This is a genomic window from Rhizobium sp. RHZ02 (assembly GCF_014851575.1).
Classification (GTDB): Bacteria; Pseudomonadota; Alphaproteobacteria; order Rhizobiales; family Rhizobiaceae; genus Rhizobium; species Rhizobium altiplani.
Window position 1 is genome coordinate 1 of record NZ_JACUZX010000025.1, and the last position, 55,939, is coordinate 55,939.

Consider the following 55,939-nt stretch of genomic DNA (forward strand, 5'->3'; position numbering starts at 1 on the left):
GCCAAGCTCAAACAATGGCGGCGTATCGCAACGCGCTACGACAAGATCGCCGACAACTTCCTCGGCTTCATAAAGCTCGCGAGCATCATGCTATGGATCAAATAGTTAAATTGTCACCACAGCCTAGAGCATTATTGCCGAAAGCCCGGTCTCTGCGGCTCCAAACTCATATTGTGCGCTTCCGTGATGCAGGAGCGCCAGCCAGTCTCCCTCGTTCAATGCGGCCACGGTGCAGGCAATATCGCGTGCTGCGCTGGTCGACGCGGAACCGACGAGAGAGGCGAGTTCCGTCGTACCATTTACCTCGATCGCAGTTTCGTGCCCGGAGGAGGAGAGGGTGCTTGCCGTCAATTGCAGGAGATAAAAGCCGGTCTCCGGGATAAGCAAGCGATTGCCAGCGCCTGTGGGCAGAGCCGAGCCAAGAGAAAAGCCGCCCTATGAGACGTGGACAGCGAAAGCCGCATCCCGCTGATTTTGCGTGTTTTTCCGACGAGGTTATGCCCGCTCCAAAGCGGATCTGGCGCCGCCCCAGGAAATGAAGTTCGGGTTGGCGAAGTCGCTGTCATGCATTTGAGCCGTCTTGCCGTAGGTCAGCGGCAACCCGTCCAGCGTTACGGTGGAGCCGCCCGCAGCGCGCAGCACGGCATCCCCCGCGGCTGTATCCCACTCCATTGTCCGCGTGAAGCGCGGATAAACGTCGGCCAGGCCTTCAGCCAGCATGCAGAATTTCAGCGAGGAGCCGATGTTGGTGCAGTGGGAGATCGCGTTTGCGGCGAGAAAAACATCTGTCTGGGGGCTGTTGTGGGATCGGCTTGCCAAAGCCGTCCGGTCGGCCGGTTGCGGACGCACCTGGATGGGCGTCCGCCGTGTCACCTGAAAACGGTCGTCGACAAGGAGTTTCTCGGCCTTGCTGTCCTCGCCAGCGAAGGCGACGCCGAGGGCGGGGGCATAAACGATCCCTGCGAGAGGGCGTCCCCCGCTGATATAGGCAATGTTCACGGTGAACTCGCGTCGTCGCTCGACGAATTCCCGTGTGCCGTCGAGCGGATCCACAAGGAAGAAGGATCTGCCGATGGCAGGCACGTTTCCTGCTGCCACTGATTCTTCCGCGATAATCGGCGTATCGGGGAACGCGGCTTTAAGCTGTGCAATGATAATGCGCTCGGCGCGCTCGTCGGCGATGGTGACCGGGCTGTTGTCTGCTTTCCTGGCGGTCGGGCATCCCTCCCGATAGACCTTCATAATCGCTTTGCCCGCTTCGAGAGCGGCGCGCTCAAATGTTTCGAGCATTGCTCGCCTTCCGGATCTTTTTGTTGCGCTCACCTGAAGCGTTTCACCTTTATATAAGCAATTCCCTCGGCCAAGTGAAACTTGCCAAATTCAAGCGACAGTTTCTGGGACAGAATCCAGCCTGCCCCGTGCCGCGGCATTGTCCGAAAGCGGGATGGTGTTGCAGTTTGCACCATTCTAAAGTCAAAAAGCGCTTTCTGGGGCTTCACATGTTAAAAAAAGCGAATTGTTAGTCGCAAAAAAGTCATTTTCACCAAAACGGCAAAGAACTTTGGAGCTTTGCGATTTTGCGCTTCCCTTTTGGTTTGAAAGCGGTATGAAATCCTTAATCAAGGGCGCATCAAAAGCTCTAATAACAAGAGATGTTGGCTAAACCGGCTTGCATCCAGGGGAAATGGTATATGGAATATTTTGTCCAGCAGCTCGTTAATGGGCTGACTCTTGGATCCATCTATGGCCTTGTGGCTATTGGCTATACGATGGTTTACGGCATTATCGGCATGATCAACTTCGCCCATGGCGATATTTTCATGCTTGGCGGTTTCGCCGGCCTCATCGTTTTTCTCGTCCTCACCTCCATGTTTGCGGGTCTTCCGGTTGCAGTTTTGCTGCTGGTTATGCTCCTTATCGCAATGTTGATGACGAGCTTGTGGAACTGGACGATCGAGCGTGTTGCTTATCGTCCGCTACGCGGATCGTTCCGCCTGGCGCCGCTGATCACTGCGATCGGCATGTCGATCACGCTGTCGAACTTCATCCAGGTGACCCAGGGGCCGCGCAACAAGCCGATCCCGCCGCTGGTCAGCACTGTATACAACGTCGCCGGCATCTCCATCTCGCTGAAGCAGATCGTCATCATCCTTATCACGGTGGTGCTGCTGACGGTGTTCTGGTACCTCGTCAATCATACGTCGCTTGGGCGCGCTCAGCGTGCAACTGAGCAGGACCGCAAGATGGCGGCGCTGCTGGGCGTCAATGTCGATCAGACGATTTCCATCACCTTCATCATGGGCGCGGCGCTGGCTGCTGTCGCAGGTACCATGTATCTGATGTATTATGGTGTCGTGAACTTCAACGACGGCTTCGTACCGGGTGTGAAGGCGTTCACCGCGGCCGTTCTCGGCGGCATCGGTTCGCTTCCAGGCGCTGTCCTGGGTGGGCTGATGATCGGTTTGATCGAGTCGTTGTGGTCGGCATACTTCACCATTGCGTACAAGGATGTGGCGACATTCGCCATCCTCGCTTTCGTGCTGATCTTCAAGCCGACGGGTATCCTGGGCCGGCCGGAAGTCGAGAAGGTTTAACGTCATGGAAAATGTTGTACGTTCCGCTGACAAGCCCGCCAAAGCCGGACTTGTTCAGACGGGTATTAAAGAAGCTCTGTTTGCTGCCCTGATCGCGTTCGGCATGTTCGTGCTGTACGTTGGCCTGAAGACCGATCAGAATATCAGCAACGAACTCATCATTGTTCAGCGCTGGGGCCTCCTGGCTATATTCGTAGCGATTGCAGCCGTCGGTCGCTTCCTGACCGTCGTCTTCCTGCGGCCGCACCTTGATGCACGCAAGTTGGCGAAGGCGCGTAGTGGCGAGCTGGATATCTCGGCCGAAAAGGGCTTTTTCCACACACATTTCTTGAAGATCGCGCTCGTCGCACTGCTGCTCTATCCGGTGTTCATCTACGCCGTCGCGGGTCCGCAGGGTTCGCTGAAGTGGGTGGATAACTTCGGTATCCAGATTCTGATCTACGTGATGCTGGCCTGGGGGCTGAACATCGTCGTTGGCCTCGCTGGCTTGCTCGATCTTGGCTACGTGGCGTTCTACGCGATCGGCGCCTACTCTTACGCGCTCCTGTCCAGCTATTTCGGCCTGTCGTTCTGGGTGCTCCTGCCTCTGTCCGGTATTCTGGCAGCGCTGTGGGGTGTGATTCTGGGCTTCCCGGTCCTGCGACTGCGCGGCGACTACCTCGCGATTGTCACGCTGGCCTTCGGTGAAATCATTCGCCTGGTCATCATCAACTGGACGGATCTCACCAAAGGCACGTTCGGTATCTCGGGCATTCCGAAGGCGACGCTTTTCGGCATCCCGTTCGATGCGAGCGCCGGTGGCTTTGCGAAGCTGTTCCACCTGCCGATGTCGTCGGCGTACTACAAGATCTTCCTTTTCTACCTGATCCTTGCCCTCTGCATGTTGACCGCCTATGTGACGATCCGCCTGCGCCGGATGCCGATCGGCCGTGCATGGGAGGCCATGCGCGAAGACGAAATTGCCTGCCGCTCGCTCGGGATCAATACGGTGACGACGAAACTCACGGCCTTTGCGACGGGCGCTATGTTCGGTGGTTTCGCAGGCTCCTTCTTTGCCGCTCGTCAGGGCTTCGTTTCCCCGGAATCGTTCGTCTTCCTGGAATCGGCTGTTATCCTCGCCATCGTCGTTCTCGGCGGCATGGGCTCGCTGACCGGTATCGCGATCGCTGCGATCGTCATGGTTGGCGGCACGGAAATGCTGCGTGAGATGGCCTTCCTGAAGATGATTTTCGGACCGGACTTCACGCCTGAGCTTTACCGCATGCTGCTGTTCGGCCTGGCGATGGTCGTCGTGATGCTGATCAAGCCGCGCGGCTTCGTGGGGTCGCGTGAACCGACAGCCTTCCTCAAGGAGCGCAAGGCAGTTTCCGGCAGCTTTACCAAGGAGGGCCACGGTTGATGAGCCCTCAGGAAACAAACATGACCAGCGATACTTTGCTGAAGGTCGAGCATCTGTCGATGAAGTTCGGTGGCCTGATGGCGATCAACGACTTCTCATTTGAAGCCAAGCGTGGCGACATTACCGCACTCATCGGCCCGAACGGCGCCGGCAAGACGACGGTCTTCAACTGCATCACCGGCTTCTATAAGCCGACGATGGGCATGATCACGCTGAAGCAGAAGGACGGCAAGGAGTTCTTGCTGGAGCGCCTTCCGGACTTCCGGATCACCAAGGAAGCCAAGGTTGCCCGCACGTTCCAGAACATCCGGCTGTTTTCCGGACTGACGGTTCTCGAAAACCTGCTCGTCGCCCAGCACAACAAGCTGATGAAGGCGTCCGGGTTCACCGTGATGGGTCTCGTGGGCATCGGGCCGTATCGGGCAGAGGCGAAGAATGCCGTTGAACTGGCACGCCACTGGCTAGAGAAGGCTGATCTGATTGATCGCGCCGATGACCCGGCTGGTGATCTGCCTTATGGCGCACAGCGCCGGCTTGAGATCGCGCGCGCCATGTGTACGGAGCCGGAACTTCTGTGCCTGGACGAGCCTGCTGCTGGCCTCAATCCCCGCGAGTCGGCCGCGCTGAACGCGCTGCTGCGCAGCATTCGCAGCGAAAGCGGCACGTCGATCCTGCTGATTGAGCACGATATGTCGGTGGTCATGGAAATTTCCGACCATGTCGTCGTGCTGGAATATGGTCAGAAGATTTCCGATGGCACGCCTGATGAAGTGAAGCAGGACCCGCGGGTTATCGCGGCCTATCTCGGTGTCGAGGACGAGGAAGTGGAAGAAGTGATTGCAGCCGTAGAGAACCTCGAAGGAGGCTCGCACTAATGACTGGCCAGCCACTTCTGAACGTTCAGGGCGTTGAAACCTACTATGGCAACATCCGGGCCCTGGCCGGAATCGATATCGAGGTCCATCGCGGCGAGATCGTCAGCCTGATCGGTGCCAACGGCGCCGGCAAGTCGACGCTGATGATGACGATTTGCGGAAGTCCGCAGGCGCGCAAGGGCTCGGTGGTTTTCGATGGCCAAGATATCACGCGTCTGCCGACGCATGAGATCGCCCGCCTTCGCATCGCGCAGTCGCCTGAAGGACGCCGTATCTTCCCGCGCATGACCGTCATGGAAAATCTCCAGATGGGCGCGGGCCTCGACAACCTGAAATATTTCAACGAGGACGTCGAGAAGGTCTTTGCGATGTTCCCGCGCCTCAAGGAGCGCCAGGGTCAACGCGGCGGTACGCTCTCGGGCGGCGAACAGCAGATGCTGTCGATCGGTCGCGCGCTTATGGCGCGTCCGAAGCTGCTGCTACTCGACGAGCCCTCGCTTGGCCTGGCACCGCTGATCGTTAAGGGCATTTTCGAGGCGATCAAGAAACTCAACAAGGAAGAAGGGCTGACCGTCTTCCTCGTAGAGCAGAACGCCTTCGCAGCTCTGCGCTTGTCGGACCGTGCCTATGTCATGGTCAACGGCAAGGTCACCATGAGCGGTTCCGGTATGGAACTTCTCGCGAATCCGGAAGTGCGTGCCGCTTATCTTGAAGGCGGACGTCATTGAGCATGACGAAGGGGAGACTTTGATATGCAGGGACTTTTCTTTGAGAGCGATACGGGCGTGCGCAGCGCCATTCGCTTGGTTGTCGTGCTGATTGGATTCTGGACGGCATGGAGGGCCGGCAGAGCCGCGGCCGAGAGCTGGAGCAACTATCCTCTGGTAATCGCCTATACGGTTCTGCTTGCTGGTGCGATGCAATTCCTGCATCACGCACTGTTCGATGGACCGGTTCTCAGCCTCTTTTACTATGTAATCGACCTGGTCTTGCTTCTGATCTTCTCGACGGCCGGCTATCGCTATCGCCGGACCAATCAGATGGTCAACAACTACTACTGGCTATACGAAAAGACGTCCCCCTTCTCTTGGAAGGCAAAACATTGACAGCCGGTTGAATCTAGGGACAGATGCCCCTCGGAGTGGAACAAGTTTCCTGGCGCAGTAAAGTGGGTAATGCGCTGGGTAGTGGAACGGAACCCGCTAAAAAATTGGGAGTAACAGAATGAAAAAGTCTCTCCTGTCGGCTGTGGCACTGACGGCGATGGTCGCCTTCAGCGGCAACGCATGGGCCGACATCATCGTTGGCGTTGCTGGTCCGCTGACTGGCCCGAACGCTGCGTTCGGCGCTCAGCTCCAGAAGGGCGCAGAGCAGGCGGCCGCTGACATCAACGCCGCTGGTGGCATCAACGGCGAGCAGGTCAAGATCGTGCTCGGCGACGACGTTTCCGACCCGAAGCAGGGCATCTCGGTTGCGAATAAGTTCGCTGCTGACGGCGTCAAGTTCGTAATCGGCCACTTCAACTCGGGCGTTTCGATCCCGGCTTCCGAAGTCTACGCTGAAAACGGCATGCTCGAAATCACCCCGGCCGCTACGAACCCGAAGTTCACCGAGCGCGGCCTCTGGAACACATTCCGTACTTGCGGCCGTGACGACCAGCAGGGTGCAATCGCCGGCAAGTATCTTGCTGACCACTTCAAGGACGCCAAGATCGCTGTCGTTCACGACAAGACGCCTTACGGCCAGGGTCTCGCTGACGAAACCAAGAAGGCTCTGAACGCTGCTGGCACGACGGAAGCCCTCTACGAAGGCATCAACGTTGGCGACAAGGACTTCTCGGCTCTCATCGCCAAGATGAAGGAAGCCGGCGTCACGATCATCTACTGGGGTGGCCTCCACACCGAAGCTGGTCTGATCATCCGTCAGGCTGCCGACCAGGGCCTCAAAGCTACGCTGGTTTCCGGTGACGGTATCGTTTCGAACGAACTGGCATCGATCGCTGGCGACGCAGTTGCCGGTACGCTGAACACCTTCGGCCCCGATCCGACGCTGAACCCGGCCAACAAGGACCTCGTTGCGAAGTTCAAGGCTGCCGGCTTCAACCCGGAAGCTTACACGCTCTACTCCTACGCTGCGCTGCAGTCGATCGCTGGCGGTGCAAAGGCTGCCGGTTCGAACGACGCTGAAGCCGTTGCTGCTGCAATGAAGGCAAAGGGCCCGTTCCCGACCGTTCTCGGCGACATGTCATTCGACGAAAAGGGCGACCCGAAGCTTCCCGGCTACATCATGTACGAGTGGAAGAAGGGTCCAGACGGCAAGTACAGCTACTTCCCGCAGGAAGCCAAGTAAGGGTTCATCCCCCGCTTGTGCGAAATTTGGAAGCCCGGTCGCAAGACCGGGCTTCTTCTGTTTGGCCCATCGGGCTTTTTGGGCTACTGGCTAGAAAGCCAACCAGCATTCGGAACAGGTCACCATGTCCAAACCACGCATTCTCGTTACGCGCCGCTGGCCGTCAGCCGTCGAACGCATCCTTTCGGAACGGTTCGATGTAACATTGAACCTGCGCGATGAAGCGATGAGCGTGGAGGCATTGCGCCAAGCGATGGATGAGTACGATGCCATCTTGCCGACGGTCTCCGACAAGTTGCCCGCAGCCGTTTTCGATGTCGTGACGCCGCGCACGCGCATACTCGGCAATTTCGGGGTCGGCTACAATCATATCGACACCAATGCCGCCAAGGGCCGCGGGATCGTCGTGACGAATACGCCCGACGTGCTGACCGATTGCACGGCTGACATCGCCATGCTGCTGCTACTGACAGTGGCCCGGCGCGGCGGCGAGGGCGAGCGTCAGGTTCGCTCCGGCGAGTGGGCCGGGTGGTGCCCGACGCACATGATCGGGACGAAGGTCACCGGCAAAACCGTCGGCATCATCGGCTTCGGGCGCATCGGCAGGGCGTTCGCACAACGTTGCCATTTCGGTTTTGGCATGGACGTGGTTTTCTACAACAGATCACCGGTCGATCCGTCGGATGCGGCGCGCTACGGGGCACGGCAATTGCCGACGATTGAGGAGGTATTGGCGCTATCCGACTTCGTGTCCCTGCATTGCCCAGGTGGTGCGGTAAACCGACACCTGATGAATGTGGGTCGACTTGCGGCAATGAAGCCCGGCGCCTTCCTGATCAATACTGCACGCGGCGATGTCGTTGACGAGGTGGCTTTGATCGCCGCCCTGAAGGACGGCGTCATTCGTGGTGCCGGGCTCGACGTATATGCGGCCGAGCCGCACGTACCGGATGCGCTGAAAGTCATGGAGAATGTTGTTCTGCTGCCGCATCTCGGCAGCGCGACCGAGGAAACCCGCACGGCCATGGGGATAAAGGTGGTGGACAACGTCACTGCCTTCTTCGAGGGGCGGTCGCCGCCCGACCGCGTTGTTTGATCTGCCTCTTCCTCCGCGAGAGTTTTGCTAGAGGCTGAGTTCGAAGAGTAGCTTGCCGTCTCGATGGCCGATCAGGCGCCAGCCGGCGCGTCGGTAAAGCCTTTCGGCTCTCGTCGCGGGATCCGTCGTCAAGCGAATCCGCTCGAAGCCGGCGGATTTCAACGTTTGACACGCGCGTTCAAGCAGGGCACGCCCGATCCCGCGACCGCTGTACTGCTCGTCCACGAACAATGCCCAGATGAAGCCGTCGCGGGTGTCCGCCGCCGAGAAGCCGGCGACTTTGCCATTTTCTTCCCCGACAAAGATGCCGGGATTGGCAATGAACCAATTGATATCGTCCAGGGTAACCTTGGAGGGATCGGACAGGATGTTCTCCGATACCCCGGCGCGGATTTCGACGATCCGGGCAATATTCTGATTTGTCGCCCTACGGATCAATGCTGCGCTCTCCGACTCTAGATCGTTCACGTCTCATGCAAGACATGAGCGGCCTTGACCGCCGCCGAGGCACGGTTTTCGACGCCGAGCTTCACATAGATCTGTTCGAGATGCTTGTTCACGGTGCGCGCCGACAGGCCGAGAATCTCGCCGATATCGCGGTTGGCCTTGCCTTTCGCAATCCATAACAACACTTCGGATTCCCTCTGTGTCAGCGAGAAATGCCGGCGCAGCACCTCGTCGTCGGCCCGCGCGTTGTTTGCCGTCAGGCGAAACAGATATTCATCCGGACCGATCGCGCCCAGGAAGGCCAGCTGAAGCACGTCCTTGCCGGCATGCGAAAGCGAGATCGCGCCCTCGCGCGCCGAGGCCGGGCGGGTCTTCATCCACTCTGCAATCCTGCCGACCACCGTGTCCATGGCATCATCTCGGTTCATCGCAGCGTTGGCGAGGCGTGTTGCCTGTGGCGTCGACCAATGAATATCGCCGTCGCCCTTGACGGCGAGCAAATGTCGGCCGGCAGCGTCCAGCGCAACGCGCGCGCTCTGTGTGGAACGGGCGTTGCGCAGATGGACGCCGATCCGCGCTCGCAGCTCGTCGATATTGATCGGTTTCGTCAGGTAGTCGACGCCTCCGGATTCGAGTGCACGAACGACATGCTCGGTTTCTGTCAGGCCGGTCATGAAGATGACCGGTATCTGGCTGATTGCCGGGTTGGCTTTGAGTCTCCCACAAGTCTCAAAGCCGTCCATGGAGGGCATGACCGCATCCAGCAGAATGAGATCGGGCGTAATGCGCTCCACAATATTCAGGGCAGCCGAGCCTGACGTGGCGATCAGGACCGAGAATCCGGACTGCTCCAGAGCATCGGTCAGGAACCCCAAAGCCTCTGGCGAGTCATCCACCAGCAGAACAATGTCGCGCGGGAGCTCAGCCAAGGGTTTCTACCTTCTCGTCAAAACGGTGCAGGAAATTCATGAGGCCGTTCAGATCGAAGGAGGCCGCATAGGAGCGAAGTTCTTCTGTAAATGGCTGATTTGCTTCTACCTTGGCAAGGTCGCCGAGCTTTGCCTCGATGCCTCTGATGTAGCCGATTTCGGCGAGCCGCAACAATTCCTGAACATGGGAGTGTCCTGGACTGACCAGCGGCCGGTCGTGCTTGGCGGGGGCGGGCGGGATCGCCTCCGCATAGATCCACCTCAAACCCAGATGGAGCGCAAGCTTGTCACGCAGTTGCTTGATGTCGACAGGCTTGCCGATGGCATCATTGTGGCTGTCATCGCTATCGCGGTGTGCGGCGGCGTCGCCGATATTGGCGGACAGCATGACGATCGGGGCAGTCTGGCCGTTCGCGCGCAGGCGCGAAACGAGTTGCCAGCCATTCATGCCCGGCATCGAGATATCGACCAGGAAGAGATCGGGCTGGATGCCTTCGATCAAAGTCAGGCAATCGGCTCCGCTTGCCGCCGTCAGCACGACGAAATCAAGTGGGGCGAGCACCTCGCGCATCATCTCGCGGTGGTCCTCATTGTCGTCCACGACGACGATCGTGCGCCGAGGACCGTCGTAGCTGACGATCTTCTTCTCCTGTGGCGGGACCGTCATTTCGCGAGGCACGGCGGAAAGCATGAGGCGAACGCGGAAGACCGTTCCGCGATCCTTCTCGCTGCTCACCGAGATTTCGCCGCCCAGCGTGTTGGTCAAAAGCTGCGTGATCGTCAGACCGAGGCCAAGGCCCGGCATCGGCCGGACGCTGTCGGCTTCGCCACGCTGGAACGGCTCGTAGATACGGCTCAAGTCCTTCTCGGCAATGCCGCGACCGGTGTCGCTGACCGTGAAGGTGGCGACCTGGCTGCGATAGCCAACGTCGAAGGTGACCCTGCCTTCGTCAGTGAACTTGATGGCGTTGGAGAGCAGATTGACGAGGATCTGGCGCAACCGCTTCTCGTCGGTGCGTACGAAGTGGGGCAGGGCGGGTGAGCGGTCGTGATGGAACGTCAATCCCTTGGCCTGGGCCTGAGGGCGGAACATGTCGACGATTTGATCCAGGAAATCCTGAATGTTGATCTCGTTGGAATAGACCTGCAGGCGCCCGGCTTCGATCTTGGAGATATCGAGGAGACCGTCGATAAGACCGGAGAGATGCTCGGCGCTGCGGCGGATGACCTTGATCGACGACTGTCGTGGAGTGGGAATGGTTTCGTCGCGTTCGAGAATCTGCGCGTAGCCGAGCACGGCGTTCAGCGGCGTGCGCAATTCGTGACTAAGGCCGACGACATAACGGCTCTTCGCACGGTTGGCGGCTTCAGCTGTTTCCTTGGCGGTCTGAAGGGCGGCGTCGGTCTTCTTGTGCGCGGCGATTTCCTTCAGCAGCAGCGTATTCTGGCGAGAGGATTCTTCCTCGGCAACGACCCGGCTGTCATGCGCGAGCACGTAAAACCAGCAGACGACTCCCGCAATCACCGCGAAGACGAAGAAGACTACCAGGATCGTTCCGTTGACGACGTCGGCGGTTTCGGGTGACGCCGAGGAAACCTGATGGGCGATCATCGCGAGGATGGTTCCGACGGCCGTCAGGGCGAGCACGACGGCGATGCCATAGCGACCGAGGCGTGTGGTCAGCTTCTCAACGACGCTCCCCGGCAGTACTGCCTTGGCGACCGTGCCAACCTGTGCGTTGAAGCGCGCCTTCGGCTTGCACATGTCGTGGCAGCGGCTGTCGAGCGAACAGCAGAGCGAGCAGATCGGTGCCGCATAGGCCGGGCACCAGGCCATATCTTCAGGCTCGAATGGATGCTCGCAGACGGAACAGGTGATGTTGGTAAGGTTCTTCCAGCTGTGGCGCGGCTTGCGAGCGAGATAGAACCTGCCCTTCGTACTCCAGGCGATCAGCGGCGAGGCGATCAGCGCGACAACAAGCGTGATGTAAGGCGCGAGGGAGGCTGCGATGGAGCCGAAGACGCCGAAATGCGCGACCAGCGCGATGCCGGCCGATAGCGTCATGGCGCCGAGGCCGACGGGGTTGATGTCGTAGAGGTGAGCGCGCTTGAACTCAATGCCGGGAGGCGCAAGGCCGAGCGGCTTGTTGATGAAGAGGTCCGCCGAGATCGTGCAGAGCCAGGCCATGGCGATGATCGAGAAGATGCCGAGCGTTTCCTCAAGCAGCCTATAGATGCCAAGTTCCATCAGCAGAAGGGCGATCGCCACGTTGAAGACGAGCCAGATGACGCGGCCGGGATGGCTATGAGTGAGGCGGGAGAAGAAGTTCGACCAGGCGAGCGAGCCTGCATAGGCGTTCATCACATTGATCTTCAACTGCGATACGACCACGAAGGCAGCCATCAGCAGCAGGGCGGCGTTGTGCCAGGGGATCATGTATCCAAAGGCGGTCAGATACATCTGGGCGGGATCGGCGGCACGATCAACCGGCACGCCGGACGCGAACGTCAGCACGACGAGGAAGGAGCCGGCTAGCAGCTTCGGCGCCCCGATGATCACCCAGCCTGGGCCGGCGAGGAAGACCGCGAGGCGGTGGCGCCATTTCGTCTGCTTCTCCGGGGGTAGAAAGCGCAGAAAGTCGGCCTGTTCGCCGATCTGCGACATCAGCGCCAATATGACGGCTGAGGCGGCGCCGAATTCGACGAGATCGAAAGGTGCGACCGTGCCCGGCGGCCCCGAAGCATGGCGAATGCCGGCAAAGGCGCGCCACAGATCGAATTTCTCCCAGTCCATCACGGCGATGAAGAGGAAGGGCAGGACATTGAGGACGATCCAGAAAGGCTGGGTCAGCAACTGGAATCGGCTGATCAGCCGGACGCCGTGCGTCACCAGCGGAATGACCATGACGGCGCTGATGATGTAGCCGATCCACAGAGGGATGCCGAGCGTCAGCTCCAGCGCGCCGGACATGATCGAGGCTTCGATCGCAAACAGCATGAAGGTGAAACTGGCATAGATCAGGGACGTGACCGTGGAGCCGATATAGCCGAAGCTCGCACCGCGGGTCAGCAGGTCGATATCGACGCCGTGGCGGATCGCGTAGCGGCTGATCGGCAGGCCGATGGCGAGCATGGCGATCGAGGCGACGATGATGGCGTAGAAGGCGTTGGTCGTGCCGTAGGAGAGCGTGATGGCGCCACCGATCGCTTCCAGCGCCAGGAAGGAGATGGCACCGATTGCCGTCTGCGAGATGCGCTGCGAGGAGAACTGCCGGGCGCTCTTGGCGGTGAACCGCAGCGCATAGTCCTCCAGCGTCTGGTTCGCCACCCAGCGATTGTATTCGCGCCTGACCGGAATGATGCGTTGCCGCGCTGCCATGCGTTAGTGCCAGCCCCTTTGTTCCCCTTGTCATGCGTTCGTAACATGGAACCACGCGAGGCTTAAGAGTGCGGCGCAGCACAGAACTGCACATTTCGCCCCGTCACCTACGTCATATCACGTATACGCTTTCGCAGTGCAGCACCGGATAGTCCTTTAAGCAACAGTTAACTTCCGTTTTCGGCCTGTTGTCTAACAAGAAGAGGGGATCAACCAGATGAATCTCAAGTCCTATATCACGGGCGCCGCACTCGGCGCCGTCATGTCGGCCACGGCCGCATTCCACGGAGCCGTTGCGGCTGACGACACCATCAAGGTCGGCGTTCTGCACTCGCTGTCCGGCACGATGGCGATCTCCGAAACGACGCTGAAAGACGCCATGCTGATGCTCATCGACGAGCAGAACAAGAAGGGCGGCCTTCTCGGCAAGAAGCTCGAAGCTGTCGTCGTCGACCCGGCCTCCGACTGGCCGCTGTTTGCCGAAAAGGCACGCGAGCTGATCGAAAAGGACAAGGTCGCCGCCGTCTTCGGTTGCTGGACGTCCTCGTCGCGCAAGTCGGTCCTGCCGGTCTTCGAAGAGCTCAACTCGATCCTCTTCTACCCGGTTCAGTATGAAGGCGAAGAGTCCTCGCGCAACATCTTCTACACGGGTGCCGCTCCGAACCAGCAGGCGATTCCGGCCGTCGACTACCTGATGGAAAAGGAAGGCGTTAAGCGCTTCGTTCTCGAAGGCACCGACTACGTCTATCCGCGCACCACCAACAAGATCCTGGAAGCTTATCTCGTCTCGAAGGGCATTCCGAAGGAAGACATCATCATCAACTACACGCCGTTCGGCTTCTCCGACTGGCAGACGGAAGTGAAGAAGATCAAGGAATTCGGCGCGGCCGGCAAGAAGACGGCGGTGGTCTCGACCATCAACGGTGACGCCAACGTTCCGTTCTACAAGGAACTCGGCAACCAGGGCGTCAAGGCAACCGACATTCCCGTCGTCGCGTTCTCGGTCGGTGAAGAAGAGCTTGCCGGTCTCGACACCAAGCCGCTCGTCGGTCACCTCGCTGCCTGGAACTACTTCGAGTCGGTCGAAAGCCCGGCGAACAAGAAGTTCATCAAGCAGTGGCACGAGTTCACCAAGAACGACAAGCGCGTGACCAACGACCCGATGGAAGCTGCCTATATCGGCTTCAACGCATGGGTTAAGGCTGTTCAGGCTGCCGGCACGACCGACACGGACAAGGTTCTCGACACGATCATCGGCACCACGGTTCCGAACCTGTCGGGCGGCTATGCGACCGTCATGCCGAACCACCACATCACCAAGCCGGTTCTGATCGGTGAAATCCAGGCGAACGGCCAGTTCGAAATCGTTCAGCAGACCCCGGCGGTCGTTGGCGACGAATGGTCCGACTTCCTGCCGGACTCCAAGGACCTGATCTCCGATTGGCGCAAGCCCATGAACTGCGGCAACTTCAACGTTGCCTCGGGCAAGTGCGGCGGCAAGGGCTCCTGAGTGCGAACCACCCCGTCACTCTGACGCCTGAAGACTTCCGCCCGGTCTCTCCTGTCCGGGCGGAAGGTCCATCTCCGGAGCGCAGCCTTGATGCTTCGGACGGCGGCGGTTCCATGGTGGATCGATGCCGATTTAAGGGCTTATTTTTCCCGATTGCGCCGGAAGGCCAACGATAACCGAGGCAAGAGAGCCGATGTATCGCGCCATCAAGATTTTGCTTTTGACCCTATGCCTGGCCATGCCGGCTTTTGCGACCGCGCTCAAGGCACAGCAAGACATTCACCCCCTTATCGATGCGCTTGGCGTCGGCGATTTCCCTGAGCGCGAAGCCGCGATCAAGGCACTGGTCGCCTCCAAGGACCCGCGTGTCGGCGAGATCCTGCAGTTGCTGAGCGATGGTCAGCTTTACGTGAATTCCGAGACCGGCGGTCCTGTGCTGGTGCAGGGCGGCACCGAGGATGAGCCGACCTATGCCGACCCGATATCAGGCGCGGTCGTTTCGGACGTCGATCCGGACTATATGTCCAAGGTCAAGATCAACAACTCGCTGCGTACGGTGATTGCCACCGCCACCAGCCAGCTGACGCTCCTGAGCGCGGATCGGGGCGCGCGGCTTGCGGCAGCCCAAGGACTGCTCAAGGACGCCGATCCGGCAAATCTTGACCTCCTCACGTCGGCGCTGGCTGAAGAAAACGACGCCGAGGTCAAAAATGCGATGGAAGCGGCGCGCGCTGTCATCGTGCTGAAGAGCGATGTCAGCGCCGAAGAGAAGAAGGCCGCGATCGATACGGTCGCTGCGCGCGGCGGGCGCGATGCGCTGACCATCCTGAATTCCGCGATGGCGACCGCGCCTGAGGAACTGAAGGGTGCTATCCAGACCCATGTCAACGCGATCAACCGCAGCCTGGCGCTTTGGGATGTCGGGCAGAACATCTGGTACGGGCTGTCGCTTGGCTCGGTGCTGCTGCTGGCCGCGATCGGCCTTGCCATTACCTTCGGCGTCATGGGCGTCATCAACATGGCGCATGGCGAAATGGTGATGATCGGCGCTTACACGACGTACGTCGTGCAGGAGTACATCAGCTCCGCATTTCCCGAACTCGGAAACTATTCGCTGGCCTTCTCCGTGCCGGTGGCTTTCGTCTTCACCGGCTTTGTCGGTCTTGTCATCGAGCGGGTCGTCATCCGTTATCTCTATGGCCGGCCGCTCGAAACGCTGCTCGCCACCTGGGGCGCGTCGCTGATCCTGCAGCAGGCGGTTCGCACGATCTTCGGCCCGACGAATCGCGAGGTGCGCAATCCAAGCTGGATGTCCGGCGCATTTGAACTGGGCGGGCTCTCGATCACCTGGAACCGCCTCTGGATCATCGTTTTCTCGATGGCTGTGTTCTTCGCGCTGCTCGTTCTCCTGAAGCGCTCGGCCTTCGGCCTGCAGATGCGCGCGGTTACGCAGAACCGCCGCATGGCCTCGTCGATGGGCATCCGCACCGGCTGGGTCGATGCATTCACCTTCGCGCTCGGCTCCGGCATTGCCGGCATAGCGGGCGTCGCGCTCAGCCAGATCGACAACGTGTCGCCTAACCTCGGGCAGAGCTACATCATCGACAGCTTCATGGTCGTGGTCTTCGGTGGCGTGGGCAATCTCTGGGGCACGCTCGTCGGTGCGCTGTCGCTCGGTGTCCTCAACAAGTTCCTCGAGCCCTTCGCCGGCGCCGTGCTCGGCAAGATCCTGGTGCTCGTCCTCATCATTCTGTTCATCCAGAAGCGTCCGCGTGGGCTCTTCGCACTCAAAGGAAGGGCGGTGGAAGCATGATTACGGCCTTCCTGCTTCGGTCTCTCGACCATAAGATCGTCGCTGCGATCGTCATTCTGCTTGCAGTCGCCGTGCTGGTGCCGGTTCTCAACCTGATGACCGCGCCGACCAATCCGCTGCATATCCCGACCTATATCATGGCGCTATTCGGCAAGTATCTCACCTACGCCCTGCTGGCGCTGGCGCTCGACCTTGTCTGGGGCTTCTGCGGCATTCTCTCACTTGGCCACGGCGCCTTTTTCGCGCTCGGCGGCTATGCGATGGGCATGTATCTGATGCGACAGATCGGCTCGCGCGGCGTCTATGGAGACCCGATCCTTCCGGATTTCATGGTGTTCCTGAACTGGAAGGAACTGCCGTGGTTCTGGTACGGCTTTGACAAGTTCTGGTTCGCGGCGCTGATGGTTCTGCTGGTGCCGGGACTGCTGGCCTTCGTGTTCGGCTGGTTCGCCTTCCGCTCACGCGTCAACGGCGTCTACCTGTCGATCATCACGCAGGCGATGACCTACGCGCTGCTGCTAGCCTTCTTCAGAAACGACATGGGCTTCGGCGGCAACAACGGCATGACCGACTTCAAGGAAATTCTCGGCTTCAACGTTCAGGCTGATGGCACGCGTGCTGCGCTGTTTGCAGCGACCGCCATCTTCCTTGCACTGTCGCTCATGATTGCCTCGGCCATCGTCCGCTCGAAGTTCGGCAAGGTGCTGGTCGGCGTGCGTGATGCGGAAAGCCGCACGCGCTTCCTCGGCTACCGCGTCGAGCACTTCAAGCTCTTCACCTTTGTCGTCTCCGCGATGATGGCGGGCATTGCCGGTGCGCTTTACGTGCCGCAGGTCGGCATCATCAACCCCGGCGAATTCGCGCCGGCCAACTCGATCGAAGTGGTCATCTGGACGGCAGTCGGCGGACGCTCGACGCTGATCGGGCCGATCATCGGCGCCATTCTGGTCAACGGCGGCAAGACGATCTTCACGGGCCTTTTCCCCGAGTTCTGGCTGTTCGCGCTTGGCGGTCTCTTCGTGCTCGTCACGCTGTTCCTGCCAAAGGGGATCGTCGGGACCATCGGCCAGTACTTCACGCGCCGCAAGCCGAAGACGGAGGCGATCCCGCCCGCGCTTCAGGAAGAGGGTGTCGATGCAAAAATCCAGCCGGCGGAGTAAGCGATCATGATCCCTGACGTCAAACCAAACAGCGTTCTCTATCTCAACAACGTCTCGGTTTCCTTCGACGGCTTCAAGGCACTGAACTCGCTCTCGATCGTCATCGAGCCCGGCGAACTTCGGGCCATCATCGGCCCGAATGGTGCCGGCAAGACAACGATGATGGACATCATCACCGGCAAGACGCGACCGGATGAAGGCGAGGTGTTCTTCAACGGGCAGACCGATCTCACCAAACTCGACGAGGCAGACATCGCGCAGCTCGGGATTGGTCGCAAGTTCCAGAAACCGACGGTCTTCGAAAGTCACACGGTGTGGGACAACCTCGAACTCGCCTTGAACCGCAAGCGCGATGTCTTCTCGACGCTGTTCTACCGGCTCTCCGCGGAAGACAGGGCGCGCATCGAGGAGATCCTTGAGACCGTGCGGCTGACGCATCGGCGCGACGAACTCGCCGCCAACCTCTCGCACGGCCAGAAGCAGTGGCTGGAGATCGGCATGCTTCTGGCGCAGGAACCGAAGCTTTTGTTGGTCGATGAGCCGGTCGCCGGCATGACGGACGCCGAAACCGCGGAAACGGCGATCCTCCTCAAGGAGATCGCCAAGACCCGCTCGGTCGTCGTCGTGGAGCATGACATGGGCTTCATCCGCGATCTCGGCGTCAAGGTGACCTGCCTTGCCGAAGGTTCGGTGCTGGCCGAAGGATCGATCGATTTCGTGAGCTCCGATCCGAAGGTGATCGAGAATTATCTGGGGCGCTGAGATGCTGACAGTCGAAAATGCAAACCTTCACTATGGCGCCGCTCAGGCGCTGCGCGGCATTTCCATCAAGGCGGAAATGGGCAAGATCACTTGCGTGCTGGGGCGTAACGGCGTGGGCAAGAGTTCTCTTCTCCGCGCCGTTACCGGCCAGCATCCGCTGTCGGCGGGAACGGTGACGTTCAACGACACCAGGCTCAACGGCCTGCCGCCCTATGCGCGCGCCAAGCAGGGCATCGGCTATGTGCCGCAGGGGCGTGAGATCTTTCCGTTGCTGACGGTAAAAGAAAATCTCGAGACCGGCTTTGCGCCGCTTTCACGGGGCAGCAAGAATATTCCCGACGATATCTTCAGCCTGTTTCCTGTGCTGCAGACCATGCTTGGACGTCGCGGCGGCGACCTTTCCGGCGGACAGCAGCAGCAGCTGGCGATCGGCCGGGCGATGGTAACGCGGCCGAAGATCCTCGTGCTCGACGAGCCGACCGAGGGCATCCAGCCGTCGATCATCAAGGATATCGGCCGGGCAATCCGGTATCTGCGCGACAGTGCCGGGATGGCGATCCTGCTGGTGGAACAGTATCTCGATTTCTGCCGCGAACTTGCCGACTACGTCTACATCATGGATCGCGGCGAGATCGTTCACGAGGGGCTTGCGGAAACGCTCGATACGCCGGAAGCGCGTCGTCATTTGACTGTATGATCCAGTGGTAATCTGTTGGGCAGATGCTGTTTTCCTCGGCAGTTTCTGAGGGATCTCGTTGCCGCCGGTCCGATCGTGGTGAGTGTGTCGGAGCGGCACGGGAATTGCTTGCTTTCTGCAAGTTAGTGACTTCAATGAAAACGGCCGGGGTCAACCGGCGGTCCATTGGGAAGGGACGGAATGACGAACGCGGGGGCAGCTACGAGACCGCAGAGAGCCGAGGGGCGCGGGCATCTGGCTGCGAGGATGCTCGACGGGCGTACGCGCCTGCAGGAACTCTACCAGGAAGGAGCGGGCAAGATCCGGCTTCCGGATACGTTCGATTCCTCCATGGAAGCCGTCATCATCAATACCGCGGGCGGCCTCACCGGCGGCGACCGAATGAACTGGAGCGTTGCGGCTGGTCCCGGCGCCCGCATCGACGTCACCACGCAGGCCTGCGAGAAGATCTACAAGGCATCGGCAGGAACGGCTGAGGTCAACACCAGCATTACCGTGGGCGCAAACGCCCGGGTGGACTGGTTGCCGCAGGAAACCATCCTGTTCGATCGTTCATCGCTGTTTCGAAAGCTCGACGTTGATCTCGATGATGATGCCGAATTCCTGGCCGTCGAGGCCATCCTGCTTGGCCGGAAGGCGATGGGGGAGGCGGTGGAGAGCGGCCTCTTTCGCGACCGCTGGCGTATTCGCAAGGCAGGCCGGCTCTGCCACGCCGAGGACCTGGCGCTGCAGGGAAATGTTGCAATGTTCGCCGGTGCCGATGCCGTGCTGTCAGGCAAGGTCGCGTTTGCAACGCTGCTGTATGTCGGGCCGCGCGCCGAAGCCTACCTCGGTGCAGTGCGCCCGCTGCTTGAGGGCCATATGGGCGGCGCCAGCAGCTGGGCCGGCAAGCTTGTCGTGCGCCTTTCAGCGCCCGATGGTTTTGCCTTGAGAAAAATTCTCATCCCGATCATTTCGGCCTTGCGCGATGGAGCGCCGGTGCCGAAAGTCTGGAATCTCTAGTTGAAGCAGATGGATGCATGATGAACCTCACACCGAGAGAAAAAGACAAGCTGTTGATTTCGATGGCGGCGATGGTCGCGCGGCGGCGGCTGGAACGGGGCGTCAAGCTCAACCATCCCGAAGCGATCGCGTTGATCACCGATTTCGTCGTCGAAGGCGCGCGTGACGGGCGTCCGGTCGCCGAACTGATGGAGGCGGGGGCTCATGTCGTCGGCCGTGACCAAGTGATGGAAGGCATCGCGGAGATGATCCATGACGTCCAGGTCGAGGCAACCTTTCCTGATGGCACCAAGCTCGTCACCGTCCACGAACCGATCCGCTGAGGTTCCCATGCTGGAGCTGCGCCCCAATTGCGAATGCTGCGACAAGGATCTTCCGCCCGACAGTTCTGAGGCAATGATCTGCACATTCGAATGCACGTTCTGCGCCGATTGCGTTGCCGATGTTCTCGGCGGCATCTGCCCGAATTGCGGCGGCGAACTTGTGCGCCGCCCGGCGCGCCCCGCTGCCAAGCTTGCCAAGTACCCGGCGTCGACAAAGCGCGTTCTGAAAGCCGAGGGCTGCGGGCCCATCAAGGCTGCGTGAGGAGAAGATCATGATCCCAGGAGAAATCATTGCCGCAAGCGGCGACATCGAGCTGAACGTCGGCGCGCCGACAGTGACGCTTGAGGTCTCGAACACCGGCGATCGCCCCGTGCAGGTCGGCAGCCACTATCATTTCGCGGAAACGAATGCCGGTCTCTCTTTCGATCGGGAGAAGGCACACGGCATGCGGCTCGATATCCCGGCCGGCACGGCCGTACGTTTCGAGCCCGGTCAGACGCGCTCGGTGACGCTCATCCCTCTCTCCGGCAAGCGCGAAGTCTACGGTTTCCGCCAGCTGGTCATGGGCAAGCTCTAGAGTGGGCCGGGAGCAGACGATGCGTGCGAGCCTGCACCTTCTGGCCGCCGGTGCTGCGACGGTCTTTGCCTTCGGCGCCAACGCCGAGGATCTTGATTGCAAAAATCCGGTCACGCAAGCTGACATGACGGCTTGTGAACAGGCGCGCCAGCAGACCGCCGACAAGGCACTGAACGCACAATACAAGATCACGCGCGCGGCTCTCGCAGCACTCGACAAGGATCTCGATGCGGATATGCGGGGTGCCGAAGAGGCACTGGTGAAGGCGCAGCGCGCATGGGTGAATTTCCGTGATGCGGAGTGTGAGGCGGCAGGCTTTCAGGCGCGTGGCGGCACGATGGAGCCGATGCTCGTAGCAGGCTGCATTGCAGAGTTGACGGACGCGCGCACCAAGCAGCTCAAGGAACTCGCAGAGACGATGGGCAACTGACATGGTTGGCAGGATCATGGTCGTCGGCAACGGAGAGATCGGCGCACAGGCGGCGGCCGCAGTGGCGGATGCTGCGTTCGTTATCCGCTTTAACGAATGCCGCTCCTACGAAGCGAGCCCGGGGCGCACCGACGTCGTCGCCGTCTGCAATACCGGGCGGCCGGGCAAGGCAATGCTTGCTTCCGAGGCGTGGCGGGAGCATCCAGCCGTGCGTGAGGCGGCGGCGATCTGGAGCGTGCGCGATCCGCAAAAGTTCGCGGAACTGCGAGCGCCGCTGGCCGTATCGCATCCCGAGCTCGACGATTTCTGCGACGACTACACGAGTCAATTCAATGCGTTCTGTGCTGATGTTGGCAAGATGCATGTGGTCGTTGACAAAGTGATTCATGAAGCGGTGGACGAGGCGCTGGCTGCCTACCACCCGGCGCCCTACGTCGTGCCGAGCAGCGGCATGATCGTGATATCAGAAGTGATGAACAGATTTCCCGAGGCGACCATCGACCTCGCAGGCTTCGGCCACGCGGGATGGGAATGGCATCCTTTTGCTGCCGAGCGGCAGCTTGTCGATAGTTATGTCGCCGCTGGCCGCGTCACGCGGCTGCCGGCAAGCGCATCCCTTTCTTCCTCCCAAGGAGCCTGACATATGCCCTACAAGATTTCCCGCGCCGCCTATGCCGGCATGTTCGGCCCGACCACCGGCGACAAGGTGCGCCTTGCCGATACCGAGCTCTTCATCGAGATCGAGAAGGATTTCACCACATATGGCGAAGAGGTGAAATTTGGCGGCGGCAAGGTCATTCGCGACGGCATGGGCCAGAGCCAGGCGACGCGGGCGCAGGGTGCTGTCGATACCGTCATCACCAATGTCGTCATCATCGACCATACGGGCGTCGTCAAGGCCGATATAGGCCTAAAGAACGGCCGCATCGCGGCGATCGGCAAAGCCGGTAATCCGGACACGCAACCCGGCGTTAACATCATCGTCGGCCCCTCGACCGAGGCGATCGCTGGCGAAGGCAAGATCATCACTGCCGGCGGTATGGATGCGCATATTCACTACATCTGCCCGCAGCAGATCGAGGAAGCGCTGATGTCGGGCGTAACCTGCATGCTGGGCGGCGGCACCGGCCCGGCGCATGGCACGCTCGCCACGACCTGCACCGGTGCCTGGCACATCGAGCGGATGATCGAGAGCTTCGACGGCTTCCCGATGAACCTTGCGCTTGCCGGCAAGGGAAACGCCTCGCTGCCCGCCGCACTCGAAGAGATGGTGCTTGCGGGCGCATCGTCGCTGAAGCTCCACGAGGACTGGGGCACGACGCCGGCTGCGATCGACTGCTGCCTTTCGGTCGCCGACGACTATGACATCCAGGTGATGATCCACACCGACACGCTGAATGAAAGCGGCTTTGTCGAGGATACGATCGGCGCCATTAAGGGCCGCACCATCCACGCCTTCCACACGGAAGGAGCGGGCGGTGGCCACGCTCCTGACATTATCAAGATCTGCGGTCAGTCGAACGTCATCCCGTCGTCGACCAACCCGACGCGGCCCTACACGGTCAATACCGTCGCCGAGCATCTCGACATGCTGATGGTCTGCCACCATCTGTCACCGTCTATCCCCGAGGACATCGCATTTGCCGAAAGCCGCATCCGCAAGGAGACGATCGCGGCGGAAGACATCCTGCATGACATCGGCGCCTTCTCGATCATTTCGTCCGACAGCCAGGCCATGGGTCGTGTCGGGGAGGTAGCAATCCGTACTTGGCAGACTGCCGACAAGATGAAGCGTCAGCGCGGCCGCCTGAAGGAAGAGAAGGGCGAGAACGACAACTTCCGCGTCCGCCGCTATATTGCGAAATACACGATCAACCCGGCGATCGCGCAAGGTCTTTCACACGAAATCGGCTCGATCGAAGTCGGCAAGCGCGCCGATCTGGTTCTGTGGAACCCTGCCTTCTTCGGCGTCAAGCCTGAGATGGTATTGCTCGGCGGTTCGATTGCTGCGGCTCCCATGGGAGATCCGAATGCTTCGATCCCGACGCCGCAGCCGATGCATTACCGGCCGATGTTTGCCGCCCATGGCAAGCTGCGAACCAGTTCGTCTGTCACCTTCGTCTCGCAAGCGTCGCTCGATGCGGGTCTGAAGAGCCGTCTCGGCGTCGCTAAAAATCTTGTCGCTGTGAAGAACACCCGCGGCGGCCTTTCCAAGGCGTCGATGATTCACAACAGCCTGACGCCGCACATCGAGGTCGATCCGGAGACCTATGAGGTGCGGGCTGATGGCGAGTTGCTGACCTGCGAGCCGGCCACCGTCCTGCCGATGGCGCAGCGCTATTTCTTGTTTTGAGTGTTTGGGGCGGCCGCATGCGAGGTGGCGGCTCCTAAAGCCGCGCGTTAAGACTGAATCTCCTGTGGGTTGTTTTTTATTTTTGTATGTTCCACCTTGAGGCGTTCCTTCCGTAATAGGACATTCTCCTTGTTGGTGGTTATAAAACACAAGTAAAAACAAATTGTTACGCTTCAAACCTCGCTGGATGATTGATCGCGGAAAGCGTCACGTTTTTGGGCAGCTTTCAACCGCCGCTCAATTCACCAAACTCGTTCGAACTTTAACAGTTCACTTAAGAACTCAGCAGGAGGTGACCTCTAAGCAATGTGCCTAGCGGCGGGCAAGAAGGTCGATTCGCATGAGAATTTCACTCCAGGCGGAGCTTGGCGATTTTCGTGATCGCCGCGCAATTTATGTGTTTGCTCTCAAGATGAGCTTCCTTGCGGTGACGCTCTCGTCGATCGTCATTGTCCTGCTATTGCCGCCGCTCGACTGGGGGGGACTGATGCCTGTTCCGCTCGCTCATGGTGTTGTCTACGGCGTGTTACTGTCGTGGCTTATTGGCGGGGCGGTCTCAAGCGTGCTGTCGCTGATAGCCGGTCACGCGATGCACCAGCTCAGCGTCTCGCGCGCGGAGTTCGAGCAGTTGAGCCGCACCGATGTGCTTTCAGGTCTTCTCAACCGACGTGCCTTTACAGAGGCATTGGAGCAGGTCGATGGAAATGCCTGTCTCGCGATCTTCGACGTCGACCGGTTCAAGGCCATAAACGATCGCTTCGGCCATGCCTGCGGCGATTCCGTCATCGTGGCGGTCTCCGCCATCCTCGCGGCTGCCTTCGGCGGGCACTCCGTCGCGGCGAGGCTGGGCGGTGAAGAGTTCGGCGCGATCGTTGTCGGTGGCTCACAAGAGCAGCGGATCGAGAGAGTGCAGTCGGTCTGCGCCCGCCTGGCCGGGCATCCGGTCGTTGCCGACGATTGCGTGGTCGCACTGACTGTGTCGGCCGGTATTGCGGAGTTCGAGCCCGCACGGAGCAACGAGGCTGTTTATTCGGCGGCCGACAAGGCGCTCTACCTGGCAAAGGCGCTCGGTCGAAATCGCGTGGTGCATGAGAATGACGGGCTGCATCCTGGTTGGCGCAGACGTTTGCCGGAGGAGGCCGTGGCCGCGCACGCAATGAACATGGATTGCGATGAGGCGCGGCTGGCCTGACGAATTCGCGGAATTACACAGCGAATGCCTGCAACGACAAGTTGTAGCCGGCGGATAAGCGCCACGCGGCCTCGTTGATCCCACGCGACGGCGGAAATCATGCTTCGCCGCGTAGTTCTGTGTTACGCTTGTCATTGTCACTCATGCGATCGCTGGTTACTTGGAGAGCTTATGGCATGGACGCCCCTCAAGCGACGGCTGGCAGCAATCATGGCCACCGACGTAGTCGGCTATTCTCGTCTCATGGAGGCTGACGAGGAGGCGACGCTAGCTTCAGTCAAAGCGATGCAGGAAGAGCTGATAAGGCCGAATGTCGAGCGCGAAGGCGGCAGGGTTTTCAAACTCATGGGCGACGGCACCTTGGCCGTATTTGATTCCGTGAACGGTGCAGTGGAGTGCGCGATTGCAATCCAGGGCGAACTTATGCGCCAGCCGGAAGGGTCGCGCCTAATTCTTCGCATTGGAATCAATCTGGCCGATGTTTTGGTCGATGGTACCGACTTATTCGGCGACGGAGTGAACGTTGCCTCTCGCATTGAAGCAAGCGCATTCCCCGGCGGCATAAGCATCACCGATGGCGTCTATCACCAGATCGCCAAGAGGACTGGGACGGATTTTGTGGATGGCGGCGAAAGGGTTCTAAAGAATATCGATCGACCCGTGCGCGTTTGGCACTGGCAGCCACGTTACAACGGTTTCGTGGAAGAGGAGCGACCGCGCCCTGCTGACGGAGCAATCGCAAAGACCGCAGTTAGAATCACCGCCGCGCCGTCAACGGCCCCGCAGCAGCTGGACTTGGCGGAACTGGTTGTATCCTCCCTTGAAGACCTTCTTACCGAGCAGCGTTGGCTCGATGTCTCGCGTGTTGGATCCGCTTCCGCCGCACTGGATGGAAGTGCTATTCGCCCGTATGACTACACGGTCAAGATTGGTATTCATGGCGCAGGCCCGTTCCGGGTAAACGCCAAATTCCTGCATACGAACGTCACGCCTGTGATGTGGTCGCGAGCTTTCGATCTTCCGGAAAGTTACCATTTCGATGTCGTTGAACTGGTGGCGGCGGAGATAGGCTCGCTGGTTTAGGACAAGGTGTTGCTTGCAGCATCCGAGATGATCGCCAAGAAACCACAGTCGTCCTGGTCGGCCGACGAAAACTTCCTCTATGGCAGGATGCTTGATAGTAAGCATATGCTTCCCGAGGCGGAGGTTTTCTTCTTGAGGGCAACGGAACTGGATCCGGGGATGATTTATGCCCAGGCCAGCTATGCCATTGCCCTGACTTACAGTTTTGCCCAAACAGGCGACTTCGAGCACCTGCGCCGCGCCGACGAGATCGTACGGATCGCCTTGCGTATCGACAACAATGACGCCCTTTCCCACTATGCGGCAGCGCTGGTCCATCTGCTTTCACGCGACTACGACGGGGCCAGATCGCATTATGGCAAGGCGCGCGACCTTGCGCCCAGCGATCTGCAGATTCGCGCCGATCACGCGGAAATGCTCCACTACCTCGGCGACCTGGAACAAGCGGACGCCGAAATCGGTGAATGCTTCAGGTTGGCAAAATATCCCCCGGTGTGGTTCTGGGTGATCAGGGGAATTATCCGACTCCACCAGGGCCGCTTTGGTTCTGCAATTGAGGATTTTGAGAACATTCCATGGAGGTCGTGGCGAACGCTTATCTTGCTTGCTGCGGCCTATGCCCTGCACGGTGACGAAGTTCGACGTGGGCAGTACCAGACTGAGGCCTTGAGCCTTCAGCCCGCACTCGGACCTGAGCTTGTGCGAAACACTTTTCCCTATCGCGACCAGGACGCGCTTTCAAAACTTCTCTGTGCCTTTGTAGGAACTGCATAGGAATTCCGGGCGCAAACATCTGCTGCATATGCCTTTCCGGCAGGTTCCTTCTTGCATCGCATCAGGCTATTTTGCATGGTCGCAGTCTCAAGCGAATTGGACACGTCATGCAACGCGTTACTTCCTACCTGCCTGCGGGCACGCCTTCCTCGAACCCCATCGGAAAAGTGGTTTTGCCGCACGACCTGAGGCATTTGCGGCGAAAGCTGCTTCACCTCGACAACGGCGAGATGGTCATGCTCGACCTCAAGGAGCCGGTGCTTTTTGCCAGTGGTGATATGTTGGTTCTCGAGGATGGCGAGCTCATCGAAATTGTAGCCGCAGACGAGAAGCTCTTCGAGGTGAGGGGCAGGGATCGCGTGCACCTGATCGAGCTCGCGTGGCATCTCGGCAATCGGCATCTCGGCGCCCAGATCGAGGAAGACCGCATCCTTATCCTTCGTGATCATGTGATCCGCTCCATGCTCGAAGGGCTCGGTGCGACGATCCGCGAAGTTGCAGAGCCGTTCCAGCCGGTACGCGGTGCGTATCATTCACATGGCCATGCGCACAGTCATGACCAAGCGCATCATCATCACTCGCACGACTGATCCGATATGACTGATGATGCCGACCTGCAGGCGTTGTTGAGGATGATGACCTGGCTGTCGCCAGCTTTCCCCGTCGGGTCCTTCGCCTATTCAGGCGGTCTGGAGCGCGCCGTTCATGATCGGCTGGTCCCCGATGCTCATTCGCTTACTGCGTGGGCGTCGAACCTGATGGAGCGTGGGCCTGTATGGAACGACGTGGTTCTCCTTGCCGAGAGCCACCGCTGTCACCGACAGTCGGAGCGGCTCGGCGAACTGGCGGAGCTCGCCGAAGCGCTTGCCGGCTCGCGCGAGCGTCATCAGGAGACGATGCTGCTCGGCGATGCGTTCCTGTCCGCCGCCGGTGCGTGGCCAGACGAGGTTTTCGATCGATTGCCGCGACATGTGGCCTACCCGGTGGCGATCGGTGCCGTGGCGGGTGCCCATGGGGTGGCGTTGGAGAAGGCGATTGCGGCATTCCTGCATGCCTATCTCTCGCAGGCAGTTTCCGCAGGTATCCGTCTCGGCGTGGCCGGGCAAAAGGATGGCGTTGCCATTCTGTCGCGGCTTGAAGGCGACATAACCTCGGTTGTGAAACGGGCGGCAGCTTCAACACTCGACGATCTCGGATCGGCGACCATCCAGGCCGACATCATGTCGCTGCGCCATGAAACGCAGTCGACCAGGCTCTTTCGATCGTGACTTGTCCGCAGACGCGCGGCCACCCGTCGCCACCTGCGTCATTTGCCGGTGGTCGCCCTTCAGGCGGCACGCTATCATCGGCCGTTATTGGAGTTCAGAATATGAAATCAGGAAACGGACCCTTGCGCGTGGGCATCGGTGGGCCGGTCGGCTCCGGCAAGACGGCGCTGACGGAGAAGCTCTGCAAGGCCATGCGCGACGACTATTCGGTGGCTGTCGTCACGAACGACATCTACACGACCGAGGATGCCGAGGCGCTCATGCGCATGCAAGCTTTGCCATCGGATCGGATCGTTGGCGTGGAGACCGGCGGTTGCCCGCACACGGCGATCCGTGAGGACGCGACGATCAATCTGCAGGCCATCGCGGGCCTGAATGAGCGGATTCCCGATCTCGATGTAGTTTTCATCGAGTCGGGCGGTGACAATCTGGCCGCCACCTTCTCCCCTGATCTGGCTGATATCACGATCTACGTTATCTCGGTTTGCCAGGGCGAGGAAATCCCGCGCAAGGGTGGCCCAGGCATTACCAAATCGGACCTTCTCGTCATCAACAAGAAGGATCTGGCTCCCTATGTCGGCGCGGACCTCGAGGTCATGGACCGCGACGCGACACGGATGCGCCAGGCACGCCCCTTCGTATTCTCCGACATGAAGCGTGGCGATGGCGTTAGCTCCATCGTCAGCTTCCTGAAGGAACATGGCGGCCTGTAGTCAAACCTGCCTCAGCGCGTTGACATCCTCGATCGCGATGGCGCGGCCGCTGACGCGTACGCCTGATGTGCGCAAGGCGGAGAAGGCACGTGACAGCGCTTCCGGCGCAAGGCCGAGCTTTCGTGCCAGCAGGCGCTTTTGGAACGGCAGGCGCAGGGAAGCCCGCGCACCCTCACTCGTACAATGCGTCAGCAGATAGTGGGCGACGCGCTGCTGGCTGGTCTGCATGCGATCGCGCGCCAGACACTCCATGGTCGACAGCAAATGCCGCGAGAGGCTGCGCGCGATCGCGCTGCCAATCCGCGGGTGTTGAGCGAGCAACGCCTTGACCTCAGCGAGATCAAAGCGGGCGAGGATGACGTGCTCCATCGCCTGTGCGCTATAATTGTATGCGTCGCCGGCAAGCACCAGGCATTCACCGAAGCTGTCGCCCGGCTCGCAGATGCTGACATCCGCTTCGCGTTCCTCAGAGCCGCGATAGAGCCTGACGTAGCCACTTAGCACGCAATAGAAGTAGTGCGCCTTCTCGTGTTCACGGAAGAGAACATCCTGTGGACCGTAGCGCACCGCCACCGCGCAGGACAGCAGAGCGTCTCGCTCGTGTCGGTCAAGATTGGAGGTGATCAACGCACCGCCAAGCATCGCCTGCTGCGCGCTGCTCAGTTTAAAAGCTCCGGACATCTGTTTCTCCCTGTGGCGCGGCGGGTGCCGTTCCCTACCTGATATTTGGAAGGATAACCGGGAGATGCGGTTCAGAACTTGAGCTTGATCAAATGTCAGCTAATAAAAAAGCCGGGGTGTTGCCCCGGCTCTTGGCTCGAGCGGCTACTCTGCCGCGAACGGCGGCAGGCGTACGACATTGCCAGATTTGCCGCGCTTGCTTTCCGGGGTCTCGATTGCCGTTACCCGGCCCTCGAGCGCACCCAGCGCTTGTGTGAGTTCTTCGCGGGACATGGCCAGATCTTCCTTGTCCTTCTTGCCCACGAGACGACCGAACATCCAGGCAAGCAAGCGGGACAGATCGTCCATGATCAGGAAGAACGAAGGCACGACGACCAGCGAAAGCACGGTCGACACGATAATGCCGCCGATCACCGCAATCGCCATCGGCGCACGGAACGAACCGCCTTCGCCGACGCCGAGCGCTGATGGCAGCATACCTGCTGACATGGCGATAGACGTCATGATGATCGGCCGGGCGCGCTTGCGACCTGCTTCGACCATGGCTTCGACACGCTCCATGCCGCGATGACGCATCTCGATGGCGAAGTCGACGAGCAGGATCGCGTTCTTCGTCACGATGCCCATCAGCATCAGGATGCCGATCATCACGGGCATCGAGAGCGGATTCTGGGTGACCAGCAGCCCGACTGCCACGCCGCCGATCGCAAGCGGCAGCGAGAACAGGATGGTGAAGGGCTGGATCACGTCCTTGAAGAGGAGGATCAGCACCGTCAGCACCAGCATCAGGCCCATCAACATGGCGTTGACGAAGCTCTGCTGCATTTCGGTCTGCACCTTCGTGTCGCCACTTTCGGCAAGCTGTACCGTCGGCGGAATGTTGGCTTCCTTGACGATCTGGCGGAACCGTGCCGAGGCAGTGTCGAGTGCCACGCCCTGCGGCAGGTCCGAGCCGATCGATACGACGCGGTAGCGGTTGTTGCGCTTGATCGAGCTGACGCCTTCCGAATAGTCGATATCGGCGACAGTGGAGAGCGGTACGGTGCTGCCGCTTGCCGTCTGGATCTTCATTGCCCGCAAGGCGGCAAGATCGCGACGCATGTCGAGCGAGGCCTGCACGCGGATCGGGATCTGGCGATCGTCCAGGTTGATCTTGGCGAGCGCCGCATCAATATCGCCGATGGTGGCAACGCGGATGGTTTCGGAGATCTGCTGCGGCGTGATGCCGAGGCGAGCCGCCTGATCCTTGCGCGGACGGATCTGGAGTTCCGGACGGGGCAGGGCGCCTTCGGCGCTGACGTTCGCCAGCAGCGGATCGGCTCGCAGTTTCGCTTCCAGGATACCGACAGCATCGTTCAGATCCTTCTCGTTCTTGGAGAGGAAGTTGAACGACAGGTCACGTTCGCCGCGATCGTTGAGCTTCAGGATGCGAACGTCTGGGATATCATGGAGTTTGGCAAAGACCTCCTTTTCGATATCCCACTGCGGACGAACGCGTCCCTTTGGTTCCACCTTGGGCAGATAGGATCCAATGACCGGGACCTTAACGAGCATGTCGTCCAGCTTCTTTAAAAGCCTCTGGTCAAGCTTGTGGAGCGTGAGCGTTACCGTCGCACGGCGCAGTTCGAGGTCGCCCTTCGGAGACGCGCCACCAAGCACGAAGACGCTTTCGACGCCGTCGATATCCTTCACGTCCTTGTAGATCGCGTTCGTGGTCGCTTCCGTGTCGTCGAGCGTCGCATTCGGCGGTAGCTCGACGGACAGGACGATGCGCGATGCGTCCTCCGGCGGCAGGAAGCTGCCGGGCACCTGCGCAAGCAACATCACGGAGCCGACAAGGAAGGCGATCGCCGCAATCAGTGTCGCATAGCGGGTCCACCACCGGCGGGTCGTAGCGCGCACGAGGCGCGTATATCCGCGGAAGAAGAGGCCGTCGTTGTCGTGATGATCTTCGATGCCGTCTTCCGCGCGCATCAGATATGCGGCCATCATCGGCGTGATGAGGCGCGCCACCATGAGCGAGAAGAAGACCGAGAAGGCAACTGTCAGGCCGAACTGAATGAAGTACTGACCGGGGATGCCAGGCATGAACGACACCGGCACGAACACAGCGATGATCGTGAAGGTCGTCGCGATAACCGCGAGGCCGATTTCGTCTGCCGCCTCGATCGCCGCGCGGTAGGGCGTCTTGCCCATCTTGATATGTCGGGCGATGTTCTCGATCTCGACGATCGCGTCATCGACGAGAATACCGGTCGCGAGCGTCAGGGCGAGGAAGCTGACAAGGTTCAGCGAGAAACCCATCAGGTCCATGATCCAGAAAGTCGGGATCGCCGACAACGGCAGCGCGATGGCCGAGATAAGCGTGGCACGCCAGTTCCGGAGGAAGAGGAAGACAACGATGATCGCAAGCAGCGCGCCCTCGATCAGCGTATCGATGGCCGCTTCATAGTTGCCATAGGTGAAATAAACGGAGTCGCTGATCAGCTCGATGCCGACGTTCGGGTTTTCCGCACGCACCTTGTCGAGGCTCTTTGCCACGGTTTCGGCGACGCTGACCTCACTGGCACCCTTCGAGCGGAAGACGCCGAAGGTCACGACAGGGGTATCATCGAAGCGCGAGAAGGATTTCGGCTCCTGATAGGTGTCCTTGATGACGCCGAGATCGGAAACCTTGACGAAGCGGCCGTTCGGCAATGCGATCGTGGTGTTGGCAAGTTCGGCGACGTTGCGGGCGTCGCCGAGCACACGGATCGCCTGTTCGCTGCCTGCCACCTGGCCACGGCCGGAGCCGAGGTCGACGTTGGTGCCGCGCAGTTGTTGGTTCACGCTTGCCGCGGTAATGCCGTGGGCGTTCAGCTTGTCGGGATTGAGCTCGATACGCACTTCGCGGTCTGCACCGCCGTAACGGTCGACACGGCCGATGCCGGCCTGCCCCTGCAAGGCGCGCTTGACCGTATCATCGACGAACCAGGAGAGCTCTTCGAGCGTCATGTCGGGGGAGGAGACGGCAAAGGTCTGGATCGCCTGACCCTCGACGTCGATCTTCGAGACGATCGGTTCTTCGACGTTGGCAGGCAGGTCGCTGCGGATGCGGTCGATCGCGTCCTTGGTGTCCTGAACGGCCTGCTCGGTCGGCACTTCCATGCGGAACATGACGACCGTCTGCGACTGGCCGTCCGTCACCGTCGATTGGATTTCATCGATGCCGTTGATACTGGCGACGGCATCCTCGATCTCCTTCGTCACCTGCATCTCGAGCTCGGCCGGCGAAGCGCCGCTCTGCGTTACGACGATGGAGACGAGCGGAACGTCAATGTTCGGAAACCGCGTGATCGGCAGCCTATTGAAGGACTGGATGCCGACGAAAAGCAGAAGTGCGAACGCCAGAAGCGAGGCGACGGGATTTCGGATAGACCAGGCTGAAAAGTTCATCGGCCGTCTCTCAGTTGGAAACCGGTGGCTGTTCACGAACCGGCGTGATGCGGTCGCCGTCACGGACATAGGCGCCCGCTTTGGCTACGACCTCATCGCCAGCTTTCAATCCATTGACGATCTCGACATAGGCTCCGTCCTGAATGCCGGTTTCGACCTTGGCAAACTTGACGACGTTATTCTCGACCTTACGGGCCGAGGATCCTTCATTGCCCGACAGCACGGCCGAGACGGGGAGCGCTACGTTTTCCGTTGTGCGCACGACGATGTCGGCGCTGCCGTACATGCCCGAACGCGCCTTGCTGGAATCGTCGATCAAAATGTGGACCAAACCGAGGCGCGTGAGCGGATCGACTGTCGGCGAGACCAGACGCACGGAGCCGCTAATCTTTTCGCGACTACCAGAGAGCAAGATGGTGGCCTTCTGGCCGGGTTGAACCTTCACAATCTCGCTCTCACCCACTTCCGCCACAAGCTCGATCTCGTCATCGCGAATGACCGTGAAAAGCGGATCGCCGGTGGCGAGCGCAATTGCTCCGATCCTGGCGTTCTTGGCTGCGACAGTACCGGCGACCGGCGTCTTGACGTCGGTGCGTGCGAGCTTCAGATCAGCGTCCGCGATCTGGCTCTCCGTGACCTTGATCTCCGCGACGGCTACCTGGATTGCCTGCTTTGCCGAGTCGACACGGGCGTTGGCGGAAGCTGCAGCAGCATCCGCCTGTTCGACCGTTGCTGTCGAGACAGTGCCCTTCTTGCCCATTTCCTGGGCGCGGACCTGCTGCTGTCGTGCCTGCTCCGCATTTGCCTCTGCTTCAATCAGTTGTGCGCGAAGCTGGGCAAGGCTCGCCTCGTTCTTGGCCTTCGTGGCCTGCATCTGGCTCTTCTGCAGGATGATTGCGTCGTCGTTCAGGGTCGCCAGCGTGCTATCGGCCTGGACCCTGTCGCCGATATCCGCGTTGAGCGCACGGATCGACAAGCCTTCGACCTGCGGCTGGATATAGACTTCCTCGACTGGCTTAACCGTACCGGTCGCAACAACACGATCGACGAGCGTGCGGGTGGAGGCTTTCGTCACGACGATGGCCGGCAGGTTTTGTTGCGGCTTTGCGACCGGCTGTTCCTGCGCAAATGTCGTTGAAGCTACAACCGCCGCGATCAGCAGAGTTGAGGCGCGAAGTATCTTAACAGGCGTACGTGCCATGCGTCGTCATCCAGTTTTTGCTCGGCCTAGCTTGCGCGTTGTCATCAGCGCGCCCATGACCGGTTCCCGTATTGGTATTCTCAGAAGTATTTTCGTTCATTTGCCGACTCTTACTTAAGAAGTCCCTCATCCGGCAAACTCGGCTTGTACGTGGTAGCTATTTGCCCATCGCGCAAGTCCGGCAGAAAATAATTCCTCGTTCGAACACAATAATTACCAATGTGATGCAGATCAATCACTGTGCGGTTATGCAAGCATTCCGTTAGTTGATTCTGCGTCGTTGTTATGACGTGCGAGCACCGCTCGATGCGACATCGATCGCGAAATTTCTTCGATAAAAACAGCAAAAAAATGAAAAAACGCGCGGAGGGTCCGCGCGTTTCGTGTCTTGTCGTTACCGAATTACTTGGAAGCAGCGTCCGTTACGTCGTGCGTCCACGCTCCGGTCGGTTCCTTGTTGATGATCTTTTGGTCAAGGAGTGCCTTGGCCGTGCGATCATAGAGGGTCGTGTCGAGCTTGCCGGTGCCATCGCCGATCAACTTGGCAACTTCGCCCATCATACGCTTCTGGTGGTTTTCGTCCTGGCCGCCGGCGTCAACGACGATTCCGGCAGCTTCATCCGGGTTCTCGGTTGCGTACTTCCAGCCCTTCATCGAAGCCTTGACGAACTTGACCATCTTTTCCTTGAAGGCCGGGTCCTTGAGCTTGTCTTCCATGGCATAGAGGCCGTCTTCGAGAAGGTCGTTGCCCATGGCGGTATAGTTGAAGACGATCAGGTCTTCGGGCTTGAAGCCGGCATCGATCGCCTGCCAGTATTCGTTATAGGTCATGACGGAGATGCAGTCGGCCTGCTTCTGCAGCAGCGGCTGCACGTCGAAGCTCTGCTTCAACACGGTCACGCCATCGGCACCGCCTTCGGTCTTCAGGCCAAGCTTGTTCATCCAGGCGAAGAACGGATATTCGTTGCCGAAGAACCAGACGCCGAGCGTATGGCCCTTGAAATCGGCTTCGGTCTTGATCGGGCCGTCCTTGCGGCAGACCATTTCCATGCCTGATTTCTGGTAGGGCTGGGCGATGTTGACGAGCGGAACGCCCTTCTCACGAGCAACAAGCGCGCCGCCCATCCAGTCGACGATGACGTCAGCGCCGCCGCCGGCGATCACCTGTTCCGGCGCAATGTCAGGGCCGCCCGGCTTGATGGTGACGTCGAGGCCTTCTTCCTCGTAGTAGCCCTTATCCTTGGCGACGTAATAACCGGCGAACTGCGACTGCGTCACCCACTTGAGCTGCAGCGTCACCTTGTCGGCAGCCATCGCTTGGGTTGCCGCGAGCGACATCGCGCTCGCCATCATCGCAATAATCAGTTTTTTCATTTTCTTTTTTCCCTCTGAAGTTATGCCCTAATCCCATTCGCGGGAATAAAGCGACGCCTAGCCACCACGGATAGACGGATGCCAGAAAGTCACCGCCCTTTCGGCGAGGGCGACGACGCCATAGAAGACCGAGCCTACCAGCGCCGCAATGGCGATTTCGGCCCAGACCATGTCGACATTCATGCGCCCGATCTCGGTGGAGATACGGAAGCCCATGCCGACGATCGGCGTACCAAAGAACTCCGCAACGATGGCACCGATCAGCGCCAGCGTCGAGTTGATCTTCAATGCATTGAAAATGAAGGGCATCGCCGCCGGAAGCCGGAGCTTCAGCAGCGTCTGCCAATAGTTGGAGGCATACGTCTGCATCAGGTCGCGCTCCATCGCGCCGGATGCGGTGAGGCCGGCGACGGTGTTCACCAACATCGGGAAGAACGTCATGATGATGACGACGGCTGCCTTCGACTGCCAGTCGAAGCCGAACCACATCACCATGATCGGCGCGACGCCGATAATCGGGAGCGCCGACACCATATTGCCGATCGGCAGAAGGCCCCGGCGCAGGAAACCGACGCGATCGGCGAGGATCGCGACGGCAAAGCCTGCGCTACAGCCGATGATGTAACCGGCGAATACTGCCTTGAAGATCGTCTGACGTACGTCGTCGGCCAGGATCGGCAGCGAGCCGGCGATCCTGGCTCCAATGGCGCTAGGTGGCGGCAGCAGGACGAAGGGAATGCCGGCGCCGCGCGTCAGCGCCTCCCAGAGTATCAGGATCCAGGCACCGAAGATTGCCGGGATCAGCAGCCGCAGGCACGAGCGGCCCACATTCGAGGCCGGCGTCATGGCCGAAAGCTCGGTGACGCATCGCCAGGCAAGCAGCCAGCAGGCGGCCATCAGTAGGAAGAAGGATTTCGTCGCCAGGCCTTCGTTGCCGGTCACACCAGCGAGCAGGACCCATGCCGCCCAGTGCGTGCCGATCAGCAGAACGGCGGCGACATACAGCTTCGGCAATGGCGAGAAGGAAACGAGGGCGACCGCGACGATCAACGCGATCGTAAGGCCCGCGGTTATCGACGACACCGGGTCCGGTGCGCCCTCGGCCATGATCGGCAAGGTGATCATCGCAATCGCGGTCAGCACCAGGGCAAGAATACCCTGCCAGGAAAAGGCCATCTGCTTCATGCCGACCTCCCGCCCATCGAACGTTCGACGAACTTTGCGACAAGGCCGACGATGGCGACCAAGCTTGCGGCCAACACCGAGCCCGCGACAAGCGCTGCCCAGATGTCGATCGTCTGGCTGTAATAGGAGCCGGCGAGCAGTTTCGAGCCGATGCCGGCGACGGCGCCGGTCGGAAGCTCGCCGACAATGGCGCCGACAAGGCTTGCGGCGATCGCGACCTTCATCGAGGTGAAGAGGAACGGCACGGATGCCGGAACACGCAGCTTCCAGAATGTCTGGGCGGGTGTCGCGTTATAGGTTCGCATCAGGTCGAGGAACATGACCTCGGGCGACCGCAGGCCCTTCACCATGCCAACAGTGACCGGGAAGAAGGAGAGGTAGGTCGAGATCAGCGCCTTCGGGATCAGCCCGGTGATGTTGATGGCGCCGAGGACGACGATCACCATCGGTGCGATTGCCAGGATCGGTACGGTCTGCGAAGCAATGACCCACGGCATGAGGCTGCGGTCGAGCGCCTTGATATGAACGATCCCGACAGCGATCAGGATCCCGAGCAGCGTGCCGAAGCCGAAGCCAAGCAGCGTCGAGGAAAGCGTGACCCAGCTGTGGTAGACGAGGCTGCGGTTGCTCGAGAGCTTCCGCAGAAACGTGTTTTCGAAGACGTTTTGCACTACCTGATGGGGAGCGGGCAGCAACGGCTTCGGTTGCGAGAGCGTTTTCTCGATGAATTCGATGGTGTCAGGCGTCTGGTTGGCGCGCTGATCCATGTCCCGCTGGAAGGAGGCGTTCATCAGGACCGCCGCAACGTACCAGATCGCGATCAGGACCACGAGGATCGTGACGACGGGGACGATCCTGTCTTCGAGAGTGTCGGGCTTCATGAGCGCCCCCGCGCAACGGTTCCAACGCTAAGTGCCTTAGTGCTCATAGCTGTGCCCCGCTCTCAGGCCCTCGCGCACGCGGTGGGCGATTTCGAGGAACTCGGGCGCCTCGCGGATGTCCAGCGGTCGCTCCCTGGGAAGCGGCGAGTCGATGACATCAGTCACGCGGCCGGGGCGAGGCGACATCACGACAATCTTGGTGGAGAGGTAGACCGCCTCGGGGATCGAGTGGGTGACGAAGCAGATCGTCTTGTTGGTGCGCGCCCAGAGCTTCAGAAGCTCCTCGTTCAGGTGGTCGCGGACGATTTCGTCAAGCGCGCCGAAGGGTTCGTCCATCAGGAGCAAGTCGGCATCGAAGGCGAGCGCGCGGGCGATGGAGGCACGCTGCTGCATGCCGCCGGAAAGCTGCCAGGGGAACTTCTTCTCGAAGCCGGTAAGATTGACGAGATCGAGCGCATCGGCGATGCGCTTCTTCTGATCGGCCGACGCATAGCCCATGATCTCGAGCGGCAGGGCGATATTCTTCTCGATGGTCCGCCAGGGATAGAGCGCCGGCGCCTGGAAGACATAGCCGTAGGCGCGGGCCTTGCGGGCCTCCTCAGGCGTCATGCCGTTGACGGTGATTTCGCCCGATGTTTTCTTTTCCAGATCGGCAATAACGCGCAGAAATGTCGTCTTTCCGCAGCCGGAAGGGCCAATGAACGAGACGAAGTCGCCCTTGCGCACGTCGAGATTGACGTTGGTCAGCGCATGCACAGGAGCGTCGCTGGCATCGTAGGTCAGACAGAGGTCCTTGGCGGATACGACTGAGGTAGCTTGCGTCAACGCTTGTGTATCCTGTTTTCCCCGCGCTTCCGCGGTTTGCGTGATAGTATGAGTAGCTGTTTTCATTGTTCCGGCAAGGTCCATGGAGGATGACGATGGACGCGACATCAAAGCCCACCTGTCACATTGTGCACCCCAGTCATGCCTATGATGGCAAGCAGGGGCTCAGTTACTTCGAAGGCATCGCGGCCGAGACGGTCGGCGCCAAGGGTATCTGCATGCATTTGCTGACGATTCCGCCCGGCGTTCGCGCCAAGGCGCATCTGCACGAGTCGCATGAAACGGCGATCTACATGCTCTCCGGCGAGGCTCACACCTGGTACGGCGACGAGCTGGAGCATCATGTCGTCGTCCACGCCGGCGAGTTGTTCTACATCCCCGCCGGAGTGCCGCATCTGCCTGCCAACCTCAGCAGCACCCCTTGCACCGCGATCATCGCCCGCACGGACCCGAACGAGCAGGAAAGCGTCGTTTTGCTTCCGGAGCTTGATCGGCTGGTGAAGGAGTGATGCCAAGGATCAGACCCCCGTCGCCGGGATGCCTGACCGTTCGACCTTGCGCGGCGCCACGAGCTCCTTCCATGTCGACAGCGCCTTGTTAACCGCCTGGAACGGCTCGCGCTTCACGAACTGGCCGTGTCCTTCCTTCGTCTTGACGGTGCTTTCCTCGATCGCGACTTCGCCGCGCGTCAGCGTGTAGCGCGGCAGGCCGGTGACCTGCTTGCCCTCGAAGACGTTGTAGTCGATCGATGATTGCTGGGTCTTGGCCGAGATCGTCTTCGAGCGCTTGGGATCCCAGACGACGATATCGGCATCGGCGCCGACGAGGATCGCGCCCTTCTTCGGATAGACGTTGAGGATCTTGGCAATGTTGGTCGAGGTGACCGCAACGAACTCGTTCATCGTCAGGCGGCCGGTGTTGACGCCGTGGGTCCACAACATCGGCAGTCGGTCTTCGAGGCCGCCAGTGCCATTCGGGATCTTGGAGAAATCACCAACGCCGAAGCGCTTCTGATCGGTGGTGAAGGCGCAATGGTCCGTCGCCACGACCGAGAGCGATCCGGATTGCAGGCCGGCCCAGAGGCTGTCCTGATGCTGTTTGTTGCGGAAGGGCGGGGACATGACACGTCGGGCAGCATGGTCCCAGTCCTTGTTGAAATATTCGCTTTCATCGAGCGTCAGATGCTGGATCAGTGGTTCACCGTAGACGCGCATGCCCTTCTGGCGGGCGCGACGGATCGCTTCATGCGCCTGTTCGCAGGAGGTATGCACGACGTAGAGCGGCACACCCGCCATGTCGGCCAGCATGATGGCGCGATTGGTTGCCTCGCCTTCGACCTCGGGCGGACGGGAGTAGGCGTGCGCCTCCGGACCGTTGTTGCCTTCGGCAAGAAGCTTTGCGGTCATCGAGGCAACGACGTCGCCGTTTTCGGCATGCACCAGCGGCAGCGCGCCGAGTTCGGCACAGCGCTGGAAGGAGGCGAACATTTCGTCGTCGTTCACCATCAGCGCGCCCTTGTAGGCCATGAAGTGCTTAAAGGTGTTGATGCCCTTGTCCTTGACCACTATCTCCATCTCGTTGAAGACGCGCTCGTTCCAGCCGGTGATCGCCATGTGGAACGAGTAGTCGGCGTTGGCGCGGCTCGTCTTGTTGTCCCACATCTGCAGCGCTTCGAGCAGCGATTGCTCCGGCCCCGGCAGGCAGAAATCGACGACCATGGTCGTGCCGCCGGCGAGACCGGCGCGCGTGCCGCTTTCGAAGTCGTCGGAGGAATAGGTGCCCATGAACGGCATTTCGAGGTGAACGTGCGGGTCGATGCCACCCGGCATCACGTAGCAGCCCGTCGCATCGAGCGTTTCGGTGCCGGAGAGGTTCGGGCCGATCTCGACGATCTTGCTGCCCTCGATCTTCACGTCCGCCTTGTAGGTCAGGTCGGCGGTGACGATGGTTCCGCCCTTGATGACTTTGCTCATGATCAGTTCCCTTGCATTGATTGCTCGCGGCTCTTCGTCCGCTGGTAAAAGAAAAGGCGGGAATGACCCCGCCCTTGATTATGCAACGATTTCAGCGGTCTCGACGACGGCGTGGAAGAGGACGTCAGCGCCGGCCGTCGCCCATTCCTTGGAGATGTCCTCCGCCTCGTTGTGCGAGAGGCCCCCGACGCAGGGGCACATGACCATCGTTGTAGGGGCCACCTTCGCGGCCCAGCAGGCGTCGTGGCCCGCACCCGAGATGAGGTTCATGTGGCTATAGCCGAGCCGTTCGGCAGCACCGCGCACGCGGGAAACAAGCGTGGGATCGAAGGTGACGGGCGCGAAGTGGCCGATCGCCTCGATCGCGCAGCCGACGCCCAGCGCCTCGCAAATCTTGGGTGCATCCGCCTCGATCCTGCTACGCATGCCGTCGAGTTTCGCCTGATCCGGCGAGCGGATGTCGACGGTGAAGACGACCTTGCCCGGCAGGACGTTGCGGGAGTTCGGCGTGAAAAACACCTGGCCGACGCCGCCGACGGCGCCCGGCTGGTTTTCCATCGCCACGGTCTGCACCATTTCCATGATGCGCGACATCGCAAGGCCGGCGTTGACGCGCATGTTCATCGGGGTCGAACCGGTATGGGCCTCCCTGCCGGTCAGCGTGAACTCCAGCCACCACAGGCCCTGACAGTGCGTGACCACGCCGATCTGCTTGTTCTCGACCTCAAGGATCGGACCCTGCTCGATGTGATACTCGAAATAGGCGTGCATCTTGCGCGCGCCGACCTCTTCGTCGCCAACCCAGCCGATGCGCTTCAGTTCCTCGCCGAACGTCTTGCCTTCGGGATCCTTGCGGTCATAGGCATATTCCAGCGTATGGGCGCCGGCGAAAACGCCGGAGGCGAGCATGGCGGGCGCAAAGCGGGCGCCTTCCTCGTTGGTCCAGTTGGTGACGACAACAGGGTGCTTGGTCTTGATGCCGAGGTCGTTCATGGTGCGGACGGCCTCGAGTGCGCCAAGCACGCCGAGTACGCCGTCATACTTACCGCCGGTCGGCTGCGTGTCGAGGTGCGAGCCGACATAAACAGGCAGCGCGTCCGGATCGGTGCCCGGCCGGGTCGCGAACATCGTGCCCATCTTGTCGACGCCCAGCGTCATGCCTGCGTCTTCGCACCATGTCCGGAAGAGGCTGCGCCCTTCGGCATCGGAATCCGTTAAGGTCTGGCGATTGTTACCGCCAGCAATTCCCGGGCCGATCTTTGCCATCTCCATGAGGCTGTCCCAAAGACGGTCCCCGTTGACGCGCATGTTCTCGCCTGGTGCTGCCACCATGTCTAAAGTCCTCACCTGTTTTCTGCGGTCATGCAATGCACATGGCCGCCTGTTCCCGTGGTCAGTATCCGAGCGCCCTTGTTTGTTTTGTTAGCGCCGGAAAATCGCCAGTTGCCTTTGTTTAGCATCTGATCGATAATTTGACCGATTGGTAAACATTACAACTTCCGGCGCTGGGCTCAAGACGAAAATCAGGAAAAATACAGACAAAATTACCGGCATCTGCTCATTTTTGTAGCACGGTGCCGCGCCGGTTCAATCTTGAGTGAAACGGTTGAATTTGAAGGGAAAACAAGATCGACATGGCAATCCCGAGAGCAGCCAAGACCCAGCGCCGCACGCGCATTCAAGAAGAGAAGGAAGAGCAAATTCTTGAAGCCGCGCTCGATGTGTTTTCGGTCAACGGCTTTCGTGGCTCCACTATTGATCAGATTGCCGAAGTTGCCGGCATGTCGAAGCCGAACTTGCTTTATTACTTTCGCACCAAGGAAGCGATCCACCGGGCGCTGATCGACCGCGTGCTCTTTACCTGGCTGGAGCCGTTGAGAGCCTTTGACGCCGATGGCAATCCGGAAAGCGAGATCCGCAGCTACATCAGACGCAAACTCGAAATGGCCCGCGATTTCCCGCGCGAGAGCCGGCTTTTCGCCAACGAGATGCTGCAGGGTGCACCGCATGTCGAAGACGAACTGAAGGGTCCGCTGAAGGAACTCGTCGACGAGAAGGCCGAGGTCATCCGAGCCTGGGCGAAAGCCGGGAAGATCGCCAGGTGTGATCCATACCACCTGATCTTCTCGATCTGGTCGACAACGCAGCACTATGCCGACTTCGATGTTCAGGTGCGGGCGGTGCTCGGGCAGGAGCATGCAGGTGCCGGCCGCTTCGAGGATGCCGCGCGCTTTCTCGAACAGCTGTTCATCGACGGACTGAAGGTTAAGCCGGTGCCAGGCGCCTCCTGACGTCGCGCAATCATTCGTCGAAATCCAAGAGCCTGCCGATAGCGGCGCGTGCCTTGGCATGGCGGGTTCTATAGGCTTGCCGGATCGCCTTCCGTCTTGCTTCCAGGGCGGGCTCTGGCGACATCGCCGCCAACCACGCCAATGCGGTCGGTACAAACTCGCCGCCCGAGTGGATCAGCAGATCGTTTTCGTCGAGCTGTTTCCTGATGCAGCCGCGGTCGCTGGAGATGACCGCGTTTCCGGCGGCCTTTGCTTCGAAGATCACCAGCGGCTGGGCCTCGTTGTCATAGGCTGTGGGAAAAACGAAGACGTCAAGTTCGCTATAGAAGGCAGCCTTCGCGTCGTCATAGAGGGCGCCCCGATAATCCAGGGTATCGCCAAGTTCCGCGACGGCGGCATCGATGGCCACGCGCTCGCTAGCGCCAGCCGGCCCCGCAAGGATCGCCCTAATCGGCACGTTCTCGCTTCGCGCTTGCCTTGCGAGATGAAGAAACGTTTCGAGACCTTTCTCGGTGGTGAGATTGCTAAGCATGCCGATCACGAGATGCGCGCGGTCCTTCGGCTCGTCCCCTTCGTCTTGCGGGGTCACGTAGGCCGCATTGGAGATCAGGCTGCTACGGACGCGTCGGCCGTAAGTCTCGGTGAATCGCTCGAGCATGATGTCGCATAGGAAGATGTGTTGCAGTTGTCGGCCGCCGAGCGTCAGGATGGCCTGCATTAGTAAACTTGGCCTGTCGATGTAGCTGAAACTGTGATGGTGCAGGTAGATGGAGTAGGCGACCAGTCTCGCGACTAGAACAAGCAGCAAGGTGTAGACTAAACCCAGCCCTCCTTCGCAGGCGAGATAGCAGATCCTGTCGTGATGTTTGCGGTCGCGAAACAGCGGGAGGCAGGCACGGAGGACACGGCTGAATTTGATCGGATGCCTCAGCAGCGAGGGACTGCCGGCCGCTGGAGCGATGTTGCACACGGTGACGCTCATTGCTTCCGAAAGAAGCGCGATCATGCTCTTGGTCGCGAACGAGAAGCCGTTGAGCGGCGGAGGCAACTGACCGATCGCAACGATATGACGTGTCATGCGGGAGGCTACCTCTTTGCGCCTCCCGACTATCGCACCGGCGTTAGAAAATTCAATCTCCCGTGCAGGCCATGCAGCGAACGTTTCGTCAGGCCGCGGCTGTCGCCGGGCTGCTCTCGAAGGAAAACCCTTCGTCTGCCCAGCCGGTCATTCCGCCGATCATGACCTTCACTTGTAGCCCTAGCCGGGCAAGGCGCAGGGCTGCCTTGTCGGTCCCGTTGCAATGCGGGCCGGAGCAATAAACGACGAAGAGCGTATCTGCCGGCCATTTCGACATGTGATGGGCCGTCATTTTGCCGTGCGGGAGGTTGATCGCGCCCGGAATGTGGGCGGCGGCGTAATGGGTCGGAGAGCGGACATCCAACAGCACGAAGTCGCCGTGGCCGGCGGTGAGCGATGCGTGGACGTCCCAGCAATCGGTCTCGAAGGCGAGCTTGCGGGCATAGTAGGCGGCAGTGGCTTCGGGAGAGGCGGCAGGGACTTCGGCGACGAAGCTCGGCATGACGTTTCCTTTCGGTTCGAGTTGCCGCCAACCATCGCCGATGTTATGGCTTTGCGAAATTGGCCATAATGACGGTTAGCGTAAAGATCATGCCAAATGCGTTGAGAGGACCCCATGTTGTTGTGCTCGCCTATGACGGGCTCTGCACCTTCGAATTCGGCATCGCTTACGAGGTTTTCGGCCTGCCGCGTCCGGAAATGGGCGAGGGCTGGTATCGCTATTCGGTCTGCGGGGTCGAGCCTGGGCCGCTTCGCGCTGCTGGCGGCTTGACCGTCTCCGTCGATCACGGACTGGACGTGCTGGAGAAGGCGGATCTGATCGTCGTGCCCGGCTGGCGCTCGATCGATGCGGAGGTTCCGGGTGCCCTGATCGATGCGCTGTGCGCGGCCCACCAGCGCGGTGCGCGGATCATGTCTCTCTGCTCGGGTGTCGCGGTGCTTGCCGCAACAGGGCTTCTTCGCCATCGCCGCGCCACCACGCATTGGCGATATGTCGCCTCGATCTCGAAACGCTATCCCGACATCAACTTCGATGCTGATGTGCTTTACATGGATGAGGGCCCCATCCTGACGGCAGCCGGGAGTGCTGCCGGTATTGATCTCTGCCTGCATGTGGTCCGTGGTGACTTCGGCGCCGAGGCCGCCAACAGTGTTGCGCGTCGCCTGGTTTTGCCGCCGCATCGCGAGGGCGGGCAGGCGCAGTTCATCCAGGCGCCGGTGCCGCTGGAGCGTGAAGGCATCCGGCTAAGCCCGCTCATGGACTGGATGCGGCAGCGGCTGGACGAGGAGCAGCCGATCAGCCTGCTTGCCGCGAAAGCTGGGATGAGCCACCGGACCTTTCAGCGCCGGTTCGAAAGCACGACCGGGCTCAGCGTCGGCGAATGGCTGCTCAAGGAGAGGCTTCGCCATGCACGCGAATTGCTGGAAAAGGAGATCAGCGGGTCTCTCGACGATATCGCGGTCGCCAGCGGCTTTGGAACGTTGGCGACGATGCGGCACCATTTTCGCAAACGGTTGGGCACGAGCCCCAGGGCATACCGGAAGACTTTTGCGGGGTAAAAGAGGTAGGTCGGGTGCCTCACCCGCCACCCTCATTCCTGTGCTTGTCACAGGAATCCAGCAGCCTTGCGTCGGCACGGCAGAAGACTCATAGGCTGTGCAGAAAAGATGAAATATCCTCCCGTTCGGGGTTCGTCGCTTCGATCAGGTTGAGTTTCCACTGCCCCGCGGCCATTTTTAATGGTCTTCTCCCGCGTGATCGCCGTCGTCAGCAGATCATGCTCCTCGAACCACACCAGCATCTTCACGCCGTATCGAGACGTGAAACCTCCTGGTAGCTCGCTCTGATGCCCGAAAAGCTGGGCTGAGAGATCGCGGGTCACGCCGGTATAAAGCGTGCCGTTTCGCGGGGATGCGAGAATATCGACGCAACCCTTCATGGTTGAAGAATGGCGAAAATGCCCGCATTGAGCAAGAGTCATTCACGGCGCCGACGCGCCGTGGCTGGATTCCTGTGACGAGCACAGGAATGAGGGAGGGGGTGCCGCACGGAGTTTTGCGGCACCCTTGATCTTACTCCGCTGCCTGGCGAGCCATCGGGTTGTTCGGGTGCGTCGTCCAGTTTGCATAATTCGGATCGACGATCTTTCCGGTGCGCTTGTCGAGGTCGCCGACGGGGAGCTGCTCCATGGTGATGCAGTTCTCGACAGGGCAGACGTTGACGCAAAGATTGCAGCCGACGCATTCCTCTTCCATCACCTCGAAATGCCTGACGCCGTTGACGAACTGGGTGATCGCCTGGTGCGAGGTGTCCTCACAGGCGATGTGACAGCGACCGCACTTGATGCAGGCATCCTGATCGATCTTCGCCTTGGCGATGTAGTTCAGGTTGAGATACTGCCAGTCGGAAACATTCGGCACTGCGCGGCCGGTGATGTCGTCGAGGTTGCGGTGACCCTTGGCGTCCATCCAGTCGGAAAGCCCCGTGATCATCTCCTGGACGATCTTGAAGCCGTAGGTCATCGCCGCCGTGCAGACTTGCACGTTGCCGGCGCCGAGCGCCAGGAACTCAGCCGCATCGCGCCAGGTGGTGATGCCGCCGATACCTGATATCGGCAGGCCGTAGGTCTCCGGATCGCGGGCGATCTCGGCGACCATGTTGAGGGCGATCGGCTTCACCGCCGGGCCGCAATAGCCGCCGTGGCTGCCGCGCCCGTCGATCGACGGTTCCGGCGAGAAGGTGTCGAGATTGACCGAGGTGATCGAATTGATCGTGTTGATCAGCGACACGGCATCGGTGCCGCCGGCCTTGGCAGCACGGGCTGGCTTGCGGATATCGGTGATATTTGGTGTCAGCTTCGTGATGACGGGCATGCGCGTGTACTGCTTGCACCAGCGCACGACCATTTCGATATACTCAGGCACCTGTCCGACCGCGGAGCCCATACCGCGTTCCGACATGCCGTGCGGACAGCCGAAGTTGAGTTCGATGCCGTCGGCACCGGTCTCCTCGACCAGCGGCAGGATTGCCTTCCAGGCATTCTCCTCGCAGGGAACCATGATCGAAGCGATCAAGGCCCGGTCGGGCCAGTTCATCTTCACCTGCTTCATTTCGCGCAGGTTGGTGTAGAGGTCGCGGTCTGTGATGAGCTCGATGTTGTTCAAGCCGAGCAGGCGGCGGTCGGCGCCCCAGATCGCGCCGTAGCGCGGGCCGTTGACGTTCACGACCGGGGGGCCTTCCTCACCAAGCGTCTTCCAGACGACGCCGCCCCATCCGGCCTTGAAGGCACGTTCGACGTTGTAGGCCTTGTCGGTTGGCGGTGCCGAGGCCAGCCAGAACGGGTTGGGCGACTTGATGCCGACGAAATTATTGCGGAGATCAGCCATTGTTCATTCTCCCCTTCACGCGACGGCAACGGCCGGCTGCGCACCGGCAGCAAGCATGCGGTTGATGGATTCAGCGGCATCGCGGCCCTGCGCGACCGCCGAGACGGTTAGGTCGTCACCGCCGAAGACGCAGTCGCCGCCGGCCCAGACGCCGTCGAGCGAGGTCTTGCCATCAGTATCGACGGCGATGCGGCCGGATTCCAAGCGCAGCGCGCCGAGGCTGGAGGTGTCGAGAGTCTGACCGATCGCCTTGAAGATCTGATCAGCGGCGATGACGCCAGTCTCGCCCGTCGTCGACAAGCGACCGTCGACCAGCTTGGTGTATTCCACCTCGATCGCGGCGACTTTGCCGTCCTGCGCGAGAATGGATTTCGGCGCCAGCCAGTGACGAATGATGACGCCCCTGGAGGTCGCGAGATCCTGCTCGAATTCCGAGGCGTTCATATGCTCCTTGCCGCGGCGATAGCAGATCGTCACTTCCTCGGCGCCGAGCAGCTTGGCTTGCACGGCCGCGTCGATCGCCGTCATACCGCCGCCGAGAACGACGACGCGGCGACCGACCGCAATGTCGCCCTTGTCAGCAGCCTGCCGAAGGCCGGCGATGAAGTCCACGGCATCATCGACGCCCGGCAGGTTTTCGCCTTCGACCCGCAGCGCGTTGACGCCTGAAAGACCGATGCTGAGGAAGACCGCATCATATTGCGACTGCAGATCGGCGAGGGAGAAATTACGGCCGAGCTGCTGGTTGTGGCGAACTTCAATGCCGCCGATGGCCAGGACGTAGTCCACTTCCTTTTGCGCGAAGTCGTCAACGGCCTTGTAGGTGGCGATGCCGTATTCGTTGAGGCCGCCAGACTTCGGCTTTGCGTCATAGATGACGACATCATGGCCCTTGACCGCGAGGCGATGGGCCGCGGCGAGGCCAGCCGGGCCGGCGCCCACGACGGCGATCTTCCTTCCGGTCGAGGCGGCGCGGCTGTAGAACTGCTTGTCCGCCTCCATGGCCGTATCGGTCGCATATCGCTGCAGGCGACCGATTTCGACAGGGCGTTCCTCTGCCGTGTTGCGCACGCAGGCTTGCTCGCACAGATCTTCGGTGGGACAGACGCGGGCGCACATGCCGCCCAGAATATTCTGGTCAAAGATCGTCTTCGCCGATCCGATCGGATTTCCGGTGGCGATCTGCCGGATGAAGAGCGGGATGTCGATGGAGGTGGGACAGGCCGTCATGCACGGCGCGTCGTAGCAGAAATAACAGCGGTCGGCTGCGACCAGCGCCTCGTGTTTGTCGAGGCGCGGATGAAGATCGGAGAAGTTCGAATCGTATTCGGCGGGCGAAAGCCGGCCAGCACGAATCCCAGTTCCCAGTCGTTCCATTGAAGTTCCCTCATTATTGGTAAACGGCCAGTAAGAGGAAGCGTAACTCAGCTTCAAAAATTTATCAAACGGTAAAATTTTTGCCTGATATCGCCGTTATCACATTGTTTTAATGGAATTAATTTCTGCGCGGCGGATGGCCGTGCACCGGTGACTTCGGCCTGAAAATAAAAAAGTAAAAAAATCGACTTTTTCTCACTGGTTCCCGGAACCATTCGGATACTTGCCCGTTACTGCGATATCCGAACGATGACCGCATCGACCCAACATGCGCGCCCCCAACCCATCGTTCGGATGTACTCACGGTCCCCTCCCGGTGAGTGAAAGAACAGCCGGTGCGCCGCCCTCGCACTGGCTGTTCTTCGTTTAGCGTGTAGCTGCCTTTTGAGAGGGGTGCCGGAGGATCTCGAACTCGGCGTCGGGGATAACCAGATGATATTCGATCCGTCCCGGCACCAGCGTCAGTTCGGCCTTGCCGTTGACCGACGAGGGAACGACGCGCTCAAGCACAGTCTTGCCAAAGCTGTTTTCACTGAATTCGTGAACCTCTGTCGGATCGCATAGCGTCTCCGCCCATGAAACCTCGATTGCCTTTCGCCCGTCAGCGGCCGCTTCATGACAGCTCAGAGTGACCGCAGGCGTGCTGCCGGCAATCGCTCCGTAGGAGGCCGAGTTGACGATCAATTCATGCAGCGCGAGCCCGACGTGCACGGCGGCATTGGGTGTCAAGTGGACGTTTATCCCGGAGATCGGCAGCGGTCCCGCCGTCTCGGGCCAGTAGGGCGCGAATTGCTTTTCAGCGAGTTCGAAAAGGAACGCACCGCGCCAGCTGGAATCGGTAATCAGGTCTTGTGAATTCGACAGGGATTGCAGGCGCCCGCGGAATTTCACCAGGAAGCTATTCAGCGATATGGTGTTGCGGGCTGTTTGTGTGGCGATTCCTTGAATAATGGCCAGAAGGTTCTTCGAGCGATGCGAGAGCTCGCGAAGAAGGGACTTCAGCACCTTTTCGCGATGCCGGGCCTCCGTCACCTCGGCGACCACGGAAAGGATGCCCATGGCGTGATCGGTACCGACGCGCTGGATCTTCAATTCGTAGGTGCGCATTTCTCCGTCGATCGAAATGTCGATCTCGGTTGTCGTCGGCTTTCCGGTTTCGAATACCTGCTGCTTCAGCTTCTCCAACTCGCGTCCATGCGCTTCGCCGAAGAGATCGACGTCAGTACCGCCCGGTATTGCAAGCGGCTGAAAATGCGGAGGAAGGTTGTCGGCATAGATGATCGATAGCCTAGGGTCCTGGTAGATCACGGAGATTCCGGCGCTCGCCAGTGCGCTCTCCAGCAACACCGCTCTGCCTTCCAGCGCGAAGGGCACTCCGGGCACTGGTCCGTTCCTGTTCACTAGTCGCCTTTCCCATTTTTGATCTTTCCTCACGGGGAGGAAGGTGCCCATTCGGGAAGCTCATCCTAGAAGAAAGCACGAAAAAAAACCTTAAGGTCGGAATAGCGCTCCAGATTGACCGAAACGCATTTCCGCTCCCTTTGTTCCTAGGCGACCGCCATTTCCCTTAGGCAGCGGCCTTGGTGGATTCGTTGAAGAAAAGTGCCTGACTGATCAGTGCCTTGACCATGTCCGGATTGAACGGCTTCGTGACCAGGAATGTCGGCTCGGGCCGTTCGCCGGTCAGCAGCCTTTCGGGGAAGGCGGTGATGAAGATTACCGGCACGCTTGCGGTCTTGAGAATGTCGTTGACGGCATCGATGCCGGAGCTTCCATCCGCAAGCTGGATATCCGCAAGAACCATGCCTGGCCGGGTCCTGTTATAAAGTGCAACCGCTTCGGCGTGGGTACGGGCAATGCCGGTGACGCGATGGCCGAGGCTCTCCACCATCTGTTCGATGTCCATCGCGATCAGCGGTTCGTCTTCGATGATCATGACATCAGTGGCGACCTGGCGAGAGATCTCGCGTGATGCGTTGTCGAGCAGGCTGACGACTTCGTCCTCTTCCACGCCCAGGATCTCGGAAATTTCTCCCACCCGAAAGTTCTCGACGGAGGCGAGTATGAAAGCCTGGCGGGCACGCGGCGAAACCTTGGCAAGGTTCAGCGTTGCGCGCTGTTCCCATATGTAGGGCGAGGCAGGTTCCGGAATCTGGACGGTGACGGAACCAAAAAGCGTAGTGAAAAGTTTGTACAATGCGACGCGGTCATCCGCGGTATCCGGGAAAATGGATATGTCGGTAATGATCGCCTCGAGTACGGCGGCTACATAGGCGTCGCCTGAAGTCTGCGTTCCAGTAAGCGCGCGGGAATAGCGACGCAGGTAAGGAAGATGCGGCGCAATTCGAGTCGAAAGTGTCATGTAAAGCTCCCACTATAGGCCGGTGAACGGCCCCAATGGCGATTAAAACGCGACGGATTGTAAAAATGTTCCTCGCATGTAGGAACTTTTTTTTCTCAACGGCATTATCGTGGCTACCAACAGAGGGCTTATCGCATTTGTTTCATGGCACGCGACGGGATGTTCGCCAATCGGCCGGGACAAGCGGCTGTTTTATTGAGGCGAACTTAATCAAGGCGACGTGGCAGAGCACGTGGATAACAAAAGCAAAGTGACGATTGATGACGACACGGAAGAATGAAAAGGATCGGCAGCGGCTGGAAATGCGCGCAAGCGATATCCTTGACCCCAACAGCCAGATCGGCGTGAAGTTACGATCGCTTTATGCTGCCGTGCAGGAAGAGGCGATTCCCGACCGCTTTCTCGATCTGCTCGAGAAGCTTGACCAGGCTGAGCTCGTCGCGTCGGCAAAAGCTGTGAAGTAAGGTGGCTCCATGGAAAAGCAGCAACCAAGCTTCAAGCGCGAGCTCCTCGCGTCGCTCCCTAGCCTCCGCGCCTTCGCCATCTCGCTGATTGGCCGGCACGACCGGGCGGATGATCTTGTCCAGGACACCATCATGAAAGCCTGGGCAAAGCAGGATCATTTCGAGATGGGCACGAACATGAAAGCCTGGCTCTTCACGATTCTGCGCAACGAACTCTACAGCCAGATGCGCAAGAGCGGGCGCGAGATTCAGGACAGCGATGGCCTGTTCACCGAGTCCATGGCTATGCACCCGGCCCAATACGGGGCGCTCGATCTTCAGGACTTCAAGAAGGCGCTCGATCAGCTGCCGCCGGACCAGCGTGAAGCGATCATCCTGGTCGGCGCTTCCGGTTTTTCCTACGAGGAAGCGGCGGAAATCTGCGGATGTGCAGTCGGAACGATCAAGAGCCGCGTCAATCGCGCTCGCCAGCGTCTCCAGGAACTGCTTCAGATATCCGGTGAAGCCGATTTTGGTCCGGATGCGACATCCTCGCCGCTGACGTCCAAGGCCTTCGCCTTCTGATATAATAGTCTCGTTCGATCCATAGGAGAGGCCGGCTGCCCAACAGGGCGCCGGCCTTTTCCTTGAGCTACGCGAAAATTGAGAGGTCAGTCGTCGCGCTTGGAACCGACGAGGTTGGCCGCCACGATTGCTGCAAGAACGCCAGCCGTCAACAAGGGCTGAGCTCGGACAAGACCAATGCCGACCGCTGCAAGCGATTCCAATGCCTGCTTGCGTTCTTTGGCACGGCGCGCCTCCTGGGCGTTGATCACCATCATGATGACGAGAACGACGATCGCCACCAGCAGGGCTGCGGCTGCCAGGAACAGCGCTGCGCCGATCGGACCGTAGATGCCTGAGAGCCAGATGGCACCGGCGACGACCGCGAGCGTATAAGCGGTCAACAAGAGCACGACGGCAATGGCAACGAAAATACCGTTGCGCTTCGTCCGCGCAACGGTTCGGTGAACACTCGTGCCTACCAACAGGCTGAGGAGCGGGAAGAGCATTTAGCCTCCTTAACGGCGGGCAAGAAGGGCGAGGACGAGCCCAAAGGCTGCTGCCGCCCCGACGGTGGCGATTGGGTGACGGCGCACGGTATTGCGCACTTCGTTGGCGCCGCGAAGGTAGCTTTCCTGCAATTCATGCATCAGGTCTTCGCTGCGAGAGAGCAGATCGTCGTAGCTGGCGGCTGCCTGATAGCGCATGCGATCGCTCGACTTTCGTGACTGCTTTCCGGCAATCTTCGTCAGTGCTGCGATCTCTTCACGAAGAGACTCGATCTGTTCTTCGATGGTGGATTCGATGTTGTGAAGCGTGCCGCCATTGCGCCGGCTGCGAATGGGGTGGAGGAGCGAAGAGGCCACGATTTTCTCCATCGGTGAGGCGCGCTCTTAGCGGCCTGATTCAACACAGGGCCGCTGCCGAAGTTTGCATGAAGATTATCGCCCGGCAATGACCCACATCATCAATTGCTTAACGCGGTCACCCTGCAAAAGTTCCGCTACGCTGGATTGTATCCGGTTTGGATCGCACTGTGCGCAAGCACGAAGGGCGTACCGTCGGCCGGAACCTGATTGATCCGCAGGGCACAGCCGAAGACAGATTCCATTGTCTCGTCGGTCAGCACATCGCGGACGCTACCGCTTGCAGCCAGTTGGCCGGATTTCATGAGAATGATCCGGTCGGCGAAAAGCGCGGTCAGGTTGAGGTCGTGCATGACGGCGATGACGCCGCCACCGGCCTCGCAGAAATTGTGCGCCAGAGTCATGATCGTCAGCTGGTGGCTGATGTCGAGGCTGGATACCGGCTCGTCGAGCAGAAGCCAGCAGGGCTTGCCGTCGACGACCGGCTCGGCGATCTGGCAGAGCACGCGGGCGAGTTGAACGCGCTGCTGCTCGCCACCCGAAAGTTCCTGATAGAAGCGGCCTTCGAAGCCCCCCAGGTCGACGGAGGCCAGTGCATTCGCCGCGGTCTGCTCGGCTTTCTCAGGATTGCGATTGACGCCGGTGGTCAGGCCCATCCGCACCACTTCGCGCACCGTGAAGGGAAAGGAGATCGAGCTTGCCTGCGGCAGCACCGCCCGCATCGTCGCCAGCCGCCACGGCTGCAGCGCGTTCACTTCCTGACCATTGAGACGAATGGAGCCGGAGTAGGGGAGTTCGCCGGAGACCGCTTTCATCGTCGTTGTCTTGCCCGAGCCGTTCGGACCGGCAATCGCGGTCAACTGGCCTGCCTCGGCGGAGAAGCCGACCTGACTAACAATGGTCTTGCCGGAAAGGCGCACGGAAACGCCGGATACCTCAATCATTGCTCAATACTCAAAGGGCAAGGCGTGCGCGATGCCGCAACAGAATCCAAAGGAAGAACGGGCCGCCGACGGCGGCCGTAATGATGCCGATCGGCAGTTCGGCCGGCGCGACGATGGTCCTGGCAAGAACATCGGCAAAAATCAGCAGCGAGCCGCCGAGAAGCGCCGAAGCTGGCAGCAGGAAGCGGTGATCGGGGCCGATCGACATGCGCAGAACATGCGGAACGACGATGCCGACGAAGCCGATGCCGCCGCTGACTGCGACCGAAGCACCCGTCGCCCCGGCGACGGTGACGATGGCGATGTTCTTCAGCCGCTGAACAGGGACGCCCATGTGAAAGGCTGTAGCCTCACCGAGAGTGATGGCATTCAGGCCAGGGGCCATGAAGGGTATCGCCGCAAAGGAGAGAAGAATGATCGGGCCGGCGGCGGCGATCTTTGCCCATGTCGCCCCGGCAAGCGATCCCATCCCCCAGAAGGTGAGGTCGCGGAGTTGCTGATCGTTGGCCATGTAGATCAGGAGGCCCGTGAGCGCGCCGGCAAGCGAGCCGAGCGCGATGCCGGCAAGCAGCATCGTGGCAACTGAGGTCTGGCCGTTCCCGGTTGCGATCCGGTAGAGCAGCCACGTGCTGGCAAGTCCGCCGCAGAAGGCTGCGATCGGCAGCGCGTAGATGCCGAGCAGCGTGTAAAGCGGCGCGGCAAAGGTGCTGGCGAGCACGATGATCACCACGGCACCGAGGCTCGCGCCGGAGGACACGCCGACGAGCCCGGGATCCGCAAGCGGATTGCGGAACAAGCCCTGCATGATGGCGCCTGAGACGGCAAGCGAGCCGCCCACCAGGAAACCCAGGATCGCGCGGGGCATTCGGATATCGAAGATGATGATCCGGTCTCTGGCGTTCAGCGCATCGTCCGAGCCGGCCATGTTGGCGATGACGTCGAGGAACGAGGCGTTGGAAGCACCCGTTGTCACTGAGAATAACAGGGACAGGACGGACCCGACGGCAAGCAGAACGATTGCCAGCAGCGCGAGGCGACTGCGATCACCCGCCCTTTGAAGCTCCCGCAGACCTGTCAGCGAAAACATGGAGCGCTTCTGTCCGATGGCGTCCTGCAGAGCCATTATCAGCTTCCGTAGATCGCTGCGTTCAACTCACGGACGGCGCTCGCGGTGCGCGGGCCGAACCCGAGCAGGTGGAGGCCGTCCATGCGAATGATTGCCTTGTTTTGCGCCGCGGGTGTCAGGGCCAGCGCGGGCTGCTTCAGAAGATCTTCATCCTTGGTGGCTGACCCGTCGCCGCGGTTCATCATCAAGATGACGTCAGGCTTGGCTTCCACGATCGCCTCGTCGGTTAGCGGCTTGTAGCCCGGGAAATTGCCGACGGCATTGACGGAACCGGACAGCTTGATGATGCCATCGGCTGCCGTGCCGGTTCCAGAGGCCATGATCTTTCCTCCTTGCATACTCAGAATGAAGAGGATGCGCTTCCGCTCGCCTTCGGGGCGCTTGGCGGCGTCGGCGATTGCCACGTCAAGATCCACACCCACCCTTTCCTCTAGCGCCTTTGCCTTGTCGGGCTGGCCGAGGAGATCGCCGACCCGGTCGATCTTGGCGAGGATGCCTTCGCGGGTATAGGCGTTGGGCACGGTCTCGAAGGGGACGCTCGCGCTCTTGAGCACGTTCAGCGCTTCCGGTGGCCCGGATCCCTCGATGGCGATGATCGCCGTCGGGTTCATGGCGAGGATGCCCTCCGGCGATAGCGCGCGCATGTAGCCTACGTCGGGCAGCTTTGTTGCCGCTTCGGGATACAGGCTGGTCGTGTCGCGCGCGATCAACCGGTCCTGCTCACCGAGCGCGTAGATGATCTCGGTGACATCGCCGCCAACGGACACAAGGCGCGTCGTATTCAGTTTTTCAGCGGCCGGGGCATTCGAGACCGGAGCCAGCGACAGCCCAATAACCGTGGCTGAAAACGCCATCGCCCGAAGCCGCTTGCTGCGCGGTGCCTTACGCATCGTTATCCCCTTGCTCATGCCGCGACGCTGGTTCCTGCGCGCGGCAGGTTTTCCATGATCGAGCGCCAATCGTCGCGCTCATCGGTGCCTTCCTTGCGCTTGCCGAAGAACTGGATGATCATTTCGCCCTCGGCATTGTAGGCCTCGAGCGAGGTTACATGGCCGTCCTTTGTCGGCTTGCGTACCGCCCAGGTCTCGGCGATGTGATCCTGCCGAAGATGCAGGTGGAAGGTCGGGTCGAAGATATTGATCCACGGACCCATCGGCTGCAGGTTGAAGATCGGGCCGGAATGGATCTGCACGATGCCGTTGTTTGCCACGAAGCACATG

The 55,939-nt window shown here is 60.2% G+C and carries 56 protein-coding genes and 2 pseudogenes (1 of these 58 cut by a window edge); 31 read left to right on the forward strand and 27 right to left on the reverse strand.

The features are described 5' to 3' along the window. Positions 1-105 (forward strand): annotated as a pseudogene (locus tag IB244_RS25055) (IS5/IS1182 family transposase); the annotation flags it as partial. An 18-nt stretch (positions 106-123) separates the two neighbouring features. Here the strand turns inward: IB244_RS25055 and IB244_RS25060 are convergent. Together IB244_RS25060 and cysQ are read right to left on the reverse strand one after the other, a co-directional pair. Then, the gene (locus tag IB244_RS25060; protein WP_018858213.1) at positions 124-387 is read right to left on the reverse strand and encodes a hypothetical protein; all 264 of its coding nucleotides are present in this window, start codon (positions 385-387) and stop codon (positions 124-126) included. 108 nt (positions 388-495) lie between these two features. Further along, a complete protein-coding gene (gene cysQ / locus IB244_RS25065; protein ID WP_192306070.1) occupies positions 496-1,290 on the reverse strand; it encodes a 3'(2'),5'-bisphosphate nucleotidase CysQ in 795 nt (264 codons plus the stop codon). Positions 1,291-1,691: 401 nt separating this feature from the next. Between cysQ and IB244_RS25070 the strand changes: the two genes are divergently transcribed. The 7 genes from IB244_RS25070 (at position 1,692) to IB244_RS25100 (ending at position 8,313) form a co-directional block, all read left to right on the forward strand. After that, complete coding sequence (locus IB244_RS25070; protein WP_018858215.1) at positions 1,692-2,594, forward strand: branched-chain amino acid ABC transporter permease; 903 nt, start codon at positions 1,692-1,694, stop codon at positions 2,592-2,594. A gap of 4 nt (positions 2,595-2,598) precedes the next feature. After that, the gene (gene livM / locus IB244_RS25075; RefSeq protein ID WP_018858216.1) at positions 2,599-3,993 is read left to right on the forward strand and encodes a high-affinity branched-chain amino acid ABC transporter permease LivM; all 1,395 of its coding nucleotides are present in this window, start codon (positions 2,599-2,601) and stop codon (positions 3,991-3,993) included. Between the two features lie 20 nt (positions 3,994-4,013). Next, positions 4,014-4,868: an ATP-binding cassette domain-containing protein gene (locus tag IB244_RS25080; protein ID WP_018858217.1), complete on the forward strand. Its 855-nt coding sequence runs from the start codon at positions 4,014-4,016 to the stop codon at positions 4,866-4,868. Continuing rightward, positions 4,868-5,596 (forward strand): ABC transporter ATP-binding protein, encoded by a 729-nt coding sequence (locus tag IB244_RS25085; RefSeq protein WP_018858218.1) that lies wholly within the window; start codon positions 4,868-4,870, stop codon positions 5,594-5,596. The genes IB244_RS25080 and IB244_RS25085 overlap by 1 nt, the downstream gene beginning before the upstream one ends. A gap of 24 nt (positions 5,597-5,620) precedes the next feature. Further along, the gene (locus IB244_RS25090; RefSeq protein ID WP_018858219.1) at positions 5,621-5,974 is read left to right on the forward strand and encodes a DUF6867 family protein; all 354 of its coding nucleotides are present in this window, start codon (positions 5,621-5,623) and stop codon (positions 5,972-5,974) included. A gap of 118 nt (positions 5,975-6,092) precedes the next feature. Next, on the forward strand, positions 6,093-7,217 hold the full coding sequence (locus IB244_RS25095) for a branched-chain amino acid ABC transporter substrate-binding protein (protein WP_018858220.1): 1,125 nt from the start codon (positions 6,093-6,095) through the stop codon (positions 7,215-7,217). 124 nt (positions 7,218-7,341) lie between these two features. Beyond that, complete coding sequence (locus tag IB244_RS25100) at positions 7,342-8,313, forward strand: 2-hydroxyacid dehydrogenase (protein ID WP_192306072.1); 972 nt, start codon at positions 7,342-7,344, stop codon at positions 8,311-8,313. Positions 8,314-8,340: 27 nt separating this feature from the next. Here IB244_RS25100 and IB244_RS25105 read toward each other — a convergent pair whose 3' ends face one another. The 3 genes from IB244_RS25105 to IB244_RS25115 are packed head-to-tail and all read right to left on the reverse strand — an operon-like array spanning position 8,341 to position 13,068. Next, positions 8,341-8,751: a GNAT family N-acetyltransferase gene (locus tag IB244_RS25105; RefSeq protein WP_192306075.1), complete on the reverse strand. Its 411-nt coding sequence runs from the start codon at positions 8,749-8,751 to the stop codon at positions 8,341-8,343. A 26-nt stretch (positions 8,752-8,777) separates the two neighbouring features. Continuing rightward, positions 8,778-9,689: a response regulator gene (locus IB244_RS25110; protein WP_192306077.1), complete on the reverse strand. Its 912-nt coding sequence runs from the start codon at positions 9,687-9,689 to the stop codon at positions 8,778-8,780. Next, positions 9,682-13,068 carry an ATP-binding protein gene (locus IB244_RS25115; RefSeq protein ID WP_169683566.1) on the reverse strand — a complete coding sequence of 1,129 codons (3,387 nt, stop codon included), beginning with the start codon at positions 13,066-13,068 and terminating at the stop codon, positions 9,682-9,684. Before IB244_RS25115 ends, IB244_RS25110 begins: the two co-directional genes overlap by 8 nt. A 217-nt stretch (positions 13,069-13,285) precedes the next feature. Here IB244_RS25115 and urtA point away from each other — a divergent pair, with 217 nt between their 5' ends. From urtA to ureG, 18 genes are all read left to right on the forward strand, one after another. After that, positions 13,286-14,578 (forward strand): urea ABC transporter substrate-binding protein, encoded by a 1,293-nt coding sequence (gene urtA / locus IB244_RS25120; protein WP_018858225.1) that lies wholly within the window; start codon positions 13,286-13,288, stop codon positions 14,576-14,578. Between the two features lie 193 nt (positions 14,579-14,771). After that, entirely contained in the window at positions 14,772-16,391 is a 1,620-nt protein-coding gene (urtB, locus tag IB244_RS25125; RefSeq protein ID WP_018858226.1) for an urea ABC transporter permease subunit UrtB, read from the forward strand. Continuing rightward, the gene (urtC, locus tag IB244_RS25130; protein ID WP_113470934.1) at positions 16,388-17,551 is read left to right on the forward strand and encodes an urea ABC transporter permease subunit UrtC; all 1,164 of its coding nucleotides are present in this window, start codon (positions 16,388-16,390) and stop codon (positions 17,549-17,551) included. The genes urtB and urtC overlap by 4 nt, the downstream gene beginning before the upstream one ends. Before the next feature lie 6 nt (positions 17,552-17,557). Further along, positions 17,558-18,313, forward strand: coding sequence for an urea ABC transporter ATP-binding protein UrtD (gene urtD / locus IB244_RS25135; protein WP_018858228.1), 756 nt, complete (start codon positions 17,558-17,560; stop codon positions 18,311-18,313). 1 nt (position 18,314) lies between these two features. Next, complete coding sequence (urtE, locus tag IB244_RS25140; protein WP_018858229.1) at positions 18,315-19,010, forward strand: urea ABC transporter ATP-binding subunit UrtE; 696 nt, start codon at positions 18,315-18,317, stop codon at positions 19,008-19,010. Positions 19,011-19,190: 180 nt separating this feature from the next. Next, positions 19,191-20,012, forward strand: a complete 822-nt coding sequence (locus IB244_RS25145; RefSeq protein ID WP_169683560.1) for an urease accessory protein UreD — start codon at positions 19,191-19,193, stop codon at positions 20,010-20,012. Between the two features lie 20 nt (positions 20,013-20,032). Further along, on the forward strand, positions 20,033-20,335 hold the full coding sequence (locus IB244_RS25150) for an urease subunit gamma (protein ID WP_018858231.1): 303 nt from the start codon (positions 20,033-20,035) through the stop codon (positions 20,333-20,335). A 7-nt stretch (positions 20,336-20,342) separates the two neighbouring features. Beyond that, a complete protein-coding gene (locus tag IB244_RS25155) occupies positions 20,343-20,597 on the forward strand; it encodes a DUF1272 domain-containing protein (protein ID WP_018858232.1) in 255 nt (84 codons plus the stop codon). Positions 20,598-20,607: 10 nt separating this feature from the next. Beyond that, positions 20,608-20,913 (forward strand): urease subunit beta, encoded by a 306-nt coding sequence (locus IB244_RS25160; RefSeq protein WP_018858233.1) that lies wholly within the window; start codon positions 20,608-20,610, stop codon positions 20,911-20,913. Between the two features lie 19 nt (positions 20,914-20,932). Beyond that, complete coding sequence (locus IB244_RS25165; RefSeq protein ID WP_018858234.1) at positions 20,933-21,343, forward strand: lysozyme inhibitor LprI family protein; 411 nt, start codon at positions 20,933-20,935, stop codon at positions 21,341-21,343. Positions 21,344-21,359: 16 nt separating this feature from the next. After that, on the forward strand, positions 21,360-21,983 hold the full coding sequence (locus IB244_RS25170) for a hypothetical protein (protein WP_026371926.1): 624 nt from the start codon (positions 21,360-21,362) through the stop codon (positions 21,981-21,983). Between the two features lie 3 nt (positions 21,984-21,986). Beyond that, positions 21,987-23,696, forward strand: coding sequence for an urease subunit alpha (gene ureC, locus IB244_RS25175; protein WP_018858236.1), 1,710 nt, complete (start codon positions 21,987-21,989; stop codon positions 23,694-23,696). A gap of 340 nt (positions 23,697-24,036) precedes the next feature. Next, positions 24,037-24,888: a GGDEF domain-containing protein gene (locus tag IB244_RS25180; RefSeq protein WP_192306079.1), complete on the forward strand. Its 852-nt coding sequence runs from the start codon at positions 24,037-24,039 to the stop codon at positions 24,886-24,888. A gap of 171 nt (positions 24,889-25,059) precedes the next feature. Beyond that, positions 25,060-25,971, forward strand: coding sequence for an adenylate/guanylate cyclase domain-containing protein (locus IB244_RS32545; protein ID WP_246734666.1), 912 nt, complete (start codon positions 25,060-25,062; stop codon positions 25,969-25,971). Positions 25,972-25,998: 27 nt separating this feature from the next. Next, the gene (locus IB244_RS32550; RefSeq protein ID WP_246734668.1) at positions 25,999-26,745 is read left to right on the forward strand and encodes a tetratricopeptide repeat protein; all 747 of its coding nucleotides are present in this window, start codon (positions 25,999-26,001) and stop codon (positions 26,743-26,745) included. A 107-nt stretch (positions 26,746-26,852) separates the two neighbouring features. After that, positions 26,853-27,335 carry an urease accessory protein UreE gene (ureE, locus tag IB244_RS25190; RefSeq protein ID WP_192306081.1) on the forward strand — a complete coding sequence of 161 codons (483 nt, stop codon included), beginning with the start codon at positions 26,853-26,855 and terminating at the stop codon, positions 27,333-27,335. Positions 27,336-27,341: 6 nt separating this feature from the next. After that, positions 27,342-28,013: an urease accessory protein UreF gene (locus tag IB244_RS25195; RefSeq protein ID WP_018858240.1), complete on the forward strand. Its 672-nt coding sequence runs from the start codon at positions 27,342-27,344 to the stop codon at positions 28,011-28,013. 101 nt (positions 28,014-28,114) lie between these two features. Further along, complete coding sequence (gene ureG, locus IB244_RS25200; RefSeq protein WP_025660122.1) at positions 28,115-28,726, forward strand: urease accessory protein UreG; 612 nt, start codon at positions 28,115-28,117, stop codon at positions 28,724-28,726. Here the strand turns inward: ureG and IB244_RS25205 are convergent, their stop codons facing one another. The 7 genes from IB244_RS25205 to IB244_RS25235 all read right to left on the reverse strand — a co-directional run bounded on the left by IB244_RS25205 (position 28,727) and on the right by IB244_RS25235 (position 38,308). Continuing rightward, complete coding sequence (locus IB244_RS25205; protein WP_018116916.1) at positions 28,727-29,407, reverse strand: Crp/Fnr family transcriptional regulator; 681 nt, start codon at positions 29,405-29,407, stop codon at positions 28,727-28,729. It lies immediately after the preceding gene. A gap of 144 nt (positions 29,408-29,551) precedes the next feature. Beyond that, positions 29,552-32,842, reverse strand: coding sequence for an efflux RND transporter permease subunit (locus tag IB244_RS25210; RefSeq protein WP_018116917.1), 3,291 nt, complete (start codon positions 32,840-32,842; stop codon positions 29,552-29,554). 10 nt (positions 32,843-32,852) lie between these two features. Next, positions 32,853-34,043 carry an efflux RND transporter periplasmic adaptor subunit gene (locus IB244_RS25215; RefSeq protein ID WP_018116918.1) on the reverse strand — a complete coding sequence of 397 codons (1,191 nt, stop codon included), beginning with the start codon at positions 34,041-34,043 and terminating at the stop codon, positions 32,853-32,855. A gap of 402 nt (positions 34,044-34,445) precedes the next feature. Continuing rightward, on the reverse strand, positions 34,446-35,417 hold the full coding sequence (locus IB244_RS25220; RefSeq protein ID WP_169683554.1) for an ABC transporter substrate-binding protein: 972 nt from the start codon (positions 35,415-35,417) through the stop codon (positions 34,446-34,448). Between the two features lie 57 nt (positions 35,418-35,474). Next, positions 35,475-36,602 carry an ABC transporter permease gene (locus IB244_RS25225; RefSeq protein WP_192306082.1) on the reverse strand — a complete coding sequence of 376 codons (1,128 nt, stop codon included), beginning with the start codon at positions 36,600-36,602 and terminating at the stop codon, positions 35,475-35,477. Beyond that, positions 36,599-37,483, reverse strand: a complete 885-nt coding sequence (locus tag IB244_RS25230; protein WP_192306084.1) for an ABC transporter permease — start codon at positions 37,481-37,483, stop codon at positions 36,599-36,601. The genes IB244_RS25225 and IB244_RS25230 overlap by 4 nt, the downstream gene beginning before the upstream one ends. Positions 37,484-37,519: 36 nt before the next feature. Next, positions 37,520-38,308 (reverse strand): ABC transporter ATP-binding protein, encoded by a 789-nt coding sequence (locus IB244_RS25235; RefSeq protein ID WP_018116922.1) that lies wholly within the window; start codon positions 38,306-38,308, stop codon positions 37,520-37,522. Between the two features lie 95 nt (positions 38,309-38,403). Here IB244_RS25235 and IB244_RS25240 point away from each other — a divergent pair, with 95 nt between their 5' ends. Then, entirely contained in the window at positions 38,404-38,817 is a 414-nt protein-coding gene (locus IB244_RS25240; protein ID WP_018858244.1) for a cupin domain-containing protein, read from the forward strand. A gap of 9 nt (positions 38,818-38,826) precedes the next feature. Here IB244_RS25240 and hydA read toward each other — a convergent pair whose 3' ends face one another. Both hydA and IB244_RS25250 read right to left on the reverse strand, forming a co-directional pair. Further along, positions 38,827-40,281, reverse strand: a complete 1,455-nt coding sequence (gene hydA / locus IB244_RS25245) for a dihydropyrimidinase (protein WP_113470925.1) — start codon at positions 40,279-40,281, stop codon at positions 38,827-38,829. Positions 40,282-40,359: 78 nt separating this feature from the next. Then, on the reverse strand, positions 40,360-41,613 hold the full coding sequence (locus IB244_RS25250; protein ID WP_018858246.1) for a Zn-dependent hydrolase: 1,254 nt from the start codon (positions 41,611-41,613) through the stop codon (positions 40,360-40,362). Positions 41,614-41,915: 302 nt separating this feature from the next. Here IB244_RS25250 and IB244_RS25255 point away from each other — a divergent pair, with 302 nt between their 5' ends. Next, positions 41,916-42,572: a TetR family transcriptional regulator C-terminal domain-containing protein gene (locus tag IB244_RS25255; protein WP_018116926.1), complete on the forward strand. Its 657-nt coding sequence runs from the start codon at positions 41,916-41,918 to the stop codon at positions 42,570-42,572. A 10-nt stretch (positions 42,573-42,582) separates the two neighbouring features. On the opposite strand, the gene IB244_RS25260 is transcribed toward IB244_RS25255, so the two are convergent. Both IB244_RS25260 and IB244_RS25265 read right to left on the reverse strand, forming a co-directional pair. Continuing rightward, the gene (locus tag IB244_RS25260; protein WP_192306086.1) at positions 42,583-43,650 is read right to left on the reverse strand and encodes a glycosyltransferase family 4 protein; all 1,068 of its coding nucleotides are present in this window, start codon (positions 43,648-43,650) and stop codon (positions 42,583-42,585) included. An 88-nt stretch (positions 43,651-43,738) separates the two neighbouring features. After that, positions 43,739-44,152 carry a rhodanese-like domain-containing protein gene (locus IB244_RS25265; protein WP_018858248.1) on the reverse strand — a complete coding sequence of 138 codons (414 nt, stop codon included), beginning with the start codon at positions 44,150-44,152 and terminating at the stop codon, positions 43,739-43,741. Positions 44,153-44,220: 68 nt separating this feature from the next. Between IB244_RS25265 and ftrA the strand changes: the two genes are divergently transcribed. Beyond that, entirely contained in the window at positions 44,221-45,210 is a 990-nt protein-coding gene (gene ftrA / locus IB244_RS25270; protein WP_112648349.1) for a transcriptional regulator FtrA, read from the forward strand. A gap of 88 nt (positions 45,211-45,298) precedes the next feature. Here ftrA and IB244_RS25275 read toward each other — a convergent pair. The 5 genes and pseudogenes from IB244_RS25275 to IB244_RS25295 form a co-directional block, all read right to left on the reverse strand. Beyond that, positions 45,299-45,590: pseudogene (locus IB244_RS25275) on the reverse strand (GIY-YIG nuclease family protein). Between the two features lie 133 nt (positions 45,591-45,723). Beyond that, complete coding sequence (gene preA, locus IB244_RS25280; RefSeq protein WP_018116930.1) at positions 45,724-47,037, reverse strand: NAD-dependent dihydropyrimidine dehydrogenase subunit PreA; 1,314 nt, start codon at positions 47,035-47,037, stop codon at positions 45,724-45,726. A gap of 15 nt (positions 47,038-47,052) precedes the next feature. Then, a complete protein-coding gene (locus tag IB244_RS25285) occupies positions 47,053-48,414 on the reverse strand; it encodes an NAD(P)-dependent oxidoreductase (RefSeq protein WP_192306088.1) in 1,362 nt (453 codons plus the stop codon). A gap of 366 nt (positions 48,415-48,780) precedes the next feature. Then, entirely contained in the window at positions 48,781-49,797 is a 1,017-nt protein-coding gene (locus IB244_RS25290) for a sensor histidine kinase (RefSeq protein ID WP_192306090.1), read from the reverse strand. A 184-nt stretch (positions 49,798-49,981) separates the two neighbouring features. Then, positions 49,982-50,776 (reverse strand): response regulator, encoded by a 795-nt coding sequence (locus IB244_RS25295; protein ID WP_018858252.1) that lies wholly within the window; start codon positions 50,774-50,776, stop codon positions 49,982-49,984. 302 nt (positions 50,777-51,078) lie between these two features. On the opposite strand from IB244_RS25295, the gene IB244_RS25300 reads away from it, so the two are divergent. Next, positions 51,079-51,240 carry a NepR family anti-sigma factor gene (locus tag IB244_RS25300; RefSeq protein ID WP_245267976.1) on the forward strand — a complete coding sequence of 54 codons (162 nt, stop codon included), beginning with the start codon at positions 51,079-51,081 and terminating at the stop codon, positions 51,238-51,240. A 9-nt stretch (positions 51,241-51,249) separates the two neighbouring features. Further along, positions 51,250-51,804, forward strand: a complete 555-nt coding sequence (locus IB244_RS25305; RefSeq protein ID WP_007533712.1) for an RNA polymerase sigma factor — start codon at positions 51,250-51,252, stop codon at positions 51,802-51,804. A gap of 86 nt (positions 51,805-51,890) precedes the next feature. On the opposite strand, the gene IB244_RS25310 is transcribed toward IB244_RS25305, so the two are convergent. The 6 genes from IB244_RS25310 to IB244_RS25335 form a co-directional block, all read right to left on the reverse strand. Beyond that, positions 51,891-52,292 carry a hypothetical protein gene (locus tag IB244_RS25310; protein ID WP_018116935.1) on the reverse strand — a complete coding sequence of 134 codons (402 nt, stop codon included), beginning with the start codon at positions 52,290-52,292 and terminating at the stop codon, positions 51,891-51,893. Positions 52,293-52,301: 9 nt separating this feature from the next. Continuing rightward, the gene (locus IB244_RS25315) at positions 52,302-52,661 is read right to left on the reverse strand and encodes a YqjD family protein (RefSeq protein ID WP_018858253.1); all 360 of its coding nucleotides are present in this window, start codon (positions 52,659-52,661) and stop codon (positions 52,302-52,304) included. Positions 52,662-52,786: 125 nt separating this feature from the next. Next, on the reverse strand, positions 52,787-53,593 hold the full coding sequence (locus tag IB244_RS25320) for a heme ABC transporter ATP-binding protein (RefSeq protein WP_018858254.1): 807 nt from the start codon (positions 53,591-53,593) through the stop codon (positions 52,787-52,789). Positions 53,594-53,603: 10 nt separating this feature from the next. After that, the gene (locus IB244_RS25325) at positions 53,604-54,716 is read right to left on the reverse strand and encodes a FecCD family ABC transporter permease (protein ID WP_018858255.1); all 1,113 of its coding nucleotides are present in this window, start codon (positions 54,714-54,716) and stop codon (positions 53,604-53,606) included. A 2-nt stretch (positions 54,717-54,718) separates the two neighbouring features. Continuing rightward, the gene (locus IB244_RS25330) at positions 54,719-55,627 is read right to left on the reverse strand and encodes a hemin ABC transporter substrate-binding protein (RefSeq protein WP_018858256.1); all 909 of its coding nucleotides are present in this window, start codon (positions 55,625-55,627) and stop codon (positions 54,719-54,721) included. Further along, positions 55,624-55,939, reverse strand: partial view of a hemin-degrading factor gene (locus tag IB244_RS25335; RefSeq protein WP_018858257.1) — the 3' portion only. Its footprint extends 737 nt past the window's final position; the window shows 316 of its 1,053 coding nt (coding positions 738-1,053); its start codon lies off the right edge, out of view — the gene reads right to left on this strand; it ends in the stop codon at positions 55,624-55,626. The genes IB244_RS25330 and IB244_RS25335 overlap by 4 nt, the downstream gene beginning before the upstream one ends.

Excerpts from the sequence above, each read along its gene's own strand:
- IB244_RS25150 (WP_018858231.1), top strand. The coding sequence starts at position 20,033 with ATGAACCTCACACCGAGAGAAAAAGACAAGCTGTTGATTTCGATGGCG.
- ureC (WP_018858236.1), top strand. The coding sequence starts at position 21,987 with ATGCCCTACAAGATTTCCCGCGCCGCCTATGCCGGCATGTTCGGCCCG.
- urtD (WP_018858228.1), top strand. The coding sequence starts at position 17,558 with ATGATCCCTGACGTCAAACCAAACAGCGTTCTCTATCTCAACAACGTC.
- IB244_RS25295 (WP_018858252.1), bottom strand. The coding sequence starts at position 50,776 with ATGACACTTTCGACTCGAATTGCGCCGCATCTTCCTTACCTGCGTCGC.
- IB244_RS25170 (WP_026371926.1), top strand. The coding sequence starts at position 21,360 with ATGGTCGTCGGCAACGGAGAGATCGGCGCACAGGCGGCGGCCGCAGTG.
- IB244_RS25260 (WP_192306086.1), bottom strand. The coding sequence starts at position 43,650 with ATGACACGTCATATCGTTGCGATCGGTCAGTTGCCTCCGCCGCTCAAC.
- IB244_RS25115 (WP_169683566.1), bottom strand. The coding sequence starts at position 13,068 with ATGGCAGCGCGGCAACGCATCATTCCGGTCAGGCGCGAATACAATCGC.
- IB244_RS25315 (WP_018858253.1), bottom strand. The coding sequence starts at position 52,661 with ATGGAGAAAATCGTGGCCTCTTCGCTCCTCCACCCCATTCGCAGCCGG.
- IB244_RS25085 (WP_018858218.1), top strand. The coding sequence starts at position 4,868 with ATGACTGGCCAGCCACTTCTGAACGTTCAGGGCGTTGAAACCTACTAT.
- IB244_RS25160 (WP_018858233.1), top strand. The coding sequence starts at position 20,608 with ATGATCCCAGGAGAAATCATTGCCGCAAGCGGCGACATCGAGCTGAAC.
- IB244_RS25300 (WP_245267976.1), top strand. The coding sequence starts at position 51,079 with ATGCGCGCAAGCGATATCCTTGACCCCAACAGCCAGATCGGCGTGAAG.
- IB244_RS25325 (WP_018858255.1), bottom strand. The coding sequence starts at position 54,716 with ATGGCTCTGCAGGACGCCATCGGACAGAAGCGCTCCATGTTTTCGCTG.
- IB244_RS25210 (WP_018116917.1), bottom strand. The coding sequence starts at position 32,842 with ATGAACTTTTCAGCCTGGTCTATCCGAAATCCCGTCGCCTCGCTTCTG.
- IB244_RS25285 (WP_192306088.1), bottom strand. The coding sequence starts at position 48,414 with ATGGAACGACTGGGAACTGGGATTCGTGCTGGCCGGCTTTCGCCCGCC.
- IB244_RS25225 (WP_192306082.1), bottom strand. The coding sequence starts at position 36,602 with ATGAAGCAGATGGCCTTTTCCTGGCAGGGTATTCTTGCCCTGGTGCTG.
- ureG (WP_025660122.1), top strand. The coding sequence starts at position 28,115 with ATGAAATCAGGAAACGGACCCTTGCGCGTGGGCATCGGTGGGCCGGTC.
- hydA (WP_113470925.1), bottom strand. The coding sequence starts at position 40,281 with ATGAGCAAAGTCATCAAGGGCGGAACCATCGTCACCGCCGACCTGACC.
- IB244_RS25250 (WP_018858246.1), bottom strand. The coding sequence starts at position 41,613 with ATGGTGGCAGCACCAGGCGAGAACATGCGCGTCAACGGGGACCGTCTT.
- IB244_RS25255 (WP_018116926.1), top strand. The coding sequence starts at position 41,916 with ATGGCAATCCCGAGAGCAGCCAAGACCCAGCGCCGCACGCGCATTCAA.
- IB244_RS25070 (WP_018858215.1), top strand. The coding sequence starts at position 1,692 with ATGGAATATTTTGTCCAGCAGCTCGTTAATGGGCTGACTCTTGGATCC.
- preA (WP_018116930.1), bottom strand. The coding sequence starts at position 47,037 with ATGGCTGATCTCCGCAATAATTTCGTCGGCATCAAGTCGCCCAACCCG.
- urtA (WP_018858225.1), top strand. The coding sequence starts at position 13,286 with ATGAATCTCAAGTCCTATATCACGGGCGCCGCACTCGGCGCCGTCATG.
- IB244_RS25240 (WP_018858244.1), top strand. The coding sequence starts at position 38,404 with ATGGACGCGACATCAAAGCCCACCTGTCACATTGTGCACCCCAGTCAT.
- IB244_RS25330 (WP_018858256.1), bottom strand. The coding sequence starts at position 55,627 with ATGAGCAAGGGGATAACGATGCGTAAGGCACCGCGCAGCAAGCGGCTT.
- IB244_RS25145 (WP_169683560.1), top strand. The coding sequence starts at position 19,191 with ATGACGAACGCGGGGGCAGCTACGAGACCGCAGAGAGCCGAGGGGCGC.
- IB244_RS25080 (WP_018858217.1), top strand. The coding sequence starts at position 4,014 with ATGACCAGCGATACTTTGCTGAAGGTCGAGCATCTGTCGATGAAGTTC.
- urtC (WP_113470934.1), top strand. The coding sequence starts at position 16,388 with ATGATTACGGCCTTCCTGCTTCGGTCTCTCGACCATAAGATCGTCGCT.
- IB244_RS25215 (WP_018116918.1), bottom strand. The coding sequence starts at position 34,043 with ATGGCACGTACGCCTGTTAAGATACTTCGCGCCTCAACTCTGCTGATC.
- ftrA (WP_112648349.1), top strand. The coding sequence starts at position 44,221 with ATGACGGTTAGCGTAAAGATCATGCCAAATGCGTTGAGAGGACCCCAT.
- IB244_RS25155 (WP_018858232.1), top strand. The coding sequence starts at position 20,343 with ATGCTGGAGCTGCGCCCCAATTGCGAATGCTGCGACAAGGATCTTCCG.
- ureE (WP_192306081.1), top strand. The coding sequence starts at position 26,853 with ATGCAACGCGTTACTTCCTACCTGCCTGCGGGCACGCCTTCCTCGAAC.
- IB244_RS25090 (WP_018858219.1), top strand. The coding sequence starts at position 5,621 with ATGCAGGGACTTTTCTTTGAGAGCGATACGGGCGTGCGCAGCGCCATT.
- IB244_RS32545 (WP_246734666.1), top strand. The coding sequence starts at position 25,060 with ATGGCATGGACGCCCCTCAAGCGACGGCTGGCAGCAATCATGGCCACC.
- IB244_RS25230 (WP_192306084.1), bottom strand. The coding sequence starts at position 37,483 with ATGAAGCCCGACACTCTCGAAGACAGGATCGTCCCCGTCGTCACGATC.
- IB244_RS25320 (WP_018858254.1), bottom strand. The coding sequence starts at position 53,593 with ATGATTGAGGTATCCGGCGTTTCCGTGCGCCTTTCCGGCAAGACCATT.
- IB244_RS25305 (WP_007533712.1), top strand. The coding sequence starts at position 51,250 with ATGGAAAAGCAGCAACCAAGCTTCAAGCGCGAGCTCCTCGCGTCGCTC.
- urtB (WP_018858226.1), top strand. The coding sequence starts at position 14,772 with ATGTATCGCGCCATCAAGATTTTGCTTTTGACCCTATGCCTGGCCATG.
- IB244_RS25310 (WP_018116935.1), bottom strand. The coding sequence starts at position 52,292 with ATGCTCTTCCCGCTCCTCAGCCTGTTGGTAGGCACGAGTGTTCACCGA.
- livM (WP_018858216.1), top strand. The coding sequence starts at position 2,599 with ATGGAAAATGTTGTACGTTCCGCTGACAAGCCCGCCAAAGCCGGACTT.
- urtE (WP_018858229.1), top strand. The coding sequence starts at position 18,315 with ATGCTGACAGTCGAAAATGCAAACCTTCACTATGGCGCCGCTCAGGCG.
- IB244_RS32550 (WP_246734668.1), top strand. The coding sequence starts at position 25,999 with ATGATCGCCAAGAAACCACAGTCGTCCTGGTCGGCCGACGAAAACTTC.
- IB244_RS25095 (WP_018858220.1), top strand. The coding sequence starts at position 6,093 with ATGAAAAAGTCTCTCCTGTCGGCTGTGGCACTGACGGCGATGGTCGCC.
- IB244_RS25265 (WP_018858248.1), bottom strand. The coding sequence starts at position 44,152 with ATGCCGAGCTTCGTCGCCGAAGTCCCTGCCGCCTCTCCCGAAGCCACT.
- IB244_RS25165 (WP_018858234.1), top strand. The coding sequence starts at position 20,933 with ATGCGTGCGAGCCTGCACCTTCTGGCCGCCGGTGCTGCGACGGTCTTT.
- IB244_RS25100 (WP_192306072.1), top strand. The coding sequence starts at position 7,342 with ATGTCCAAACCACGCATTCTCGTTACGCGCCGCTGGCCGTCAGCCGTC.
- IB244_RS25180 (WP_192306079.1), top strand. The coding sequence starts at position 24,037 with ATGAGAATTTCACTCCAGGCGGAGCTTGGCGATTTTCGTGATCGCCGC.
- cysQ (WP_192306070.1), bottom strand. The coding sequence starts at position 1,290 with ATGCTCGAAACATTTGAGCGCGCCGCTCTCGAAGCGGGCAAAGCGATT.
- IB244_RS25195 (WP_018858240.1), top strand. The coding sequence starts at position 27,342 with ATGACTGATGATGCCGACCTGCAGGCGTTGTTGAGGATGATGACCTGG.
- IB244_RS25220 (WP_169683554.1), bottom strand. The coding sequence starts at position 35,417 with ATGAAAAAACTGATTATTGCGATGATGGCGAGCGCGATGTCGCTCGCG.
- IB244_RS25205 (WP_018116916.1), bottom strand. The coding sequence starts at position 29,407 with ATGTCCGGAGCTTTTAAACTGAGCAGCGCGCAGCAGGCGATGCTTGGC.